Origin of the sequence: Burkholderia sp. AU4i, from assembly GCF_000466765.1 — a bacterium.
Lineage (GTDB): Bacteria > Pseudomonadota > Gammaproteobacteria > Burkholderiales > Burkholderiaceae > Burkholderia > Burkholderia cepacia.
This window is the reverse complement of sequence record NZ_ASSI01000165.1, coordinates 1-57,671: the sequence shown is the minus strand read 5'-3', so window position 1 is coordinate 57,671 and position 57,671 is coordinate 1. Positions and strand designations below refer to the sequence as shown.

Genomic DNA, 57,671 nt, shown 5'->3' with positions numbered 1-57,671 from the left:
GTCTATCCAAGCGCGGCAGCCGCGCTGGAAGGGATCGTCCGTGACGGACAGACCTTCGCGGTGGGCGGCTTCGGCCTGTGCGGGATTCCGGAGGCGCTGATCGCCGCGTTGCGCGATTCGGCCGTCAAGGGCATCACCTGCATCAGCAACAACGCGGGCGTCGACGGTTTCGGCCTCGGCCTGTTGCTGGAAACGCGCCAGATCAAGAAGATGATCTCGTCGTACGTCGGCGAGAACAAGGAGTTCGAGCGCCAGTACCTGGCCGGCGAACTCGAACTCGAATTCACGCCGCAAGGCACGCTCGCCGAAAAGCTGCGCGCGGGCGGCGCGGGCATCCCGGCGTTCTTCACGAACACGGGCTACGGCACCGTGATCGCGGAAGGCAAGGAAACGCGCCAGTTCGGCGATCGTCACTATGTGCTCGAACCGTCGCTGACGGCCGATGTCGCGCTCGTGAAGGCCTGGAAGGCCGACAAGTCGGGCAACCTGATCTATCGCCGCACCGCGCGCAACTTCAACCCGATGTGCGCGATGGCCGGCAAGATCACCGTCGCGGAGGTCGAGGAAATCGTCGAGAACGGCGAGCTCGATCCGGATCACATCCACACGCCGGGGATTTTCGTGCAGCGTATCGTGCTGAACGCGACGCCCGAAAAACGCATCGAACAACGCGTCGTACGCGCGAAAGGAGACTGACATGGCCTGGAATCGTGACCAGATGGCCGCGCGCGCGGCGAAGGAACTGCAGGACGGCTTCTACGTGAACCTCGGCATCGGCCTGCCGACGCTCGTCGCGAACCACGTGCCGGAAGGCGTCGAGGTGTGGCTGCAGTCGGAGAACGGCCTGCTCGGCATCGGCCCGTCGCCGACCGAAGACGAAGTCGACGCCGATCTCATCAACGCCGGCAAGCAGACCGTCACGACGCTGCCGGGCTCGTCGATCTTCTCGTCGGCCGATTCGTTCGCGATGATCCGCGGCGGCCACATCAACCTCGCGATCCTCGGCGCGATGCAGGTCAGCAAGCAGGGCGACCTCGCGAACTGGATGATCCCCGGCAAGATGATCAAGGGGATGGGCGGCGCGATGGATCTCGTCGCCGGCGTGAAGCGTGTCGTCGTGCTGATGGAGCATGTCGCGAAGGGCGATCAGCACAAGATCCTCGAGGAATGCAACCTGCCGTTGACGGGTGTCGGTGTGGTCGACCTGATCATCACCGATCTCGGCGTGATCGAAGTGACGCCGTCCGGCCTGAAGGTCCTCGAGCTCGCCGATGGCGTGAGCGCCGACGAGATCCAGGCAAAGACGGGTGCGCCGCTCGACGTCAGCGCGGTCGCCTGAGTTTTTTTCATGTCGATTCGCCCCGCATGCCGTCAGGCACGCGGGGCGTTTATGTTTGTGGCATGCGCGCGCGGCCGCGTCAGACGGCGGTCTGCAACGATTCCACGCGTTGTTCGCCGGTGGGCGTGCCGTCGTCGGGCGAACCCAGCTGCAGCGCATGAAACAGGAAGCGTTGCAGCGTGACTGCCGCCGACGTGTGATCGCCGAGGTCCGCGCGGCTGAACAGCCCGAAATCCGCGGCGGGTGGCGCGGGCAACCCGGCTGCCTGCGGGTCGAGTGCGCGCATCGTGTCGCGACGCACGTTCCAGTCGAGCAGTACCGTGACGCCGAGGCCTGCCTCGACCGCCGACTGGATCGCGGACAGGCTCGTGCTGGTGCAGATGACGCGCCACGCACGGCCGGCGTCGCGCAACATCGAGAACAGCTTTTCCTGCCACGGGCAGGTGCCGCCGAACGCAACGATCGGTACCGGTTCGTTGCGAGGGAGGCGGTCGGTGGTGGCTGCGGCGGCCCAGTGCAGCGGATGCTGCCACGTCGCGAGCGGCTCTGCCCGGATCAGCACCGGGTCGCCGATCACGAAATCCAGTGCGTGGCTCGCGAGTCGCTGCGACAGGACGGGGCTCGTATCGACGACGATCTCGAGCGCGACGTTCGGAAATGACGCCGCGAACTGTCGCAACGCGTGCGGCAGACGGCCGACGGCGATGTCCTCGAGGACACCGAGCCGTACGGTGCCCGAGATGTCGCCTGCGGCGAGCGCGGCGCGGGCGGCGAGCCCGACGCCGAGCAACTGGTGCGCATATGGCAGCAGCACGTTGCCCGCGGCCGTCGGCGTGACGCCGCGCGGCGAGCGTTCGAGCAGGCGCTGACCGACTTCATCCTCGAGCCGTCGCAGCGCCATGCTGACGGCGGCCTGCGTGCGATGCAGCGCCGTTGCCGCCGTGCTGACGCTGCCGGTTTCGACCACGGTGACGAACGTGCGCAGCAGGGTGCTGTCGAGATCGCGGGTCATCAATATTCCTGATGCGGACATAAGAATTATCAGCTTATATCAAGCATGCGGCCGCGGTTAGCATCGGCGTGTCACTGAACCGGAGCGGTTGCATGAGCGAGGAATCGAGTACGGTACGACCGGGTGTCGCGCAGCGCGCGGCGTCACCTTTCACGAATGCGGTGGCGCCGCTGCTGGCCGTCGCGTCGATGTGCAGCGTGCAGCTCGGCGCGGCGCTGTCGAGGCCGGCGACGATCGAGTACGGCACCGTCAGCACGACCTGGCTGCGGCTCTGTTTCGCCGCGCTCGCGCTGGCCGTGGTCGTCCGGCCGCCGCTCCACACCTATTCCCGGCAGCGCTGGATCGCCGCCATCGCGCTCGGCACGGCGATGGCCGCGATGACGCTGTGCTTCTTCGAAGCCGTGCGTCGCGTGCCGCTCGGCCTGGCGGTGGCGATCAACTTTCTCGGGCCGCTGGCGGTCGCCACGATCGGCGTGCGCAAGCCGGCGATGCTGGCATGGCCGGCACTTGCGCTGGCTGGCGTGCTGCTGCTGGCGCGGCAGGACGGCATGTGGGTGACGGCGCCGGCCGCGCTGGTCTTTCCGGTCGGCTCTGCGCTTGGCTGGGCCGCCTATATCGTGTTGATGAAGCGTGTCGGCACGCTGTTCGACGGGCTGCAAGGGCTGTCCGCGTCGCTGTTCGTGGCCGCGCTCGTCACGACACCGTTCGGGCTGGCGCAAAGCGGCGGCCACTTGCCGGCCGGCCAACTGATCGATGCCGCGTATCTGGCGGTGCTCGTCCCGCTGTTTCCTTACGTGCTCGAACTGATTGCGTTGCGAAAGATGAGCGCATCGGCATTCGGCATACTGATGAGCGCCGAGCCCGCGATCGCCGCGGGGATCGGTTATGTCGTGCTGGCGCAGCCGATGAGCACGCTGCAGGTCGCCGGCACGCTGTGCGTGGTCGGTGCGAGCATCGGCGCGGTCATGCAGAAATAACCGCGCTTTCCCGGCCATGACGGGCCGGTGCACGATGGTGCGTTCACGGCGCCGTCGCCGCGGCCGCAACGGAGGCTGGATCGGCGGCCTGCTGAACACGGAACACCGCGCCCGATTCCGCACGGCCGCGTGACATTTCATTGGCGCTCGCACGAGCCGCAAGCCCGCAAGGGTGGTCAGGCGACTCGTGATCCGGAACGGGTTTACAATCGATCGCATCCCCCGGCTGCCCTGGCGGGCCGGGCCCACATGCCATCGCGCCGCACCGTTCGGCAGGACGCCTCCGATGCCCACTTCCCCCGTGAACTCCCCGATTCCCCGTCAACGGCGCGTGCAGTGTGCGAGCGCGGCCGGCCTTCACCACGTCGCCTATACCGAGTGGGGCGATCCCGCGAACCCGCGCGTGCTGGTTTGCGTGCACGGCCTGACCCGTTCCGGGCGCGATTTCGACCGGCTCGCCACGGCGCTGTCCGATACGTATCGCGTCGTCTGCCCCGACATCGTCGGGCGCGGCCAATCGGACTGGCTGGCCGATCCGAGGCTCTACGCGATTCCGCAATACGTGGCCGACATGGTGACGCTGATCGCGCGACTCGACGTCGAATCGGTCGACTGGTTCGGCACGTCGATGGGCGGCCTGATCGGCCTGGCGTTCGCGGGGCTGCCCGGTTCGCCGCTGCGCCGGATGATCGTCAACGACGTCGGCCCGCGCATCGAACCCGATTCGCTGACGCGCATCGGCGAATATCTCGGCGTGCAGCCGCGCTTTGCGACCGAGCAGGAGGGTGTCGACTATCTGACGTCGCTGTCGCTGCCGTTCGGTGCGCTGACCGCCGACGAGTGGCGCGAGATCAACGGGCCGCTGCTGCGCGAACTGCCCGAAGGTGGCTGGACGGTCCGCTACGATCCGCGTATCGCCGAACCGTTCAAGGCAACCACGCCCGAGTTGGCCGCACTCGGCGAGGCCGCGCTGTGGCGCGCCATCGAGACGACGGATGCATCGCTGCTCGTCGTGCGCGGCGAGACGTCCGACCTGCTGTCGCGCGAGACGGTGGCCGACATGGTGCGTCGTGGCCGGCACGTCACGCACGCCGAGATTCCAGGGGTGGGCCATGCGCCGGCGTTCGTCGACGCAGGCCAGATTGCGCTCGCGCGGCGGTTTTTCGTCGAAGGCGGCGCATAAACGCGTCATAATATGCGGTTCGACGGCACGCGGGCCGTGCCGCCACCCGAATCTCCATCCACTCACGACCGGAACATTCCATGGCAGTCATTCGTCACCACGTCGGGGCCCGACTCTCCGAAACCGCGATCCACAACGGTACCGTGTATCTGGCCGGCCAGATCGCCGAAGACACCACGCAGGACATCAAGGGCCAGACGCGCGAAGTGCTCGGCCACATCGACCGCCTGCTCGCCGAAGCGAACAGCGACAAGGCGCATCTGCTGTCGGTGCAGATCTACATTTCCGATCTGGCGAATTTCGACGGCATGAATGCGGAGTGGGATGCATGGGTCGCGCAGGGCAACACGCCGCCGCGCGCCACCGTCGAGGCGAAGCTCGCGGATCCGGCGCTGCTCGTCGAGATCGTGGTGGTCGCCGCACAGCGGAGCTGAACCGGACGCAACCCGACGATGATCGTATTCCGCCAGGCCAAGCAATGACCGAGTCCGTTTCCGCTTCCCCCGTCGCGGCACCGTCGTTCGACGACGTGCTCGCGTTCGTGCGCGAACGGGCCGGCGACGCGCGCCTGTCGTCGGGCGAACTGCTCGCCGATCACTCGGCGGGCACGGCGGCGATCATGCGCACGCTGAACGTCGATCCGCCCGCGATGCAGGCGGCCGCGCTGTTCGTGCTGACGCCGCACCTGAGCGACCCCGAGCGCGAACTCACCGAGCGTTTCGGCGACGAAGTGGCGCGGCTCGTGTCCGACGTGCGCAAGCTGTTGCGGCTCGGTACCGTCAGCCTGCGTGCCGCGCAGAACGCGGTGCCCGATGCGGGGCGTGACACGGCGGAAGAGCGGCGTACGCAGATCGAGGCGCTGCGCAAGATGCTGCTCGCGTTCGCGCAAGACATCCGCGTGGTGTTGATCCGGCTCGCGTCGCGCCTGCAGTCGCTGCGCTACTACGCGGCCGCGAAGATCGACCCGCCGCCCGACGTCGCGCGCGAGACGCTCGAGATCTATGCGCCGCTCGCGAACCGTCTCGGTATCTGGCAACTGAAGTGGGAGCTCGAGGATCTCGCGTTCCGCTTCGAGGATCCCGTCACCTACAAGCGGATCGCGAAGCTGCTCGACGAGAAGCGCATCGAGCGCGAAGCGTACGTCACGCAGGCGATCGACCGGTTGCAGCAGGAGCTGGCGGACGCGAACATCCAGGCCGATGTGAGCGGCCGGCCAAAGCATATCTACAGCATCTGGCGCAAGATGCGCGGCAAGGAGCTCGATTTCTCCGAGCTGTACGACGTGCGCGCGTTTCGCGTGATCGTGCCGGACATCAAGGATTGCTACGCGGTGCTCGGCATCGTGCATCACCTGTGGCAGCCGGTGCCGAAGGAATTCGACGACTACATCTCGCGGCCGAAGCCGAACGGCTACAAGTCGCTGCACACGGTCGTGATCGGCGATGACGGCCGCGCGTTCGAAGTGCAGATCCGCACGCAGGAGATGCACCGTTTCGCCGAGTACGGCGTCGCCGCGCACTGGCGCTACAAGGAGGCGGGCGCGCGCGGCTACGGCGGCCAGTTCTCGGCGAGCGACAAATACGACGAGAAGATCGCATGGCTGCGCCAGCTGCTCGCGTGGAAGGATGACGTCGAGGACGGCGCGGAAAAGTCGGGCGACAAGGCGTGGGCGCAATTGCGCGAGACGTCGCTCGACGACGACCACATCTACGTGCTGACGCCGCAGGCGCGTGTGATCGCGTTGCCGCAGGGCGCGACGCCGGTCGATTTCGCGTACCACCTGCACAGCGAGCTTGGCCATCGCTGCCGTGGCGCACGCGTCGACGGCGCGATGGTGCCGCTCAACACGCCGCTCGCAAATGGCCAGACGGTCGAGATCGTCGCGGTGAAGGAGGGTGGGCCGTCGCGTGACTGGCTGAACCTCCAGCTCGGCTACATGAAGAGCCCGCGCGCGCGTCAGAAGGTGCGTGCGTGGTTCAACTCGATCGAGCAGGAAGAAAACATCTCGCATGGCCGCGCGCTCGTCGAAAAGACGCTGCAGCGCGAGGGCAAGACATCGGTCAACCTGGACAATCTCGCCGCGAAGCTCGGCTTCAAGTCGCCCGAGGAGCTGTTCTCGGTCGTCGGCAAGGAAGAGTTCAGCCTGCGCAATGTCGAGCACGCGCTGTCCGATGCGCCGCCGCCGGAGCCGGCGCCCGAAGCGCCCGCCGATTTCGAGAAGCGCAGCAGCGGCGCGAGCGTGGCGCACGGCGCGTCGACCGGCGTGCTGGTGGTGGGCGTCGACGCGCTGCTGACCCAGCTCGCGCGCTGCTGCCGTCCGGCACCGCCCGATCCGATCAGCGGTTTTGTCACGCGTGGCAAGGGGATGTCGATCCACCGCACCGATTGCCCGACGTTCCGCCGGATGGTCGAGCGCGCGCCGGAGCGCGTGCTGCAGACGACCTGGTCGGCCGACGTGCTCGGCGGGCGCGGTGCGTCCGTCTATCCGGTCGACCTGATGATCGAGGCGAGCGACCGGCAAGGGTTGCTGCGCGATATCTCCGAAGTGTTCGCGCGCGAGAAGATGAACGTGGTGGGTGTGAAGACGCAGAGCCGCCGCAACGCGGCATTCATGCAGTTCACGGTCGAGGTGTCGAACTCGGCGCAGGTGCAGCGCGCGTGCACGCTGCTCGGTGAGGTGCAGGGCGTCGTGCGGGCGGGGCGGAAGGCATGATATGGGGTTGGAGCCCCGTTATTTTGCTGCGACCGCATAAAAACACTTGCCAAGTCGGTAACGGCTCCATATAATCTTAGCTTCTCTAGGCTCGTAGCTCAGCTGGTTAGAGCACCACCTTGACATGGTGGGGGTCGTTGGTTCGAGTCCAATCGAGCCTACCAACGAATTGAGAATGCCCGGTCTCCGGGTGTTCGATGCAGTAAATAACTCAACGCGAACAAGGCGAATACGGTTATGACACCGCGAACGTTGACCGAAACCTTTTCGGAGCGACGCTAGTCGAGGAACCCTTTCGCCCTTTCAGTCTGAGTGAAGTATCGAATGCGGCCCCTCGAAAGCGGGGCCGCATTTTTTTTGTCGCGAAATTTTCCCGCGCGATTTTCATGTCGCGTACCTGGTCTGCCGCCCACTGTCGGCATCACGGAGATTGCTATGGTTTCGATACGCTTGCCTGACGGCTCAGTTCGACAATACGAGCATCCGGTGACAGTTGCCGAGGTTGCAGCCTCGATCGGTCCCGGCCTTGCGAAGGCTGCGCTTGGTGGCAAGCTCGATGGCGAGCTCGTCGATACGTCGGCCGTGATCGACCGCGACGCGTCGCTCGCGATCGTGACCGACAAGGATGCCGACGGCCTCGACATCATCCGCCACTCGACGGCGCACTTGCTCGCATACGCGGTGAAGGAACTGTATCCGGACGCGCAGGTGACGATCGGCCCGGTGATCGACAACGGCTTCTATTACGACTTCTCGTACAATCGTCCGTTTACGCCTGAAGATCTGGAGAAGATCGAAAAGCGCATGCAGGAACTCGCGAAGAAGGACGAGCCCGTGACGCGCCGTGTCGTGTCGCGCGACGAAGCGGCGGGCTACTTCCGTAGCATCGGCGAGAAGTACAAGGCCGAGATCATCGAATCGATTCCGCAAAGCGACGAAATCAAGCTGTATTCGCACGGCGGCTTTACCGATCTGTGCCGCGGCCCGCACGTGCCGTCGACGGGCAAGCTGAAGGTCTTCAAGCTGATGAAGGTCGCGGGCGCGTACTGGCGCGGCGATTCGAAGAACGAGCAGCTGCAGCGTATCTACGGCACGGCCTGGACGAAGAAGGAAGACCAGGACCAGTACCTGCACATGCTCGAGGAAGCGGAAAAGCGCGACCACCGCAAGCTCGGCAAGCAGCTCGACCTGTTCCACATGCAGGAAGAGTCGCCGGGCATGGTGTTCTGGCATCCGAAGGGTTGGGCACTGTGGCAGCAGGTCGAGCAGTACATGCGCCGCCGCGTGAACGAAGCCGGCTACCTCGAGATCAAGACGCCGATGATCATGGACCGCTCGCTGTGGGAAGCGTCGGGCCACTGGCAGAACTACCGCGAGAACATGTTCACGACGGAGTCGGAGAAGCGCGACTACGCGATCAAGCCGATGAACTGCCCGGGTCACGTCCAGGTGTTCAAGCACGGCTTGCGCTCGTATCGCGACCTGCCGCTGCGCTACGCGGAATTCGGTTCGTGCCACCGCAACGAGGCATCGGGCGCGCTGCACGGCCTGATGCGCGTGCGCGGCTTCGTGCAGGACGATGCGCACATCTTCTGTACGGAAGACCAGTTCATCTCGGAGTCGATCGCGTTCAATACGCTGGCGATGAGCGTGTACAAGGACTTCGGTTTCGATCACATCGACATCAAGCTGTCGCTGCGCCCGGATCAGCGTGCGGGCACGGACGAGACGTGGGATCGCGCCGAGCAGGGCCTGCGCGACGCACTGACCGCCTGCGGTCTGACGTGGGAAGAACTGCCGGGTGAAGGCGCGTTCTACGGTCCGAAGATCGAGTACCACATCAAGGATGCGCTCGGTCGTTCGTGGCAGTGCGGTACGCTGCAGCTCGACATGGTGCTGCCGGAACGCCTCGGCGCCGAGTATGTCGCCGACGACAGCAGCCGTCGCCGGCCGGTGATGTTGCACCGTGCGATCGTCGGTTCGATGGAGCGTTTCCTCGGCATTTTGATCGAGCACCACGCTGGTGCAATGCCTGCCTGGCTCGCGCCGTTCCAGGCAGTTGTGCTCAATATCGCCGAAAGTCAGGCCGAATATGCGCAATCTCTGGCCCAATCGTTGCAAAAACAAGGGGTTAGAGTGACGGCCGATTTGCGCAATGAGAAGATTAGCTATAAAATACGCGAGCACACGCTGGAAAAGGTGCCTTATCTCCTCGTCGTGGGTGATAAGGAGCGTGATGCGCAAACGGTAGCCGTGCGTGCCCGTGGCGGCGTCGATCTTGGCGTGATGCCGGTCGAAGCCTTCGTTGAGCGTCTGCAGGAAGACCTGCGCTCGTTCAAGTAACCGCCCTGGCAGCGCGGCTCGTTTTTTTAATTTTTAGAGGAAACGTAACATCGCTACTGATAAGTCGTCGCATCGCATCAACGGTGAAATCACTGCGCCGGAAGTGCGTCTGGTCGGGATCGAGAACGAACCGCTCGGTATCGTAAAACTCGCTGATGCTTTCCGTAAATCGGAAGAACTGGATGTTGACCTGGTGGAAATCGCGCCGCAAGCGGTTCCCCCGGTTTGCCGTCTGATGGATTACGGCAAGTTCAAGTACCAGGAATCGAAGAAGCAGCACGAAGCGAAGCTGAAGCAGAAGGTCATCCAGGTCAAGGAAGTCAAGTTCCGCCCGGGTACCGATGACGGGGATTACAACGTCAAGCTTCGCAATCTCGTGCGCTTCCTCGAAGAAGGCGACAAGACGAAGATCACGTTGCGTTTCCGCGGTCGCGAAATGGCTCACCAGGAAATCGGTATGCGGATGCTTGAGCGTCTGCGCACGGATCTCGAGGAAGTCGGCCAGGTCGAGCAGATGCCGAAGATGGAAGGGCGCCAGATGATCATGGTGCTCTCGCCGAAGAAAAAGAAGTAACGGGCCCGCGCGCTTCGCGCGCAGGTTCGCAGTGGTTCGGCGCGTTGCCCGGTCAGGGCAACGCGCCAGCAATGACGGCGGCTGCGCAAGCGGTTCGCCGTACACAAGTGGACTGGGTTTCGAAGGGCGGGTCAAGGGCGCAAGCCAACCGCACACCCATCGCCATCTAATAAACTGGAGTTGTTCGTCATGCCTAAGATGAAGACCAAGAAGAGCGCTGCAAAGCGCTTCGTGGTGCGTCCGGGCGGTACCGTCAAGCGCGGTCAAGCCTTCAAGCGTCACATCCTGACCAAGAAAACCACGAAGAACAAGCGCCACCTGCGCGGCGCAACGGCAGTTCATGATTCCGATCTGAACTCCGTCCGCGCAATGCTGCCGTTCGCGTAACCCCTCAATCGATACTCTAAGGAGAGAAACATGCCTCGAGTCAAACGTGGGGTAACCGCACGGGCCCGCCACAAGAAGATCATCAACCTGGCCAAGGGTTATCGCGGTCGCCGCAATAACGTCTACCGCATCGCCAAGCAGGCGGTGATGCGCGCTGGTCAGTACGCATATCGCGATCGTCGCAACAAGAAGCGTGTGTTCCGCGCACTGTGGATTACGCGTATCAACGCGGCGGTTCGTCAGCACGACATGACCTACAGCGTGTTCATCAATGGCCTGAAGAAGGCGTCGATCGAACTCGACCGTAAGGTGCTGGCTGACATGGCGGTGTTCGACAAGGCTGCTTTTGCTGCGATCGTCAAGCAGGTGAAAGCCGCCGTTGCAGCCTAATTGCGAAATTAGCACTGCGTGGTTAGTTGCAGCGATGCTCCGGTAGTTTCGGCCGCTGCAGCGAAAACGGGGCTCTTCCGAGCCCCTTTTTTGTTTGGTGTGCGATTTCGCTCGCCAAGACCGAATGACGTTGGAAATGATGGGATCTATGGATCTGGACCAGATTGTCGCCGACGCGCAGCAGTCCTTCGAACAGGCTGCCGACATCACCACGCTCGAAAACGAGAAAGCACGATTTCTCGGCAAGTCGGGTGCGCTGACCGAGTTGCTGAAGGGCCTCGGCAAGCTCGATCCCGAAGCACGCAAGACCGAAGGCGCACGCATCAACGTCGCGAAGCAGCAGGTTGAAGCCGCGCTGACCGCACGCCGTCAGGCACTGGCCGACGCGCTGCTGAACCAGCGCCTCGCCGCCGAGTCGATCGACGTGACGTTGCCGGGCCGCGGCGCCGGTGCAGGCAGCCTGCACCCCGTGATGCGCACGTGGGAGCGTGTCGAACAGATTTTCGGCTCGATCGGCTTCGATGTGGCAGACGGCCCCGAAATCGAGACCGACTGGTACAACTTCACATCGCTGAACAGTCCGGAGAACCATCCGGCGCGTTCGATGCAGGACACCTTCTACGTCGAAGGCAAGGATGCCGACGGCCGCCAGCTGCTGCTGCGCACGCACACGAGCCCGATGCAGGTGCGTTACGCGCGCATGAATCGTCCGCCGATCAAGGTGATCGCGCCGGGCCGCACGTATCGCGTCGACAGCGATGCGACCCACTCGCCGATGTTCAATCAGGTCGAGGGGCTGTGGATCGACGAAAACATCAGCTTCGCCGATCTCAAGGGCGTCTATACCGACTTCCTGAAAAAATTCTTCGAGCGCGACGACATCCTCGTGCGCTTCCGTCCGTCGTATTTCCCGTTCACGGAACCGTCGGCCGAGATCGACATGATGTTCGAGCAAGGCAAGAACGCCGGCAAGTGGCTCGAGATTTCCGGTTCGGGGCAGGTGCATCCGACCGTGATTCGCAACATGGGCCTCGATCCCGAGCGCTACATCGGCTTTGCGTTCGGCAGCGGCCTCGAGCGCCTGACGATGCTGCGCTACGGCGTCCAGGATCTCCGGCTGTTCTTCGAGAACGACCTGCGTTTCCTGCGCCAGTTCGCGTAACGCCGCGCGCCGCGCCGACCTGTGCCCGTGCACGCCCCGACGGACGATCCGGCGGGGCCCGGGCGTCGATCTAACCTGTTTCGAACGTAGACATCCATGCAATTCCCTGAATCCTGGTTGAGAACCTTTGTCGACCCGCAGCTGACGACCGACGAACTGTCGCACGCGCTGACGATGGCGGGGCTCGAAGTCGAATCGCTGAGCAAGGCTGCGCCGCCGACGTCGAAGATCGTCGTCGGCCGCGTGCTCGAAGTCGTCAAGCATCCGGATGCGGACAAGCTCAATGTCTGCCAGGTCGATGCCGGCACCGGCGCGACGCTGAATATCGTCTGCGGTGCACCGAACGTCGCACCCGGCATCAAGGTGCCGGTCGCGCTGGTCGGCGCGGAACTGCCGCCGGCGGAAGAGGGTGGCAAGCCGTTCGCGATCAAGCTGTCGAAGCTGCGCGGCGTGGAGAGCCAGGGGATGCTGTGCTCGGCACGTGAACTGAAGCTGTCCGAGGATCACAGCGGCCTGCTGGTGCTGCCGGAAGATACGCCGGTCGGCCAGGACATCCGCGAGACGCTCAATCTCGACGACACGATCTTCGAAATCAAGCTGACGCCGAACAAGGCCGACTGCCTGTCCGTGTTCGGCATTGCGCGCGAGACGGCCGCGATCACCGGTGCGCCGCTGACGCCGGTCGATATCCGCCCGGTGCGCGTCGAACTCGACGAAACGCTGCCGGTGCGCATCGCCGCTCCCGATCTGTGCGGTCGCTTCTCGGGTCGCGTGATCCGCGGCGTGAACGCGCGTGCGAAGACCCCGCAGTGGATGGTCGAGCGCCTCGAGCGCTCCGGCCAGCGCAGCGTATCGGCGCTCGTCGACATCTCGAACTACGTGATGTTCGAGCTCGGCCGCCCGTCGCACGTGTTCGATCTCGACAAGATCCACGGTGGCATCGAGGTGCGCTGGGGCAAGCGCGGCGAATCGCTGAAGCTGCTCAACGGCAACACGGTCGAACTCGACGAAACGGTCGGCGTCATTTCGGATGACCGCCAGGTCGAGAGCCTGGCCGGCATCATGGGCGGCGACAGCACGGCCGTCACGCTCGATACGACCAACATCTACCTGGAAGCCGCGTTCTGGTGGCCGGACAGCATCCGCGGCCGCGCGCGCAAGTACAACTTCTCGACCGATGCGGCCCATCGCTTCGAGCGCGGCGTCGATTACGCGACGACCGTCGAGCACGTCGAGCGCATTACGCAACTGATTCTCGAGATCTGCGGCGGCAAGGCCGGCCCGGTCGACGATCAGTCCGTGAACCTGCCGCAGCGCGCGCCGGTGAAGATGCGCGTGTCGCGCGCGAACCGCATCATCGGTGTGCAGATCGGCGCCGACGAGATCGCCAGCATCTTCACGCGCCTCGGCCTGCCGTTCGAGCGTGAAGACGACGCGTTCCTCGTCACGCCGCCGTCGCATCGCTTCGACATCGAGATCGAGGAAGACCTGATCGAGGAGGTCGCGCGGATCTACGGCTTCGAGAAGATCCCGGCGCGTCCGCCGGTCGCGACGAGCGAAATGCGCGCGACCAACGAGACGCGGCGTTCGATCCACGATGTCCGTCACGCGCTTGCCGCGCGCGACTACGCGGAAACCGTCAACTTCAGCTTCGTCGATGCGGAGTGGGAGCAGGATTTCGCGGGCAACGACCAGCCGATCCGCCTGCTGAACCCGATCGCGAGCCAGCTCTCGGTGATGCGCACGACGCTGTTCGGCAGCCTGATTTCCGTGCTGCGCCACAACCTGAACCGCCGCGCAGATCGCGTGCGCGTGTTCGAGGCTGGCCGCGTGTTCCTCGCCGATGCGTCGGCGAAGGCCGGTGAGCTGACGGTCGAGGGCTACGTGCAGCCGAAGCGCGTCGGTGCGCTTGCTTATGGCCCGGTGCTCGACGAGCAGTGGGGCGTGACGACCCGTGCGGTCGATTTCTTCGACGTGAAGGGCGATCTCGAGGCGCTGCTTGCGCCGGCAGCTGCACGCTTCGTGAAGGCGGAGCATCCGGCCCTCCATCCGGGGCGCAGCGCGCGCATCGAAGTCGACGGCCGTGCGGTTGGCTGGATCGGTGAGTTGCACCCGCGCCTGATGCAGAAGTACGAGTTGCCGCACGCTCCGGTGATGTTCGACATCGACGCGGACGCGCTGATTGCGCGTGCGTTGCCCACGCCGACCGAGGTGTCGAAATTCCCGCCGGTTCGTCGCGATATCGCCGTTGTCGTCGATCAGGCGGTCGAGGTTCAGGCACTTTTCGACGAAATGAAGAAGGCGCTTGCCGAAGAGGCCTGCCGATTCGTTCAGAAGGTTGTACTCTTCGACGAATTTCGTGCAAAATCAAATACTTCCGGTGGCCTTGCCGCGCACGAGAAGAGCCTTGCCTTCCGCGTGACGCTGCAGGACGCGGCTGGCACGCTACAGGACGAGGTCGTCGATCAGGCGATTCAGGCGCTGGTCGAGCGGATGGCTCGCGCCGGTGCGCGCCTGCGCGGCTAAGGAGGAGGTCCGCCCGCTCGCGGGCGGCCTTTTCCGATCGTAATTTGATTTAACGCGCTGTATGGCAGATATGAACGACATGACCTCGAGTGAATTCGAAGCCCTCCTGACGGCGCAACGCAGCGCCATGAACCGCGATGCTTCGGCGCCGGCGTCCACCGAGACGCCCACGCTGACGAAAGCGGAACTGGCGGAGTTGCTGTTCGACAGCGTCGGGCTGAACAAGCGTGAAGCGAAGGACATGGTCGAGGCGTTTTTCGAGGTGATTCGCGACGCGCTCGAAAACGGCGAAAGCGTCAAGCTGTCGGGGTTCGGTAATTTCCAGCTGCGCGACAAGCCGCAGCGTCCGGGCCGCAATCCGAAGACGGGCGAGGCGATTCCGATCGCGGCCCGCCGGGTGGTAACCTTCCACGCGAGCCAGAAGCTGAAGGCGCTGGTCGAAAACGGCGCGGAGTAAGCCCCCGCGCGCTGACGTCCCCGCGCGGCCGCCGCGCACCCTTTACCGACGGTTAACCGACGATGACCACTACGGTTGAGAAAGTCGTCTTGCCTCCGATTCCCGCGAAGCGCTACTTCACGATCGGTGAAGTCAGCGAGCTGTGCGGGGTCAAGCCGCATGTGCTGCGTTATTGGGAACAGGAATTTACTCAACTGCGGCCGGTGAAGCGGCGTGGCAATCGTCGGTATTACCAGCACCATGAAGTGCTGCTGATCCGGCGGATTCGCGAGTTGTTGTACGAGCAGGGATTCACGATCAACGGCGCGCGCAACCGGCTCGATTCGCCGGGCGGCGAGCGGGCCGCGCCGGTACCCGTCGAGCCGGAGGTCCAGGCCGCCGATGCGCGCACACCGGGCAAGCCGGGCGCAACCGTCGACGTAATTGCATTGCGGCAGGCGCTGCTCGACGTGATCGACGGACTGAAGCACGACTGAGCGCGAAGTCCGAAGGATGAAATGAAAAGCCCGGTTGGCGACGTGCCACCGGGCTTTTTGCATGCACGTCTTACATGCACATCAACGCGATGCGAGCGGATTCTTTTGGCCCATGTCGACGACCAGCGTGCCGTCCGGCAGCATTCGCACGGAACCTTGCGCGACCTGGCTGCGGTAGCCGTACAGGTCGAAACGCATTGGGCCGGCCTCGGCCGAATTCCTGATCAGCGCGCGCACGTTCAGTTCGAGCACGTTGAACATCTTCATGTCGCCGCCTTCCATCCACATGTAGCTCGGCGCATCGATCTGCGGCCGTTGCGGCGCAGGCGCGCCCGCCTGACGCCTGAACGTGAGGCGCAGCCCGTCGCGCTCGACGGTTGCCTGGCCGAGCTTGCCGTTCAGCACGGGGGGCGGGAACACGGTGTACTGGTCGAGCACGAGCGTGTCGCCGCGCAGTTCCGCGCCGCGACGCTGCAACGGCGTCAGCGAAGCGAGTTCGATGCCGAGCGAACGCAGCAGCTTCGCCTGCGGAATCCCGAGCACCGACACCTGGGATGGCTTGAACGCAAGATGCCGGTCGTCGAGCACGGACAGCGAGCCCTTCATGTCGGTCGGCAGCCAGACGCCCGGCACATGGTTCCACAGCTTGATGCCGCCCTGGACACGCAGGTTCGTGCCGTCCGCGCTCAGCTGCAGGTCGTTGAGCGAGCGCGGCGAGTAGTCGAGCAGATAGTTGTTGAAGAGCGCGGACATCGCCTTCCACGATTCGACCACCGTGCCGCCGAGAATCCGGATGTCGTACTGGTTTGGGTCGTCGAGATCGACGGGTTCGCCGGGCCGCTTCGATACGAGTTCCACGTCGAGATCCTCGACGTGAAAGCCGATATCCCCGGACAGGTTGAAATCGACGTTGCGCAGATGGATCGTCGGGTTGCGATTCGACACGTGCCGCTCGTTGAACGGCGTGGTCGACGTGCGCCGCATGGCGACCTTCTGCATGCCGGGGTGAGTGGCGTTCGCCGCGAGTGCGTAGGCTTCCCAGTGCTGGCGTATGTCACGCAGCGCAGTCTGCTGCGCGGCGAGGAAGCTGTCGTTCAGGCGCGCGGCCGCGTTGCCGAGCAGCGCGCCGCTGGCCGGGCCCGTGTACGAAGGCATCCGGATCGCCATCGCACCGCTTTCGTCGAAATTGAAGTAGCCGGCCGACACCTGGTCGCGATAGTGGTACAGGTCGAACACGAAAGTCTGGTCGCGCTTCGCCGGATCGACCGGGCCGATCAGGATGTCCGCGTTCATCGGCATCGAGCGCATGAACTTCACATCGCCGCCTCGAATGTACATGGCCTGCTGGGGCGCATTCGCAGGCATCGCGAAGCCGGCGTGCGTGCCGTCGTCGAGCTTCAGGTCGAGGCCGGCCGGTGTCACGCGTACCGCGGTGATCGTGAGTTTCAGGCGCGGCGGCGGCATCAGCTTGTCGACCGACATCACGAGATCGTCGCCGGCGAGTTGCGCGATCGGCGTCTGGACTTTCAGCAAGTCGGCCATCTTCACGTTGGCCGCGCGCATCACCGGCTGCGCGTTGATGCCCGATACGCGCACCCCCGTCGGATGGAACACGAGCTGGCTGCCGTCGCGGATCGCGAGCGTGCCGGTCAGCGAGAACGGCACCCAGCCGTCGCGCTGCATCTCGCCTTGGAGGTGAATCACGCCGTCGCCGGCCGACACGGCGAGCTTGCGCAGCGGCGCGTTGCGGTAGCCGAAGATGTAGGTGTTGAAGAGCGCGGTCAGCTTCGCGTTGTCGAGCGTGACCGTGCCTTCATGCACGTCGATCTCGAAACTCGTCGGATCGTCGAACACGATCGGCGCGCCGGCCTGCGTCGGCACGAGCGTGGCGGACAACTGATGGATGAAGAAGCCGAGGTTGTTGACGATACGGAAATCGACGTCGCGCAGGAACGTCATCGCGCCGTTCTGGCCCGAGTCGCGCAGCGTGAACTGGCGCGGTTGCGTCAGGCTGATCGATGCGAGCGACGGCACGGTACGTGCGAGCTGCTGCTCGCGGGCGAGGCGCTCGGCCTTGGTGCGTTCGATCTTCGTCGACGCGACCGACGTGTTGCCGTCACGCTGCGCCGACGATTCCGCGCAACCCGCACAAAGCAGCGCGAGCGCCAGCATGCCGCAGCCGAACACGCGGGATGGTCCGGGCGAGACAGGCCGGGCCGCGCGTTGCGGGCTGGAAATCCAGTCGAAAAATGCCAAAGGCGAGCGATGGCCGCGCCGGACCGCATTCCGCATCGTCTGTCTCCATGTCTTGTCGTGATCGACGGCGGTGCGCGGCACTACACGGCGCGAGCGTCGATGCCGTGCAGTGTGGCATAGCACGCTAGAGCGGCGTTACCAAACAACGGGCGCCCGGGCAGAGTGGGCCAACGTGCTGCGGGACAATGGATTCGGGGTGGTCGGGCGCGCGGATCAAACGGTCGTTTGGTTCGCGCGGCCCGCCCCAGGCGGCTTTCGTTACGACCGGGAAAACCCGCCCAGGCCTTGGCTGGTGGGGGTTCCGCCGGATACGAGGTACCGCGGCCGCTGCGATCGAAGCGCAGATGCGATCCGGCCCCGCCGAAGCGGCCCGCGGGTGGATCAGACCAGCATGTGCTGCCGGATGGTGCTCAGCGTCGTCTGGTCGAGTTGCAGGCCGTTCGCGATATACGACGTCATCGAGCCGTACGACGCGGTGACCTGATCGAATGCCGCCTGCAGATAGTCAGCGTGCGCGCCCTGCAGCGCGGTCATCATGTCTGCCGCATTTTGCCCGCCGGCTTTTTGTGCCTGGGCGATCGACGCAGAGATTTCCGACGCGCTGTAGGCGTTGGTCAACAGGTAGTCGGCGAGTATCGTCTGCCCGGAGATGCCGAGGATCGTGTGCAGAATGGCGGTGGCCCAGCCGGTGCGGTCCTTGCCGGCCGTGCAGTGGAACACCAGGTTTTCGCCGGAGGCAGCGAAGTCGGTGAAGAGTGCACGATAGCTGGCATGCGCGGAGTCCGACGTGACGAACGCACGATACATGCTCAACATGAACGCCGTCGCGGTGGCGCCGGTCGTCGGGATCGGGGTGATGCTGGCGGCTCCGAGCACGTTGAGGTTTTGCCATGTGGCACCGGCCAGCGGCGCATCCGGTTGCGTCTTGATCTCGGCGGGCGTGCGCAGGTCGCAGACCTGCCTGATGTCGAGCGTGCCGACGGTGGTGATGTCGGTGGCGGACAACGCGAGCGCGGATGACCGGTAGATCACGCCTTTCTTCATCTTTGCGCCGCTCGTCGTTACATAACCGGTTCCGTCCGCGCCGGCCGTGTCGCGAAAATTCGAAGCGGAACCCAGCCGCGGCGTCGCGACCGGCGCGACCGAAACCGAGTCGCCTCCGCATGCCGACAGAAATGACGCGCTCCCGAGCGCCGCACCTATCGTGCCGGCACCCAGTCGGAGAAAATGTCGACGGGAAATTTCGTTTTTCTGATGCATTCAATGTCCTTTGTCGGAGAAGGTTGCAAGCGGTCGCGACCGCGGTGGTGACCGACGCCGCCTCTTGTCTCGCGCGCGACGCGGCAAAGCCGGGCAGGCCGGATCGATCGGCATGCAGTCGAGCGGACCGCCCGCGCGCATCGGTCTCGCGCCGGGTAAGCGCACGTTAGCGACTTGCGGCGAATCGGCCATCGTCCTTTTCGATTAGGGCGGAATGCGGGATACCGATAGCGGATGTGCGTCGTCGACGGGTAGGATCGGTGGCAGCGGCGAGGTAAGATCGGCGGCAGTGGCTGTATCGACCAAAGTACAAGTAGCCATCACGGGGAAGCGTCATGGATCTCAAGGAAGTCGACGTACTGGGTGCGGGCGTGGGCGATCACTGGTACTACGCGTCGAAGGCGCGTGCGATCCGCCGGTTCCTGGGTGCATCGGGCGCGAACCGGATACTCGATGTCGGTGCAGGCTCCGGCTTCTTCTCGAAGCACTTGCTCGAGCGTACGCAGGCGTCGGAGGCGTGGTGTGTCGATACGAGCTACGCCGACGATACCGACGCGGAGGCAGCCGGCAAGCCCATCCATTTTCGGCGCTCCGTCGAACGATTCGATGCCGATCTCGTGTTGCTGATGGACGTGCTCGAGCATGTCGACGACGACGTCGGGTTACTCGCACGTTATGTGGCGGGCGCGCCTTCCGGAAGCCGGTTCCTGATCACGGTTCCCGCGTTCCAGTTCCTCTGGAGCGGCCATGACGATTTTCTCGAGCACAAGCGCCGATATACGCTCGGCAGTCTCGAGGACGTGGTGCGCCGCGCGGGGCTCGACGTCGAGCACGGCGCCTATTATTTCGGCCTCACGTTTCCGCTTGCGGCAGCGCTGCGGCTGGGTGAGCGGGCGCGTCGGCATCCGCGCGAGCCGGCGTCGCAATTGCGCCGTCACCATCCGTTCGTCAACGGCTTGCTCAAGACGATCTGCCGGATCGAGTTGCCCATGTTTCGCTTCAACCGCGTCGCCGGCCTGACGGTCATCTGTCTCGCGCGCAAGCGCTGACTGCGATGCGCGGGGGCCGTGCGGCCGGTGCGAAGGTCGCCGTGTCATGCACGTCGTTGGCTGCATCGGCGGCGTCACGCCAAAAAATTTCACAAGAACGTTCACAAAATGCATGTGACCCGTTCTAAATCGGAAAACTGTCTGTTATAATTTTTTTCTTTCGGGGCGTAGCGCAGCCTGGTAGCGTACCTGCATGGGGTGCAGGTGGTCGGAGGTTCAAATCCTCTCGCCCCGACCAGACAAGAACCCGCGTCAGCTTGGGCTGACGCGGGTTTTTTCTTGCCGGTCGCTTTTTTGCACATCGCGGCGCGGCCCCGGTAAAATGCAAGGTTGATCCACGGAAAGCGCCGTGATTTAGCGGAAGAGGATTCCCCGAACATGACTGATCTTCGTCTTACCATGCGGTTCGCTGCAGTGCTCGCCACCGGCGCGCTCGTCGCCGGTTGCGGTACGTCGTCGCCCACGAAAGTGGACTACAAGAGCGATTCGAAATCGAAGGAAGCGTCGCTCGCAGTGCCGCCCAACATGCTCGACGAGACGGCCGATCAGCGTTCGCTGCCGCCCCAGGGCGGCGCGACTTCCCTGTCCGCGCTTCAGCAGGTCCAGCAGGCGGCACCTGCGCTGGACACCGTTGCTCCGGCCGTGGCCGGCATGCATATCCAGCGCGACGGCACCGAGAGCTGGCTCGTGATCGACGGCAAGCAGCCGGCCGACGTCTGGACGCAGGTTCGCCGCTTCTGGCAGGAGCAGGGTTTCCTGCTCGTCGTCGACCAGCGCGACAAGGGCGTGATGGAAACCGACTGGAACGAAACCCATCCGCAGATCAACGACGGCCTGATCCGCAGCGTGATCTCGAAGGCGATGGGCAACTCGTACGTGACGGCCGAGCGCAACAAGTACCGTACGCGTCTCGATTCGGCGCCGAATGGCGGCACCTACGTGTTCATCAGCCAGAAGGGGATGCGTGAGGCGATCACGGGCGCGAACAACGATTCGAGCAAGTGGGAACCGAAGCCGAACGATCCGGCGCTCGAGACTGAATACCTGAAGCGGTTGATGGCCGTGCTCGCACAGAACGAGCAACGCGCGAAGAACGGCGAGCCGCCGATCGCGAACATCAAGGACAACACGATCCCGAAGGACAAGAAGGCGGACACCGACGCGTCGTCGAAGGCGGCTGCCGCGATTGCCGCGCAAAACGTCTCCCGCACGTCGGCGCAAGGCAACGATACGGCCGACGCGGCCGTGCCGTCGGAAGTCACGCTTGGCGAGCCGTACGACCGGTCGTGGTTGCACGTCGGTCTCGCGCTCGATCGTGCGAACTTCACGGTCGACGATCGCGATCGCACGAAGGGCCTGTATTTCGTGCGTTATGTCGATCCGAAGGATCTGACTTCGGCCGAGCAGGGCTTCTGGAGCCAGCTGTTCCACGGCAAGAAGGAAAAGCAGGCGAAGCAGTACCGTGTCAACGTGAAGGCGCTCACGGCCGACCAGACACGCGTGGCGGTCGTTGACGATTCGGGTGCGATCGACACATCGTCGCCGGCTCGCCAGATCATGGGGTTGCTCGTGAATCAGCTCCGCTGATTTCCGCGGTTTCTCCGCACCAATGAAAAGCCCGCCACATGGCGGGCTTTTTCATGGCCGCTCGCCGCGCACACATGAGAAGGGTGGTCGGTCCCTTCTCGTGACGTTACGTAACATCCGCGTGTTACGGCGGCAGAACACATGCAGCATCGTCGTCCGGATAAATTTTGTCCTTATAAATCAATGAGGTGGTTCGCGTGTGATGGCTGGCACGCAACCTGCTTTATATGTTGGAATCGTTGAAACAGGGAGGATGGCGTCAGATACCGGGGGTGCGCCGCGAGCGCCCGATCAACGGTATCGACGTCTTCGAATGCCGATGCGACAAGTGTCGGCACAACTGATGATGATCCGCGCCAGCGTGCGGATCCCGATGGCCCCGTCGCCTATCCTCGTAGGGCGACGGTTTCGCCCGCGCTTCTCTGAAGCGCGGGCTATTTTTTTGGCCGTCGTCTGGGGCCGTGCCGGCGCAGCCGGTACACGATTCGCGTATTCTCGGACTTTTCCAGATGAGGGGGTGGAATGGCGGAAATTGCAGTCGTGGCGCTGATCGTGGCGAAGCCGGGCGCCGAGGAAAAGTTGCGCGTCCAGCTCGAAGGGATCGTCGAGCCGACCCGCAACGAAGCAGGCGCGCTGCAGTACGACCTGCATCGGGATCTGAAGGAGCCCGCGCGGTTCGTATTCATCGAGCGTTGGGAAAGCGAGGAGGCGCTTGCTGCCCATGCGCGTTCCGCGCACATTCTGGCTTATCGCGAAGCGGCCGCGGACTGGATCGAGCGTTCCGAAATCCGCGTGCTGTCGAAGCTCGTCTGAGCCGGGTGGGGCGACCGGACGTGTCCGGTCGCGGGGTGCGTCAGTGCGACGTGTTGGGGACGTCGAGGATCAGGATGATCGTCCAGTCGGCGTCGCCGTCGTGATGATACTGGCGCTCGGCGACGATGAACGGTTGCTGTTTGCCTTGCGGGCCGAGGAAGAGCACGTCGCCCTCCATCGGCAGGCACTCGATCGGCGGCAGCGCGAGGAACGCGTCGGCCGAGCCGCGGGGCATCAGTTGCTTGATCTGGCGAGTGGCGGCTTCGGTCCACTCGATGTCGAGTTGAATGTTGCTCATGCTGTCCTCCGCACCGGGGTGCGCACGGGTGGAAAAATTCGGTGCGCGACTTTAGCACAGCGCACGCGCGCCGCAATCAAAAAAGCCGAACCCGGTTGCCCGGATTCGGCTTTTTCTTGTGCGGTACCGCCGAACTTACTGGCTGGCAGCGTCTGCGGCCTTGGCAGCCTTCTTGCCGGCCTTCTTCGCGGCAGCCTTGTGGTGAGCAGCCTTCTTGCCGTGGTGATGCTCTTCCTGCATCGCCGGCTGTGCGGCTTCGGCCGCTTGCTGCTGCTGCAGCGCCTGCGCGCGCTGCTCGATCTCGGAGATCTTGGCCGGATCGGTAATCGTCTTGATTTCCGTGCTCTCTTGCGCATACGCTGCGCCAGTCAGCGCCGACATCGCTACCAGGATAGCCAGGGACGTCTTCTTCATTGCTTTACCTCCGCTAAGTGGTGATGAACCCGAGTGTTGCCGTTTTGTCTGGCGACTGCAATCGAGTGCGTGTCGAGTGTAACAAAAGTGACGGATCAATGTGCATCGGATCGCGGCGGGACGCAAGGCCCCGTTGAAGTCGCGCAACACTTCGCACACTTCGTCACGCGCCTGCCATCGTCGTCGGCGCAATCATTCCCGCTCGGATTTCCCGCAGCCGTCAGTCAGAACCACCCGAGCCATCGATAGACGTGGAACTGCGCGATGCCGACCAGTTCATGCAGCGCCTGTTCGGCGTTGGCCAGGTTGCGCCAGCGCGGCAGCCAGCCCGTTTGCGCGCGCCGGCGGTTCGCATAAACGGGCTGCGGGTCGATCCCGAAGTGGCGGAAATCGAGCAATGCGCGACGCATCTGATATGACGAAGTGACGAGAATGCGCGCGTCGTCATGCTGTGAGCGTAGTATAGGAGCGGTGAATTTCGCGTTTTCGTAGGTTGTGCGGCTATCTGGTTCCAGAACGAGGTCCGCGGGAGCGACGCCTTCGGCGACGAGCTGGCGCCCGTAGACGGCCGCTTCGGTTTCTCCGTGATGCTGCGGGTCGCCGCCCGACATCACCACGGTGCAGTGTGCGGCCTGCTGCCGGCACGCGTGGTAGAGCGCCGCGACCTTGTGGATGCGGGCGGCTCCGTCAGGCGGGGGCTGCAGCCCGGCATCGGTGCGCCGTGTTCCGGCGCCGATGAGAATCAGTGTGGTCCGCCCATGCATGTCCGGGTGCTCGACAGGTACGACTCCCGCTTCGGTCCACGCGATCAGCGGCGCGGTGAGCCAGCCTGTCGCGAGCAGCCAGAGCAGCGCAACGGCGGCCATCGAGATGATTTGCCGCCGCTTGCGGCAGAGCATGAAACAGATGAAGAGAAGTACAAATGAATCGAACAGAATCAATTTGATTGGGGTATGGTGTCTTTTTATGGACGGCTGACGATCCGGCCCTGACGCGACGCCGAACGTCGGCCTCCAGAATCGGTGGCGGTATCGGCGGGCGGAGACCCCGCCCGGCGCGCCGCTTCGCATTGTCGCTGCACTTTAAGAAAGAATCGAGATGGCCACGTATTCCAACGAAGCGGTGCTCGACGCATTGAGACGAGTGCAGTACCGCCAGGTACCGTGGGCACGCCGCCCGGGCGTGTTCGAGTATCTCCGTTCGCTTGGGCTGATGGACACGGTCAGGCAGAAAACCGTAGCCCCTGCGCCGGGCTTTCACGCACCGGTCGACATTGCCGTGCTGACCGAAAGCGGCCGAGCCGAGTTCTCGCGCCTCGAGCGCGACGAGAAATTACTTTCCTGGACCGATCGCCGCATGGCCGATTACGCATTGAGCGAAGCGAGTGCCGTGGCGATTCTCGAAAGCCGCCTGTAGCGGCCGATCATTTCTCCGCACCTATCGCCCGCGCGGCAGGCGATAAAAAAAGCCCGTATCGCGAGGATACGGGCGTACCGGATACTTTTGCTGTTGCCACGCTGTGCTCATGGCAACGTTGTGACTCGCCGCATGCGGCGCAGTTCCCGGCAGCGGGCATTTTCTTTGGTGAATCCTGACATCGGCAGGACTACGGATGACGCGGTACGTCCGACGGCTGCGAGCCGATGCGCGCTCGCGCATTGCTGGCGATGTCGCCGCGCAGGTCGCCACGCGGCACGGTCTGCCGGCCGGACGGATTGGCGGCGGGTGGCTGGCGGAGCGTGTTCCGGTGATCCTGCTGGCGATGGGGCGGTTTCGCGCGATCGTCGGCGCGGGCTGGAGCGGACAACGCCAGGGAAATGACAATGCCGCATGCAACGAGCAGTGACATTGGTTTCATGGCGGGGCTCCCTTCAAGCCACGCGGCTTGTTGATATGTCGCTAAGGTAAGCGCGGGAGTGCAGGCTTGCTGTAAATATTGGTAAATAGATGTATCGCGCCACGACAACGGTAATCGACGGCACCGCAGGCGTCGCGAACAGATCGCGTCGCGGAAAGAAACCGGGCGGCCGAAGCCGCCCGATCGAGCATTCGTTACGCCATCTTGACGGGCGCGCGCCAGGATTCCGGATTGGTCCAGAAGGCGCCGCGCAGCCGGTCGCGGCTCGGCGGGGCGGGCGGCTTCGCAGCACTCGCACCGATGCGCCCGCGCAGGGAGATCTGCCGGCCGCTCGTGCCGAGTCGCTTCACGATTTCGGCGAGCGTGCCGTCCGCCTGCCATTCGTCGAAGCGACGGCGGCAAGTCGGCGGTGACGGATAGCGGCCCGGCAGCTTCGACCAGCCTTCGCCCGTCGACAGCACCCACAGCACGGCGTTCACCACCGAGCGGGCTTCCACGCGGGGGCGGCCGCGCCGCTCACTCCGTGCGGGTTCCGAGCAAAACAGACCTTCGACCAGCGCCCACTCGTTATCTCTCAAATCGTCGAACAGCATCATGTCCTCACCTCAGCGAAGCTAACTCCGGTGCGCTGCCCTGCGCCGCGCACTCTTCAAGCACTCGATCGTCGAGTGCCGGGTGGGGGCGTCCGGTTGGCCGGCAGCGGCGTTTCTGCTCTTCCGTCCGACGAAACCTGCGCCCTGTGCGCCAGGTGATGCACGAAGCGTGCCATGTCGGAGGTAATTCCCTCGAGAGCCGCTTGGCAGCGAGCTAACGGCTAAGTCAGCTAGGGGCGTATAAGACGCCAAAATAACCCGCCAGCAAATCGGGACAATCACCAATCTTGTGCAGTTCGCCCGCACCGCGTGCGTTCGCATCGGTATTGCACCGCAGCGAAACATGGGGGCAGATGCCTGATTCGCACATCGACACCGGAATCGCGCATTAAAATCGCGCATCGATATCGACGATTGATGAGGTCGGGAAATGAACGTCACGCTGCGCCAGCTTCGCGTCTTCATCGAGGTCGCGCGGCTCAGGAGCTTCAGTCGCGCGGGCGATGAAATCGGGCTCACGCAGTCCGCGGTCAGCCGCTGCGTGCGCGAGCTCGAGGCCGAGCTCGGGTTGAAGCTGATCGACCGCACGACGCGCGACGTGCAGCTGACCGATGTCGGCGCGAACCTGATCGCGAGTGTGTCTCGTCTGCTCGACGATCTCGACGACACGCTGCGCGAGATTCGCGAAATCGGTGAGCAGCGCCGGGGTCGCGTGATTGTCGCGGCCAGCCCGACGATCGCATGCCGGCTGATGCCGCGCGTGGTTGCGTCGTGCGAGCGCCAGTTCCCGTTCGTGACGCTGGGCTTGCGCGACGACGTGCAGAGCGACGTGTTGCGCAAGGTGAAGTCGAGCGAGGTCGATTTCGGCGTCGTGATCGGGCCGCTCGCGGTTGGCGATCTCGTCTGCGAACCGCTGATGACCGATTCGTTCTGCCTTGTCGCGCGTGCCGACCATCCGCTCGCGGCGCGTGCCGAGGTGCCCTGGACGGCGCTGGACGGCGAGCGCCTCGTGCTCCTCGATCATGCGTCGGGAAGCCGGCCGCTGATCGATGCCGCACTGGCCGCCCACCGTGTCAACGCGACGGTCATGCAGGAGCTCGGGCATTCGGCGACCGTGTTCGGCCTCGTCGAGGCCGGCGTCGGTGTGAGTGTGCAGCCGTGGTTGTCGCTGCCGCTGCCGGCCGGCTCGACGCTCGTCGCGCGGCCGCTCACGCCGCGCACCGAACGCACGGTCGAGCTGGTGCGCCGCCGCGACAGGTCGTTGTCGCCTGCCGCTCAGGCGATCTGGGAGCTTGTGCGGCAGATGCCGGCGAGGGCGGAGGACCTCGACTGACGCGCACCCTCGTGCGCCGGTCCGGCTTGGGGCCGGTACACTACGCGGATCGTGTTCCTCGATGGTGGTGCTCGATGGCGCATTCTGCAGATTCTCTTTCGGTGTCTGGCGCGCTGGCGGCGCGCGATGTGGTGCACGCGCTGCGTCCGTCGCTGATCCGGGAAGTGGCAAACGCCGGCTTCGGCGTGCCGGACGTGCTGCCGTTCTGGTTCGGCGAATCCGATCGCGTGACGCCGGACTTCATCCGCGACGCCGCGACGGCGGCGCTGCGCGACGGCGAAACCTTCTACACGCACAACCTCGGTGCCGCGCCGTTGCGCGACGCGATCGCGGCCTACGTCAGCGCCCGTCACGGTGCGACGGCGGCCGACACCGTGGCCGTGACGAGTTCGGGCGTGAGCGCGCTGATGCTGGCCGCGCAGTTGCTGGTCGGTCCGGGCGAGCGCGTCGTCGCGGTTACGCCGCTGTGGCCGAATCTCGTCGAGATTCCGAAGATTCTTGGTGCGCGGGTCGAATGCGTACCGCTCGGCTATGGCGAGGCAGGCTGGCAGCTCGAGGTCGGGCGGCTGCTTGCGGCGCTGACGCCCGATACGCGGATGCTGCTGATCAACTCGCCGAACAATCCGACCGGCTGGACGATGTCGCGTGACGACCAGCAGGCCGTGCTCGCCCATTGCCGCCGCCACGGCATCTGGCTGGTTGCCGACGAGGTGTACGAGCGGCTTGCGTTCGGTGCGGACGGCGCGCCGTCGTTCCTCGACATCGCGTCGCGCGACGAGCGGGTCGTTGTCGTGAATTCGTTTTCGAAAGCGTGGGCGATGACGGGCTGGCGCCTGGGATGGCTCATCGCGCCGGCAGCGGTGATGGGCGACCTGTCGAAGCTCGTCGAATACAACACGTCGTGCGCGCCGGGTTTCGTGCAGGCCGCGGGTGAGGTCGCGCTGCGCGATGGCGAGCCGTTCGTGCGGTCGTTCGTCGCGGCGCTGCGTGATGCGCGCGATCACCTGGTTGCCGCGCTGCGCACGCTGCCGGGCGTCGAGGTGCCGCCGCCGCCGGGCGCGATGTACCTGTTCCTGCGCCTGCCGGGCGCGGCCGACAGTCTGGCGTTCTGCAAGACGCTGGTGCGTGAAGCGGGGCTCGGCCTTGCGCCCGGGCGCGCATTCGGTCCGGAAGGCGAAGGGTTCGTGCGCTGGTGCTACGCATGCGATCCGGCACGACTCGACGCGGGCGTCGAGCGGTTGCGCAGCTTTCTCGCGCGCGGATCGGCCACCCGTTGAAGCGGGGCCGGAGCGGATTCGGCGCGCTGGCGGCAGCCGGTTCGGCTCATCTTTACGCACCGGGCAATTTTGCGTAATATGGCGCTCAGTCACGCGGTTCCGTCGTTGAGCCGTGCTGTTCCGTCCGGTTTGGGCCTGGCCTGAAGTTGGTTCGCCGCCCCCGGTTCGTGCTCCCATCAATATGACCGATCAGAATCGGGCGAGCGCGTCTTCCGTTCCTTTCGTCTGTTTGTTGATCCGGTTCGTTTGACCACAGGGTCTGGCCTAGCTGCATGAATACCCAAGAGGCGAAGATCGTCCTCGAGACTGCTTTGATCTGCGCGCAGGAACCGCTGAAGCTCGGCGATTTGCGCAAGCTCTTTGCCGACGGCGTGTCGGCTGACACGGTCCGCACGTTGCTCGAAGATCTGAAACAGGATTGGTCCGGCCGCGGCGTCGAACTGGTGGCGCTGGCGACCGGATGGCGCTTCCAGAGCAAGCCGGCGATGCGTCACTATCTGGATCGCCTGCATCCCGAGAAGCCGCCGAAATATTCGCGCGCGGTGCTCGAGACGCTCGCGATCATCGCGTACCGGCAACCCGTCACGCGCGGCGACATCGAAGAGATTCGCGGTGTCACGGTCAATACGCAGGTGGTCAAGCAACTCGAGGATCGCGGCTGGATCGAAGTGATCGGCCATCGTGACGTGCCGGGGCGCCCGGCGCTGTATGCGACGACCAAGCAGTTTCTCGACGACCTCGGCCTGAAGGCGCTCGATGATCTGCCGGCGCTCGAAGAGCCGGCCGCGAACATCGAGGCTGCGCTGCTGGCGCAGCAGGCGATGGATTTCGACGGAGACATGTCGATTGCCGACGACGCAGCGGGAGACGCCCCGCAGGCAGGCGAGGCATCGGCCGGCCAGCCGGCAGGAGTGCCGGGCGATTCCGCGGCGGACGTCGTGCCGACGCAGGAAATCGCGAGCCGCGATACGCTCGAGGCTGATCGCGGGCAAGCGGAACAATTGGAACAGGCTGGCGCCGAAGTAGTGCCGGCCGGTGTGCAGCCCGAGCCGCTGCGCGCGGATTGGAGCGAGGAAGATCGCAAGCCGGCCGCCGAAGCGGTTGCCGGAGACGGAACGGAAGCGGCCGGCGACATGCCCGGTGAGGCTGGCCAGGCCGACGCCTCCCGTTCCCGTCCCGCGGACGGCGAGATGCTGGACGACACGTCCGACAGTCTCGCCGATGCCGTACGAAGCGCCAGTGCACCCATCGGTGTCGACGCGCTGCCGGACGACGAAGCAGAACCCGAACAGCGTCGCGCCTGAACGCGGCCAACTTCTTGCCGCGCCCGCGCCGGGCGCGAGACCTGACATTTTGAGGTTGTTTTGACAGATATCCACGATATTGAATCGTCCGCGCCTGCCGTGCAGGCAGCGCGTGCCGACGATGCACCGGAGCAGGGCGCTCCGGCCGAGGGTGGCGACGAGCGTCCCCGCCGCGGTCTGCGGCGAGGCCCGCGCAGCCTGATCGCGCGACGTCGCGCGGCGGCCAAGTCGAAGGGCGCCGAAGGCGAGCCGCAGGGTGGCGAAGACGCTGACGCGCAGCCGGCCGAAGCCGCCGAAGCGCAGCAGCCGGCACGTGCGCCGCGCAAGGAAGGCGCGGCCAAGGGCGGTCGCAAGCCGGCCGGCAAGCGCGAAAGTGCGCCCAAGGCCCAGGGCGGTCAGGGCCGTCGTGGCGGCGCATCGAAGGCTGAAGGTGGTGCGGCGAAGACGGAAGGCGATGCGTCCCAGGACGAACTGTTCGCCTACGTGACGTCGCCGGCATTCGACGCCGACAATTCCGCGGGCGGTAGCGGCGTGCGCGCGCCGATGCTGCGTCGCGGCCGCAATCAGCCGGCGAACAAGCGCGTGCTGTCGCCGGACGACGACGCGCCGAAGCTTCACAAGGTGCTGGCGGAAGCGGGCATGGGCTCGCGCCGTGAGATGGAAGAACTGATCGTTGCCGGTCGCGTGTCGGTGAACGGCGAGCCCGCGCACATCGGCCAGCGCATCATGCCGACCGACCAGGTGCGGATCAACGGCAAGCCGGTCAAGCGCAAGCTGCCGAACAAGCCGCCGCGGGTACTGCTGTACCACAAGCCGACGGGCGAGATCGTCAGTCACGCGGATCCGGAAGGCCGTCCGTCGGTGTTCGACCGCCTGCCGCCGATGAAGACGGCGAAGTGGCTCGCGGTCGGCCGCCTCGACTTCAATACCGAAGGTCTGCTGATGCTGACGACTTCGGGTGACCTCGCAAACCGCTTCATGCATCCGCGCTACAGCGTCGAGCGCGAATACGCGGTGCGCGTCGTCGGCGAGCTGGCCGAAGGCATGCGTCAGAAGCTGCTGCATGGTGTCGAGCTCGATGACGGCCCGGCAAACTTCCTACGCATCCGCGACGGCGGCGGCGAGGGTACGAACCACTGGTATCACGTCGCGCTGGCCGAAGGCCGCAACCGCGAAGTGCGCCGGATGTTCGAGGCGGTCGGCCTGATGGTGAGCCGCCTGATCCGTACGCGTCACGGCCCGATTCCGCTGCCGCGCGGCCTGAAGCGCGGCCGCTGGGAGGAGCTCGACGACACGCAGGTGCGCAAGCTGATGGCGACCGTCGGCCTGAAGGCGCCGTCCGAGGAGAAGGGCAAGCGCGGCGGTGCCGGCCAGGCCGAGCGTCGCCAGCCCGATCCGATGCAGACATCGATGGGCTTCATCAGCCGCGAGCCGGTGCTGACGGCGCACGGGCAGCTGGATCAGCCGCGTCGCGGCGGCGGTCGGCGCGGCGGGCCGGGTCTGCCGGGCCTGAGCGGCTACGGCAGCCTGCCGGTTGCGCCGTCGGGTTATGGCAATCGTGCCGGCGGCGGCCGCGATGGCAACCGCGCGGGCGGTGGTCGCGACGGCAACCGCACGGGTGGCGGCCGTGATGTCGACGGCAACCGCGCGTCGTACGGCGCAGGCCCCAAGCGCGAAGGCGCGGGCGCCAAGCGCGGCGGCAGCAAGGGCGGCGGCAATCGCAATCCGAACGGCAATCGGGCCGAAGGCGCCGGCAACGGCGGCGGTCCGCGCGGCGGCGGCCAGCGTCAGCAGCGCAGTCGTACGCGCAGCCGCTAAACATATATTGGCGCACGGCGGCACAAGGCCGCCGGCGTGCCGGCCCGATCGGCATCCCGCCGATTTTTGCCGGCACGGCGTATTGCGCTGATGGCTTTCGACTATATATAGTCGCGTGCCGCTGCGTCGCAGCCGGCATGACCGATCTCCGGCCTGGCAGGATGGTGCCGGCTGATCGGATAACCCGATTTCGCATTTTTGGGTCGGTAAAGGCAGGCGACACGCTGCATTTACCGGCTGGCTTGGCGTTTGCGCCAAAAATCGCTATAATCGCGGAGTCGCTGGGCGTACGGATTCAATGTGCGGCTCAGGTGCGACCACCAGTAAGAAGATGGGCGTTCCGCCCATTTTTTTTTGCTGAAACGGTTAGGCATCTCGGGTAGCGCTTCCTGCGCCGGCTAAGGCGCGCGCCCGCGGGTGAATCGCGAGCGGCGGGCGCGAACACCTGAGAGGACACTGTGCAACTGACGGAACTGATAGAAACCACGGTCACCGGGCTCGGCTACGAGCTGGTGGATCTCGAGCGCACTGGGCGCGGCATGCTTTGCATCTATATCGATCAGCCTGCCGGCATCTCGCTCGAAGATTGCGAAAAGGTCACGCGTCAGCTCCAGCACGTCTTGACGGTCGAAAACATCGATTACGAACGGCTCGAAGTCTCGTCCCCGGGGCTCGACCGCCCGTTGAAGAAGCTGGCCGACTTCGAGCGCTTCGCCGGCAGCGAAGTTTCCGTGACCTTGAAAAAGCCGCTGGACGGGCGCAAGACGTACCGGGGCATTCTGCACGCGCCGAATGGCGAAACGATCGGTTTGGAATTTGAGAGGAAGAAGGGCGAGGCGGCCATGCTGGATTTCACGCTGGCCGATATCGACAAAGCCCGCCTGATTCCGCAAGTTGACTTTAGGAGCCGCAAATAATGAGTCGCGAAGTGTTGATGCTGGTGGATGCGCTGGCGCGCGAGAAAAACGTCGACAAGGATGTGGTGCTGGGCGCCCTCGAGGCCGCGCTCGCATCTGCTTCCAAGAAGCTGTTCGACGAAGGCGCCGAAATCCGCGTCCATATCGATCGCGAAAGCGGCGAGCACGAAACCTTCCGTCGCTGGCTCGTCGTGCCCGACGAGGCAGGCTTGCAGGAACCGGATCGCGAGATCCTGCTGTTCGAAGCACGTGAGCAGAAGCCCGACGTCGAAGTCGGCGAGTATGTCGAGGAACCCGTTCCGTCGATCGAGTTCGGTCGTATCGGCGCGCAGGCCGCGAAGCAGGTGATCCTGCAGAAGGTGCGCGACGCCGAACGCGAGCAGATCCTGAACGATTATCTCGAGCGTGGCGAAAAGATCATGACGGGTACGGTGAAACGCCTCGACAAGGGCAACTTCATCGTCGAATCGGGCCGTGTCGAGGCGCTGCTGCGCCGCGATCAGCTGATTCCGAAGGAAAACCTGCGCGTGGGCGACCGCGTGCGTGCGTACATCGCGAAGGTCGACCGCACCGCGCGCGGCCCGCAGATCGAACTGTCGCGTACGGCGCCCGAGTTCCTGATGAAGCTGTTCGAGATGGAAGTGCCGGAAATCGAGCAGGGCCTGCTCGAGATCAAGGCGGCTGCCCGCGACCCGGGCGTGCGCGCGAAGATCGGCGTCATCGCGTACGACAAGCGGATCGATCCGATCGGCACCTGCGTCGGTATCCGCGGTTCCCGTGTGCAGGCCGTGCGCAACGAGCTCGGTGGCGAAAACATCGACATCGTGCTATGGTCGGAGGATCCCGCCCAGTTCGTGATCGGCGCGCTCGCGCCGGCAGCTGTCCAGTCGATTGTCGTCGATGAAGAAAAGCACTCGATGGACGTCGTCGTCGACGAGAACGAGCTGGCTGTCGCGATCGGCCGCAGCGGTCAGAACGTTCGTCTTGCTGGCGAACTGACCGGCTGGCAGATCAACATCATGACGCCGGACGAATCCGCCCTGAAGCAGGGTGAAGAACGCGACCGGCTGCGTGCGCTGTTCATGGCGCGTCTCGACGTCGACGAAGAAGTTGCCGACATCCTGATCGACGAAGGCTTTACGAGCCTGGAAGAGATCGCGTACGTGCCGCTCAACGAAATGCTCGAAATCGAGGCGTTCGACGAGGACACCGTGCACGAACTGCGCAACCGCGCACGCGACGCGCTGTTGACGATGGCGATCGCGAACGAAGAAAAGGTCGAGAACGCAGCGCTGGATCTCAAGAGCCTCGACGGCATTACGCCGGAGCTGCTCGCGAAGCTGGCCGAACACGGCGTGCAGACGCGCGACGATCTCGCCGAGCTGGCTGTGGATGAACTGGTCGACATGACCGGGATGGAAGAGGATGCCGCTAAGGCGTTGATCATGAAAGCACGTGAACACTGGTTCCAGTGAGAAATGACCATGGCGCACTGATTTGATGGCGGCCGTATGGCCTGACCCGATGCTAACCGCAAGGAATCGGTCCTTGCACTAAGAGGAATGAATGGCGAGTAACAACGTAGCCCAATTTGCCGCGGAACTGAAAATGCCTGCTGGTGTGCTGCTCGAACAGCTGCAGGCAGCGGGCGTCCAGAAAGCGAGTGAAGACGATGCGCTGTCCGAAACGGACAAGGCGCGTCTGCTCGATCATTTGCGCAAGTCGCACGGCGCAACCGACGGCGACAAGCGCAAGATCACGCTGACCCGCAAGCATACGTCGGAGATCAAGCAATCTGACGCGACGGGCAAGGCTCGCACCATTCAGGTCGAGGTCCGCAAGAAGCGTACGTTCGTCAAGCGCGACGACGTGGCCGAAGGTGCGGAACAGGGTCAGGCGCAGGTCGCCGAAGCGGACGACGATGCAGAACTGAAGCGTCGCGAGGAAGAAGCGCGCCGCGAGGCCGAGCTGCTCGAGAAGCAGGCGCAGGAACTGCGCGAGCGTCAGGAGCGCCTCGAGCGCGAGGAAGCGGAACGTCGTGCCCGCGAGGAAGCGGCCGAAGCCGAGCGCCGTCGCGCCGAGGAAGAAGCGGCGGCGAAGCGTGCCGCGGCCGAAGCTGCGGCGGCACAGCAGCAGGCAGCCGCGCAGCAGGCTGCTGCAGCCGAACAGGAAGCGGAGACTCCGCAATCGACGCAGTCCGCGCAGGACGAAGCGCGCGCAGCCGCCGAACGTGCGGCGCAGCGCGAAGCGGCGAAGAAGGCTGAAGACGCTGCCCGCGAGGCAGCGGACAAGGCGCGCGCCGAGCAGGAAGAGATCAGCAAGCGCCGTGCGGCGGCAGAAGCCGAAGCGCGTGCGATTCGCGAGATGATGAACACGCCGCGCAAGGCCGTCGTCAAGGCAGTCGAGCCGCCGAAGCCGGTCGAGCCGCCGAAGCCGGCCGAAGCGAAGGGCACGCTGCACAAGCCGGCAAAGCCGGAAGGCGCGCAGGCGCGTCCGGCCGTGAAGAAGCCGGCCGGTGCGGCACCGGCAACGACGCAGGCGCCGGCAGGCGCGGGCGACCGCAACAAGAAGCCGGGCGCAGGCAAGGGCGGCTGGCAGGACGACGCGTCGAAGCGTCGCGGCATCAAGACGCGCGGCGATTCGAGCGGCGGCGTCGACCGCGGCTGGCGCGGCGGCCCGAAGGGCCGTGGCCGTCACCAGGACAGTGCATCGTCCTTCCAGGCGCCGACCGAGCCGATCGTCCGTGAAGTGCACGTGCCGGAAACCGTGTCGGTTGCCGATCTCGCGCACAAGATGTCGATCAAGGCCTCCGAAGTCATCAAGGTGATGATGAAGATGGGCCAGATGGTCACGATCAACCAGGTGCTGGACCAGGAAACGGCGATGATCGTCGTCGAGGAACTGGGCCACCGCGCGGTTGCCGCGAAGCTGGACGATCCGGAAGCGCTGCTCGTCGAAGGCGAAACCGGTACCGACGCAGAGCAACTGCCGCGTCCGCCGGTCGTCACGGTGATGGGTCACGTCGACCACGGCAAGACCTCGCTGCTCGACCACATCCGCCGCGCGAAGGTTGCCGCAGGCGAAGCGGGCGGCATTACGCAGCACATCGGCGCGTATCACGTCGATACGCCGCGTGGCGTCATCACGTTCCTCGATACGCCGGGTCACGAAGCGTTCACGGCAATGCGTGCACGCGGCGCGAAGGCGACCGACATCGTGGTGCTGGTGGTGGCAGCCGACGACGGCGTGATGCCGCAGACGAAGGAAGCCATTGCCCACGCGAAGGCGGGTGGCGTGCCGATCGTCGTCGCGATCAACAAGATCGACAAGCCGGAAGCGAACCCCGATCGCGTCAAGCAGGAACTGGTCGCGGAAGGCGTCGTGCCGGAAGAATACGGTGGCGATTCGCCGTTCGTGCCGGTGTCGGCAAAGACGGGCGCGGGCATCGACGATCTGCTCGAGAACGTGCTGCTGCAAGCCGAAGTGCTGGAGCTGAAGGCACCGGTCGAAGCGCCGGCCAAGGGTATCGTGATCGAAGCGAAGCTCGACAAGGGCAAGGGCCCGGTCGCGACGATCCTCGTGCAGTCCGGTACGCTGAACCGCGGCGACATCGTGCTGGCGGGTACGGCCTACGGCCGTGTGCGCGCGATGCTCGACGAGAACGGCAAGCCGACGAAGGAAGCCGGCCCGTCGATCCCGGTCGAAATCCAGGGTCTGTCGGAAGTGCCGGGCGCAGGCGAGGAAGTGATTGTGCTGCCGGACGAGCGCAAGGCGCGTGAAATCGCATTGTTCCGTCAGGGCAAGTTCCGCGACGTGAAGCTGGCGAAGCAGCAGGCCGCGAAGCTGGAAAGCATGCTCGAGCAGATGGGCGAAGGCGAAGTGCAGAACCTGCCGCTCATCATCAAGGCGGACGTGCAGGGCTCGCAGGAAGCGCTCGTGCAGTCGCTGCTCAAGCTGTCGACCGACGAAGTGCGCGTGCAGATCGTGCACAGCGCGGTGGGTGGCATCAGCGAAAACGACGTCAACCTCGCAACGGCATCGAAGGCTGTCATCATCGGCTTCAACACGCGTGCGGATGCACAGGCGCGCAAGCTGGCCGAAGCGAACGGCATCGACATCCGCTACTACAACATCATCTACGACGCAGTGGATGAGGTGAAGGCGGCAATGTCGGGCATGCTGGCGCCGGAGAAGCGCGAAGTCGTCACCGGCATGGTCGAGGTGCGCCAGGTGTTCAAGGTGCCGAAGGTCGGCACGGTCGCCGGCTGTATGGTCACGGACGGGATCGTCAAGCGCTCGTCGTCGGTTCGCGTGCTGCGCAACAACGTCGTGATCTTCACGGGCGAACTCGAATCGCTGAAGCGCTTCAAGGACGACGTGAAGGAAGTGAAGCAAGGCTTCGAGTGCGGTATGTCGGTGAAGAACTTCAACGACGTCATCGAAGGCGACCAGTTCGAAGTCTTCGAAGTGACCGAAGTCGCGCGTACGCTGTAATCCTCGCGCATCGGCTCATGGGCGGGGCAGGCTTGGGCCTGTCCCGCCCATTTTCATGGTGGCGCGCCAACACTGGCCGCCGCTTCATCCTGATAAACGGATCACGGATCGATCATGTCCAGGAAACGTACTTCCCCCAATCGCAACGTGCAGATCGCCGACCAGATTCAGCGCGATCTGTCCGAACTCATCATGCGCGAGGTCAAAGACCCGCGCATCGGCATCGTGACCATCCAGAGCGTCGAACTCACGCCGGATTATGCGCACGCGAAGGTCTACTTCACCGCGTTGACCGGCGATCCGGCCAAGACGCAGGAAGCGCTGAACCACGCGTCGGGTCACTTGCACAACCTGTTGTTCAAGCGCCTGCACATCCATACGGTGCCGACGCTGCATTTCCACTACGACCAGACGATCGAGAAGGCCGTGGAAATGTCGCGCCTGATCAAGGAAGCGAACTCGACGCGCGCGAAGGACGACGACGAGGCCGACGCGGCTACCAAGGACGACTGAGCTCGACCGGCCTATGACGACTGCAGCATCCCAACGTCCGCGCGTGCCCCGGCGCGTGCTGGACGGTGTCCTCCTGCTCGACAAGCCGGTCGGCCTTTCGAGCAACGATGCACTGATTCGCGCGAAGCGCCTGCTGCTCGCGAAGAAAGCCGGTCACACCGGTACGCTCGATCCCCTGGCTTCGGGTTTGCTGCCGCTGTGTTTCGGCGAGGCGACGAAGTTCTCGCAGGATCTGCTCGAAGCGGACAAGACCTACGAAGCGACGATGCGTCTCGGCCAGCGTACGGCTACCGGCGACGCGGAAGGCGAGGTGATCGACACGCGCCCCGTCGAATGCGACCGTGCGGCGGTGGAAGCCGCGCTGGTGCGCTTCACCGGCGAGATCGTGCAGGTGCCGCCGATGTATTCGGCGCTCAAGCGCGATGGCAAACCGCTGTACGAATATGCGCGCGCGGGGCAAACCGTCGAGCGCGAGGGCCGCAACGTGACGATCCTCGCCCTCGACCTGCTCGCGTGCGACCTGCCTGACGTGACGTTTCGCGTGACCTGCACCAAGGGCACTTACGTGCGCACGCTGGCAGAGGATATCGGCGAGGCGCTCGGTTGCGGCGCGCATCTGACGATGCTGCGGCGCACGGGCGTCGGTGCGCTGACGCTCGAGCATGCGGTAACGCTCGATGCGCTGTCCGATGCCGACGAGGCGGCGCGTGATGCGTGGCTCCAGCCCGTCGATGCGTTGCTGTCGACGTTTCCGCTGGTTCGTCTCGATGAAACCAGCGCGAAGCGGTTCCTGCACGGCCAGCGTTTGCCGCTGTCGTCGCTCGACCCGATCGATGCGGCCGAAGGCGGGCGCGTGCGCGTCTACGACGCGACTCGCCTGCTCGGCGTGGCCCGCAAGGCAAACGGCGTACTGGCGCCGGAGCGGCTCGTCGTCACGGCAGCCTGACGCAGCCGCGCGAACGCGCACCCGTCGGAATGAAAAAGCCCCGCTTCACGAAGCGGGGCTTTTTGTTTGCGTCCAGGCAGCGTGTTCAGTGTGCAGCCGATGCCGCGGCACCTGCATCGCCACCGCCCGAGCGCTCGGGCTTCGTGATCCAGATCAGCCCGATCAGCAACACGAAGATCGCCGCCGAGATGTAGAACAGGTCGTTCACGCCGAGCTGCGCGGCCTGCTGCGTGGCCAGGTTGTTGATCAGCCCGTGTGCCTGGTCCCGCGTCAGCCCGAGGTTGCCCATCTGCGTGACGGCCTGGTTGAACGTCGGGTTGTAGACGTTCGCCTGCTCGACCAGTTGCGCGTGATGGAAGTTGTTGCGATGGTCCCAGGCCGTCTGGAAGATCGACGTGCCGATGCCGCCGCACATGATCCGCACGAAGTTCGACAGGCCCGATGCCGCGGGAATGCGGTGGCCGGGCAGGCCCGACAGCGTGATCGATACCAGCGGGATGAAGAAGCCGGCCATCGCGATGCCCTGTACGAGCGTCGGCAGCGTCAGCGACCATTCGTCGACCCCCGTCGTGTAGCGCGACCGCATCCAGAAGCACAGCGCAAACGTCAGGAACGACGCCGTCGAGATAAAGCGCGGATCGGTGCGCGGCAGGTACTTCCCGGTGAGGGGCGACAGCAGGATCGCGAACAGCCCGACCGGCGCCATCACGAGACCGGCGTCGGTCGCCGTGTAGCCGATCTGCGTCTGCAGCCACAGCGGCAACAGCACGAGGTTGCCGAAGTACAGGCCGTACCCGATCGACAGCGCGACGGTGCCGCCGGTGAAGTTCCGCATGCGGAACAGCGACAGGTCGACGACCGGGTGCTCGGCAGTCAGTTCCCAGATGACGAAGAACGCGAACGCGATGACCGCGGTCAGCGCGAGCACGATGATGGTCGTCGACGCGAACCAGTCGAGATCCTTGCCCTTGTCGAGCATGATCTGCAGCGAGCCGACCCAGACGACCAGCAGCGCGAGGCCCACGCCGTCGATCGGGGCGCGGCGCACGGCCGATTCCCGATTGCGGTAGATCGCCCACGTCGCGGCGGCGGCGGCGATGCCGACCGGGATGTTGACGTAGAAGATCCACGGCCACGAGTAGTTGTCCGAGATCCAGCCGCCGAGGATCGGGCCGGCAACGGGCGCGATCAGCGTCGTCATCGCCCATAGTGCGAGCGCCATCGGCGCCTTGGCGCGCGGATAACTCGACAGCAGGAGCGCTTGCGACAGCGGAATCATCGGGCCTGCCACCGCGCCTTGCAGCACGCGCGACGCAAGCAGGAACGGCAGGTTGGGCGAGAGCCCGCACATCCACGACGAAATCACGAACAGGATGATCGACGCGAGGAACAGGCGAACCTGCCCGAAGCGGTCGGTCAGCCAGCCGGTGAGCGGCACGGAGATCGCGTTCGCGACTGCGAACGACGTGATGACCCACGTGCCCTGGTCGGACGACACGCCGAGGTCGCCCGAGATGGTCGGGATCGCGACGTTCGCGATGGACGTGTCGAGCACGTTCATGAACACCGCGAGCGATACCGCGATCGTCCCGATCACGAGCTGCCCGCCCTGCAAGGGCGGGTGAGAGACAGGTGCCTGTGCCATGTCGGTTGTCTTTCCGGAGTCGGAACGGTTACATCATCTTCGCGACGGCGTTCGACTTCGCCGCAGCCGGCGCCGGTGCGTTGCCGCCGGCATTCTCGGCGACGATGCGGGCGATTTCGGCGTCGGCTTCGTCGCCGTACTTCGCGAACACGTTGGTCTCGTAGACGGTGTTCGGTGCGTTCACGAGCTGGTCGCCGCGTTCGTCCTTGATGTCCACGTCGACCTGCATCGACAGGCCGATGCGCAGCGGGTGCTTGTCGAGATCCTTCGGATCGAGTTCGATACGCACTGGCAGGCGCTGCACGACCTTGATCCAGTTACCCGTCGCGTTCTGCGCCGGCAGCAGCGAGAACGCCGAGCCTGTACCTGCCGAGAAGCCGACCACCTTGCCGTGGTAGACCGCCGACGAGCCGTAGATGTCGGCCGTCAGTTCGACCGGCTGGCCGATGCGCATGTGCTTGAGCTGGACTTCCTTGAAGTTCGCATCGACCCACACCGCGTTCAGCGGCACCACCGACATCAGCGGCGTGCCCGGCGACACGCGCTGGCCGACCTGCACCGAGCGCTTCGCGACATAGCCGGTGACCGGTGCGGGCAGCACGTTACGCGCGTTCGCCAGGTACGCGTCGCGAACCTTCGCGGCTGCGGCCATCACGTTCGGATGCGATGCGATCGTCGTGTTTGCGGTCAGCGCGCGGTTCGACGCGAGTTGCTGCTGCGAGGCGTCGAGCGATGCCTGGGCGGCGCGCACGGCGTCGCGTGCGTGCGAGATTTCTTCCTGCGACACGGCGCCCGTCTGCGCGACGGCCATGCGGCGACGGAGGTCGTCCTCGGCCTTCGACAGGTCGGACTGGCGCAGCGCGACTTGCGCGCGATACTGGTCGTCGTTGACGAACAGGCCGCGCACCTGGCGCACCGTCTGCGCGAGGTTGGCTTCGGCCTGCTGCAGCGCGACCTGCGAGTCGGCCGGGTCGAGCACGACGAGCGGATCGCCGGCCTTCACCGTCTGCGTGTCGTCGGCCTTCACCGCGATCACGGTGCCGGTGACCTGCGGCGTGATCTGCACGACGTTGCCGTTCACGTACGCGTCGTCGGTCCCTTCATGGAAGCGGGCGACGAGGAAGTAGTACAGGCCATACGCGATGGCCGCGATCACGATGACCGCGACGAGCAGCGTCATCATCCGTTTGCGCTTGCCGTTGTTCTGCGGCTGCGCGCTGGCGGCGTTTTGTTGGTCGCTCATGGCGATTTTCTCCGTCCGTTATTTCGAGTGTCTGCGTAGTGGTGGCGCCGGATCAGTTGGCGGCCTGTTTTGTCGGCTTGTCGGCGTCGGGCGCGGCAAGCGGCGTGCCGGTCGCGTCGAACCCGCCGCCCAGCGCCTTGATCAGGGCAAGCTGCATGTCGCGCCGGCGCATCTTCAGGTTGGTCACCGTCTGCTCCGATGCGAGGCGGTTGCTGTCCGCGGTCAGCACCTGCAACTGCGGGGACAGGCCGGCCTTGTAGCGGATGACCGCGAGGTCGTATGCGCGCGTCGATGCGTCGAGGGCGCGTTGCGCATCGCCCATCTGGCGATCGACTGCGCGGATCGACGCGACCTGCGTCGCGACGTCGTTCAGCGCGCTGATCAGCGTCTGGTTGTAGTTCGCCACCGACAGGTCGAAGTCCGCGTAGCGGCCCTTGAGCTGCGCGCGCAGCGCGCCGGCGTCGAAAATCGGCAGGTGGATCGCCGGGCCGAACTGCGCCTGGCGGCTCGCGAAGTTCAGGAATTTGCCCCAGCCGAACGCATCGAAGCCGAAACCGGCCGCAAGGTTTACGTCGGGGTAGAACTCGGCCTTCGCTTCCTTCACGTCGTGCATCGCGGCTTCGACCTGCCAGCGCGCGGCGACGATGTCGGGGCGGCGCGAGACGAGATCGGCCGGCAGGTTGCCGGGCAGTGTGACTTCGCTGCTCGGGTTCATCACGGGTGCCGCGATCTGCAGCCCGCGATCCGGGCCCTTGCCGAGCAGTGCCGCGAGCTGGTAGCGCACCGTCGTGATCTGCCCATCGAGATCGGACAGCGAAGCCTGGGTCGTCGCGATATTGCCGCGGGCCGTCTGGCGTTCGACGTTGGTGTCGAGGCCGGCCGACACGCGGCCGTCGGTGATCTTGCCGACCGTCTCGCGGTTGGTGATCTCGCGTTGGGCGATATCGCGCAGCGCATAGAGCTGCGCGAGCGAGTTGTAGGTGCGTGCGACCGACGACGCGAGCGTGATGCGTGCCTGCTGCATGTCGGCTTCGGCCGCCTTTTCCTGCGACACGGCGGTGTGCAGGCGCTCGCGGTTCTTGCCCCACAGGTCGAGTTCCCACGACGCGCTCGCGAGCGCGTTGTTCTCGCTGTACCACTGGCCGCCGTACGGCGGCGGGAACAGCGCGTTCGACGAATACAGCTCACGCGTCCACGAATAGCTGGCTTCCGCCTTGGGCATCAGGTTCGAGCGCGACGATTCGATGTACGACGACGCCTTTGCGATGCGCGCCTGTGCCTGCGCGATCGACGGATTGCCCTGCAGGGCTTCGTCGATCAGCTTCGGCAGTTGCGGATCGCCGAACTGGCTGGCCCAGTCGAGCGCCGGCCACTGGCCGCCCTGGGCCGGCAGGCTCTGGGCGGATTCGAATTGCGACGCGGGGGCGATCTGCTTGTCGCTCTTGATGCCGATGTAGTTCGCGCAGCCCGCCAGCGCCAGTGCGGCGACCGCGACGGCGACGGCGGTGCGGCACGACCCGGCGCGCACGGACAACGGGGAGGATTTCATCGCGCTGATCCCTGACTCGGAATGAATGATGGACACTGCAAGGATTTCCTTACATTAATCTGTCAAAAGTAATTGTTATGGCAACTATTACGTGATGCTGCCGCCGGCGGTCTCGCAATAGTTGCTGAGAATGCGGCGCAGCATGCTCTTCAGGAACCCGACTTCTTCCGGCGTGAACCCGTCCAGCACCTGGTCGAGCACGCTGCGGAAAATCGGCGGCAGCCGTTCGGCGAGCGCACGGCCTTCGTCGGTCAGCTCGAGGCGCACGACACGTCGATCCTCGATGCTGCGGACACGGGACAGCAGGCCGCGTTTTTCGACCCGATCGAGCAGGCGCGTGACTGCGCTCGCGTCGATCCCGTACTCGCGGGCAAGCTCGGCGGCCGTCGAGCACTTGCCGACCGCGATCATGAACAGCATGCTCGCCTGCGTGCCCGTGATGCCGAGCTCTTCCTGCGTGCGTTGCGTGACGAGGTTGGTCATCACCGACTTCACGCGCGACATCAGATAACCGACGCTGTCGTTCATCTGATACGTGGACAGTGGCGAAACGGGGGATGGGGTAGAAGAATCCGACATAAAACCCTGAAGCTGCAATAGTTGACTAGGCAGCAGTATAGGTACAGTTGCTTGCCGCGGCAAATGTTAATCGAACGGCAAGGGGCGCGCTTTGCGTCGCAAAAATCCCTCATATCAATAAGGTTTTTGTGCCCGACGGCGGCACGGGCTTCGACGGATTGGCGCGTTCGAGGGGAGGGTGTGCTGGCCAGCCTGCTGCGTTGCAACGTGCCGGTCGGTTGCCGACATTCTCACGTGCTATAATTTGTGGCTTTCCAAGCTGCAATGCGCGCGCCCGTGAAAAACGAGCGGGCGCTTTTGCGCGTTCAAACGATTTCCAGGTTTCTATGACCCGCGCCCTTCGCAATATCGCCATCATCGCCCACGTCGACCACGGCAAGACCACGCTCGTCGACCAACTGCTCCGCCAGTCCGGCACCTTCCGCGAGAACCAGCAGATTGCGGAGCGGGTGATGGACTCGAACGACATCGAAAAGGAGCGCGGGATCACGATTCTCGCGAAGAACTGCGCGGTCGAGTACGAAGGCACGCACATCAACATCGTCGACACGCCGGGGCACGCGGACTTCGGCGGCGAGGTGGAGCGCGTGCTGTCGATGGTCGACTCGGTGCTGCTGCTCGTCGACGCGGTCGAGGGCCCGATGCCGCAGACGCGCTTCGTCACGAAGAAGGCGCTGGCGCTCGGCCTGAAGCCGATCGTCATCGTCAACAAGATCGACCGTCCGGGTGCGCGGATCGACTGGGTCATCAACCAGACCTTCGACCTGTTCGACAAGCTTGGCGCAACCGAAGAGCAGCTCGATTTTCCGATCGTCTACGCATCGGGCCTGAACGGCTATGCGTCGCTCGACCCGGCTGCGCGCGAAGGCGACATGCGCCCGCTGTTCGAGGCAGTCCTCGAGCACGTGCCGGTCCGTCCGGCGGATCCGGACGCGCCGCTGCAACTGCAGATCACGTCGCTCGACTATTCGACGTACGTCGGCCGGATCGGCGTCGGCCGCATCACGCGCGGTCGCATCAAGCCGGGCCAGCCGGTCGCGATGCGCTTCGGCCCGGAAGGCGAAGTGCTGAACCGCAAGATCAACCAGGTGCTGTCGTTCACGGGCCTCGAGCGCGTGCAGGTCGAATCGGCCGAGGCGGGCGACATCGTGCTGATCAACGGTATTGAAGACGTCGGTATCGGCGCAACGATCTGCGCGGTCGATACGCCGGAAGCGCTGCCGATGATCACCGTCGACGAGCCGACGCTGACGATGAACTTCCTCGTCAATTCGTCGCCGCTCGCCGGCCGCGAAGGCAAGTTCGTCACGAGCCGCCAGATCCGCGACCGCCTGATGAAGGAACTGAACCACAACGTCGCGCTGCGGGTGAAGGACACCGGAGACGAAACGGTGTTCGAAGTGTCGGGCCGCGGCGAACTGCACCTGACGATTCTCGTCGAGAACATGCGCCGTGAAGGCTATGAGCTGGCCGTGTCGCGTCCGCGCGTCGTGATGCAGGAAATCGACGGCGTGCGTCACGAGCCGTACGAGCTGCTGACCGTCGACGTCGAGGACGAGCATCAGGGTGGCGTGATGGAAGAGCTCGGCCGCCGCAAGGGCGAGATGCTCGACATGGCATCGGACGGCCGTGGCCGCACGCGTCTGGAGTACAAGATCTCGGCGCGTGGCCTGATCGGCTTCCAGAGCGAATTCCTGACGCTCACGCGTGGCACGGGCCTGATGAGCCACATCTTCGACTCGTACGCACCGGTCAAGGACGGTTCGGTCTTCGAGCGCCGCAACGGCGTGCTGATCTCGCAGGACGACGGCGCTGCCGTGGCCTACGCACTGTGGAAGCTGCAGGATCGCGGCCGCATGTTCGTGAAGCCGGGCGATGCGCTCTATGAGGGCATGATCATCGGCATCCACAGCCGCGACAACGACCTCGTCGTGAACCCGATCAAGGGCAAGCAGCTGACCAACGTGCGTGCGTCGGGCACCGACGAAGCCGTGCGCCTGGTGCCGCCGGTCCAGATGTCGCTCGAGTACGCGGTCGAATTCATCGACGACGACGAGCTCGTCGAAGTGACGCCGCAGTCGATCCGCCTGCGCAAGCGCTTCCTGAAGGAGCACGAGCGTCGCCGCGCGAGCCGCGAAGGCGCGGTCGACTAAGCATCGATCGTTCCCGCGCAGGACGAAAAAGGCCGCCTTCGGGTGGCCTTTTTTGCATCTGAACGATGTGCAACCGGGTGCGCTGCAAAACACTGTTCCCGCGGGTCGTGGCAATCCGGCAAAACCCCGTCGCGCGGTGCTTTCAGGCACATTTCGCCGTGAACTCCGGTATCGGTTCTGTGATATGCTGCGCGCACGCAAGTTTTAGGTCCTTCCAAGCAAGACTTGATTCGCAATCCGCTAAACGGTCAGGCCGTGTCGCGGAAGGTTGAGTAACCCGCTATTTCTCGAGAAGCTCGAAGAAAGGTGAGCGTAAAATGTCAGATGTAATGAAGCAGTTTCAGCTGAACTCCTATCTGTTCGGCGGCAATGCTTCGTACGTTGAAGAACTGTACGATGCATACCTCAACAATCCGGCATCGGTGCCGGAGAACTGGCGAGAGTATTTCGACGCGCTGCAGAACGTGCCTGCGACGGACGGCTCGAATGCCAATGACGTCGCTCATTTCCCGATCGTCGAATCGTTCGCCGAGCGTGCGAAGGCCAATGCCTTCATCCCGCGCGAAAGCAGCACCAACCTTGCTGCAGCGCGCAAGCAAGTGCACGTGCAGTCCCTCATCAGCGCTTATCGCTTCCTCGGCTCGCAATGGGCCAATCTCGATCCCCTGAAGCGTCGCGAACGTCCGGCCATTCCCGAACTCGAACCCGCGTTCTACGACTTCTCCGAAGGCGATCTCGACCAGACGTACAGCGCAAGCAACCTGTACTTCGGTTTCGACCAGGCTTCGCTGCGCGACATCGTCAAGGGCCTGCGTGACACGTACTGCGGCACGATCGGCGCCGAGTACATGTACATCAGCGACCCGGAACAGAAACGCTGGTGGCAGGAGCGTCTGGAATCGACCCGCGCGACGCCGAACTTCTCGGCTGACGAGAAGAAGCACATCCTGAATCGCCTGACGGCCGCCGAAGGCCTCGAGCGTTACCTGCATACCAAGTACGTCGGCCAGAAGCGCTTCTCGCTCGAAGGCGGCGAAAGCTTCATCGCGGCGATGGACGAAGTCGTTCAGCACGCGGGCAAGCGCGGCGTGCAGGAAATCATCATCGGCATGGCGCACCGTGGCCGTCTGAACGTGCTGGTCAACACGCTGGGCAAGATGCCGGCCGACCTGTTCGCCGAATTCGAAGGCAAGCACGTCGACGACCTGCCGGCAGGTGACGTGAAGTACCACAAGGGCTTCTCGTCGGACGTGTCGACGGAAGGCGGCCCGGTCCACCTGTCGCTCGCGTTCAACCCGTCGCACCTCGAAATCGTGAACCCGGTGGTCGAAGGTTCCGCGAAGGCGCGGATGGATCGTCGCGGCGACGAAGACGGCCTGCAAGTGCTGCCGGTGCAGATCCACGGCGACGCGGCCTTCGCTGGCCAGGGCGTCGTGATGGAAACGCTGAACCTCGCGCAGACGCGCGGTTACGGCACGCACGGCACGCTGCACATCGTCATCAACAACCAGATCGGCTTCACGACGTCCGACCCGCGCGACGCGCGCTCGACGCTGTACTGTACCGACGTCGTCAAGATGATCGAGGCGCCGGTGCTGCACGTGAACGGCGACGATCCGGAAGCCGTGATCCTCGCGACGCAGATCGCGATCGACTACCGGATGCAGTTCCACAAGGATGTCGTGATCGACATCGTCTGCTTCCGCAAGCTGGGTCACAACGAGCAGGACACGCCGGCGGTCACGCAGCCGCTGATGTACAAGAAGATTGCACAGCACCCGGGCACCCGTGCGCTGTACGCCGAGAAGCTCGTGCAGCAGGGCGTGATCACCGCGGAAGACGCCGACAACTACGTGAAGGCGTACCGCAAGGCGATGGACGACGGTCACCACACGGTCGATCCGGTCCTGTCGAACTACAAGAGCAAGTACGCGGTCGACTGGGTTCCGTTCCTGAACCGCAAGTGGACGGATGCAGCCGACACGGCCGTGCCGCTCGCCGAACTGAAGCGCCTGGGCGAACGCATCACGACGGTCCCGGAAAACTTCAAGGTTCACCCGCTCGTCGAGCGCGTGATCAACGACCGCCGCAACATGGCGCGTGGCGACCAGCCGCTCGACTGGGGCATGGGTGAACACCTCGCGTTCGCGTCGCTCGTCGCATCGGGCTACTCGGTGCGCCTGACGGGCCAGGACTCGGGCCGCGGCACGTTCACGCACCGTCACGCGGTGTTGCACGACCAGAACCGCGAGCGCTGGAACGACGGCACGTACGTGCCGCTGCAGAACATCGCCGACGGTCAGGCGAAGTTCACGGTGATCGACTCGGTGCTGTCGGAAGAAGCGGTGCTGGGCTTCGAATACGGTTACTCGACCGCCGAGCCGAACACGCTCGTGCTGTGGGAAGCCCAGTTCGGCGACTTCGTCAACGGTGCGCAGGTCGTGATCGACCAGTTCATCTCGTCGGGCGAAGTGAAGTGGGGCCGCGTGTCGGGTCTGACGATGCTGCTGCCGCACGGCTACGAAGGCCAGGGTCCGGAACACTCGTCGACGCGTATCGAGCGTTTCCTGCAGCTGTGTGCCGATCACAACATGCAGGTCGTTCAACCGACGACGCCGGCGCAGATTTTCCACCTGCTGCGTCGCCAGATGATCCGCCTGTTCCGCAAGCCGCTGATCGTCGCAACGCCGAAGTCGCTGCTGCGCCACAAGGAAGCGGTGTCGGACCTGTCGGAACTCGCGAAGGGTTCGTTCCAGCCGGTGCTGGGCGAAACCGACGGCGGCATCGACGCGAAGAAGGTCAAGCGCGTGCTGGTGTGCTCGGGCCGCGTGTACTACGACCTCGTCGCGCACCGCCGCGAAGCGAAGGCGAACGACGTCGCGATCATCCGTATCGAGCAGCTGTATCCGTTCGCGCACAAGCAGTTCGAAGCCGAAATCAAGAAGTACGAGAACGCGACTGAAGTGGTCTGGGTGCAGGACGAGCCGCAGAACCAGGGCCCCTGGTTCTACGTCGAGCACCACCTGAAGGAAGGCATGAAGGAAGGGCAGAAGCTGGCATACAGCGGCCGTCCGGCTTCGGCCTCGCCGGCGGTTGGCTACTACGCGAAGCACTACGAGCAGCAGAAGGCCCTCATCGAAGGTGCATTCGGCCGCCTGAAGAGCGCATCGATCGCGAAATAACCGACGGAAGCGAAACGGGAAGGCGCAGCGCGCTTTCCCGTCTCTTTTGGCCCGCCGGGCGCGCTGCGCGCCGCACCGGCCGAAGGAATCGCACGAACCTCGTCACACCCCAGATTAAGCATCCAGGAAAATCACATGGCTATCGTAGAAGTCAAAGTCCCCCAGCTTTCGGAGTCGGTTTCGGAAGCCACCATGCTGCAGTGGAAGAAGAAGCCGGGCGAAGCAGTCGCGCAGGACGAAATCCTGATCGAACTCGAGACCGACAAGGTCGTGCTCGAAGTGCCGGCACCGGCCGCGGGCGTGCTCGCGCAAGTGCTGCAGAACGACGGTGACACCGTCGTTGCCGATCAACTGATCGCTACGATCGATACGGAAGCGAAGGCAGGTGCAGCCGAAGCTGCTGCGGGCGCGGCCGAAGTCAAGCCGGCCGCAGCGCCTGCTGCAGCCGCACCGGCAGCACAGCCGGCTACCGCAACGGCATCGAGCTCGGCTACGGCATCGCCGGCCGCGTCGAAGCTGCTGGCCGAGAAGGGCCTGTCGGCAGGCGACGTCGCAGGTTCGGGCCGCGACGGCCGCGTCACGAAGGGCGACGCGCTGGCCGCGGGCAGCGCACCGAAGGCCGCTCCGGCTGCCGCACCGGCAAAGGCTGCGGCGAAGCCGTCGCTGCCGGAAGTGAAGGTGCCGGCGTCGGCGACGACGTGGCTCAACGATCGTCCGGAACAGCGCGTGCCGATGTCGCGCCTGCGTGCGCGTATCGCCGAGCGTCTGCTCGAATCGCAGCAGACCAACGCGATCCTGACGACGTTCAACGAAGTCAACATGGCTCCGGTCATGGAGCTGCGCAACAAGTACAAGGACAAGTTCGAGAAGGAACATGGCGTGAAGCTCGGCTTCATGTCGTTCTTCGTGAAGGCCGCTGTCCACGCACTGAAGAAGTTCCCGCTCGTGAACGCGTCGATCGACGGTAACGACATCGTCTACCACGGCTACTTCGACATCGGTATCGCCGTCGGCTCGCCGCGCGGCCTCGTCGTGCCGATCCTGCGCAACGCGGATCAGCTGAGCCTCGCCGAGATCGAGAAGAAGATCGCCGAATTCGGCCAGAAGGCGAAGGACGGCAAGCTGTCGATCGAGGAAATGACGGGCGGTACGTTCTCGATCTCGAACGGCGGCGTGTTCGGCTCGATGCTGTCGACCCCGATCATCAACCCGCCGCAATCGGCCATCCTCGGCGTGCACGCGACGAAGGAGCGTCCGGTCGTTGAAAACGGCCAGATCGTGATCCGCCCGATCAACTACCTCGCGCTGTCGTACGACCACCGCATCATCGACGGCCGCGAAGCCGTGCTGTCGCTCGTCGCGATGAAGGATGCGCTGGAAGATCCGGCACGCCTGCTGCTCGACCTGTAAGCCGAGTCTCACTGCATCGACCCGTTCTGCACGTTCGCGCCCGCGCGCGAACGTGCAGGCGTACAAGTAGAAAGGATTGTCATGTCCAAGGAATTTGACGTCGTCGTGATCGGCGCCGGCCCCGGCGGCTACATCGCCGCGATTCGCGCCGCGCAGCTCGGCAAGACCGTTGCCTGTATCGAGAAGTGGAAGAACCCGGCCGGCGCGCTGAAGCTCGGCGGCACCTGCCTGAACGTCGGCTGCATCCCGTCGAAGGCGCTGCTCGCGTCGTCGGAAGAGTTCGAGAACGCGTCGCATCACCTGACCGACCACGGCATCACGGTCGACGGCGTGAAGATCGACGTCGCGAAGATGCTCGGCCGCAAGGACGCGATCGTCGAGAAGATGACGAGCGGGATCGAGTTCCTGTTCAAGAAGAACAAGATCACCTGGCTGAAGGGCCATGGCAAGTTCACCGGCAAGACCGACGCCGGCGTGCAGATCGAAGTGAGCGGCGAGGGTGAAACCGAAGTCGTCACCGCGAAGAACGTGATCATCGCGACGGGCTCGAAGGCGCGTCACCTGCCGGGCATCCCGGTCGACAACAAGATCGTGTCGGACAACGAAGGTGCGCTGACGTTCGACTCGGTGCCGAAGAAGCTCGCCGTGATCGGCGCAGGCGTGATCGGCCTCGAGCTCGGCTCGGTGTGGCGTCGCCTGGGTGCCGAAGTGACGGTGCTCGAGGCGCTGCCGGCATTCCTCGGCGCAGCCGACGAAGCGCTCGCGAAGGAAGCGGCCAAACTGTTCAAGAAGCAGGGCCTCGACATCCATCTCGGCGTGAAGATCGGCGAAGTGAAGGCGACCGCCGACGGCGTGTCGATCGCTTACACGGACAAGGACGGCAACGCGCAGACGCTCGACGCCGACCGCCTGATCGTGTCGGTCGGTCGCGTGCCGAACACCGACAACCTCGGCCTCGAGGCAATCGGCCTGAAGGCGAACGAGCGTGGCTTCATCGACGTGGACGACCACTGCCGCACGGCGGTGCCGAACGTCTACGCGATCGGCGACGTGGTGCGCGGCCCGATGCTCGCGCACAAGGCGGAAGACGAAGGCGTGCTGGTCGCGGAAGTGATCGACGGCCAGAAGCCGCACATCGACTACAACTGCATTCCGTGGGTGATCTACACGTACCCGGAAATCGCATGGGTCGGCAAGACGGAGCAGCAGCTGAAGGCGGAAGGTCGCGAGATCAAGTCGGGCAAGTTCCCGTTCTCGATCAACGGCCGCGCGCTCGGCATGAACGCGCCGGACGGCTTCGTGAAGATGATCGCGGATGCGAAGACCGACGAACTGCTCGGCGTGCACGTGATCGGCGCGAACGCGTCGGACCTGATCGCGGAAGCCGTGGTGGCGATGGAATTCAAGGCGGCGTCGGAAGACATCGCCCGCATCTGCCATCCGCACCCGTCGATGTCGGAAGTGATGCGCGAAGCGGCGCTCGCCGTCGACAAGCGCTCGCTGAACAGCTGAGCGCGGTATAGCGCCGGCCGGCCATCGGCCGGCGCAGCCGTCTCATGACGAGGGCGGGCGGGGTTTCCCGTCCGCCTTCGTTTTTTCCGGTTTGCCCGATGAACGTCACCGAATACTACACGCGCGAACTGACCACGCGCGGCTATCAGTCCGATCCCGCGCAGCGCGCGGCCGTCGATCGCCTGCAGCAATGTTTCGACGAGTGGGTCGAGTACAAGGCGCGCCGCTCGAACGCATTCAAGAAGCTCATCAATCATCCCGACCTCCCGCGCGGCGTCTACATGTGGGGCGGCGTCGGTCGCGGCAAGAGCTTCCTGATGGACAGCTTCTACGCGGTCGTGCCCGTGCAGCGCAAGACGCGCCTGCATTTCCACGAATTCATGCGCGAAGTCCACCGCGAGCTCGAGGAACTGAAAGGGCAGGCCGATCCGCTCGACGAACTCGCGCGGCGTATCGCGAAGCGCTACCGTCTGATCTGCTTCGACGAGTTCCACGTGTCGGACATTGCCGATGCGATGATCCTGTACCGTCTGCTCGACCGCCTGTTCAACAACGGCGTGCAGTTCGTGATGACGTCCAACTACGATCCCGACGACCTGTATCCGGACGGTCTGCATCGCGACCGCATGCTGCCGGCGATTGCGCTGATCAAGGACAAGCTCGACGTGCTGAACGTCGACGCGGGCGTCGATTATCGCCAGCGCACGCTCGCGCAGGTGAAGATGTATCACACGCCGCTCGGCGCGGACGCCGATCGCGAACTGCGCCATGCGTTCGGCAAGCTTGCGGCGGTACCCGATGAAAGCCCGCTCCTGCATATCGAGAAGCGTGAGCTGAAGGCGCTGCGCAAGGCGGACGGCGTCGTGTGGTTCGATTTCGCGACGCTGTGCGGCGGCCCGCGTTCGCAGAACGACTACCTCGAACTGGCGAGCCGCTTCCATGCGATCGTGCTGTCCGAGGTGCCGCAGATGTCGCCGCGGATGGCGTCCGAGGCGCGCCGCTTCACGTGGCTGATCGACGTGCTGTACGACCACAAGGTCAAGCTGCTGATGTCCGCGGCGGTGCCGGCGGAGCAGCTGTACGTCGAGGGCCCGATGGCCAACGAATTCGCGCGCACGGTGTCTCGAATCGTCGAGATGCAGTCGAAGGAGTACCTCGAAACGCCGCGCCGCATCGTCGATACGTCGCTCACGTGAGGGCGATTTCCGGCAATTGACGGTATTCAAACGTCAATTCCGGTCAAATTCAGGTGATCTCGGGGTATTTTCGGACTTGTCTTATATTCATCGTTGAGGTGAGCCGATATCGTTGTGTCATGGTTACCAAGGCTGGAGATGTCCATGACACCGTATCGCGATCTGACCGACCACGAGTGGCGCCGCGTCGCGCCGCTTCTGCCCGAAATGCAGCCGCGCACCGAGTTGCGCGGCCGGCCGCTAGCCAATACCCGTGCCGTGATGAACGGCGTGCTCTGGGTCATCTACAGCGGCGCAACGTGGTCGGCGATGCCGCGCCGTTACCCTTCGTATCAGACATGCCATCGCCGCTTCAAGGTCTGGCACGAGACGGGCACGCTGATGAGCGTGATGCGTGAACTCTACGGCGACTCGGGCGTGAACCTGTGCAATGAATTGTCGGTGCGGATGCGCAAGCATACGCAATCGAAGGCGGCGGAGGCGCGCAGCGGCGTGGTACCCGTGGGTCGCACACCGGGCAGTTATGCGCCGGGTACGATGAAGCACGCAGCCTGATGTCCGCTGTTTACTGCGTTGTTTGCGCCGACGCGCGCACCAAAAGAAAACCGGCCTGACGAATTCATCGTCAGGCCGGTTTTTTCCATTAAGCCGCGCGTTTCAGCGCGCGCCGCGCGTCATTGTTGGCGAACCCAGGTCTGCGAACGGCCGAGCAGCGATACGCCGATATAACCACGCACGACGAGTTTCTGGCCGCCGTCTTCGAGCGTCATCTTGCACTTGTAGACCTTGCCGTTTTCCGGGTCGAGAATGTTGCCGCCGTCCCAGTGGTCGCCTTCCTTCTTCATCGCCTTGATGATCGTCATGCCCTTGATGAGCTGATCCTTGCGCTCGTCCGTGCAGGCGGTGCAGCGGCGATCGGGCGTATCGTTAGCGCCGAGGCCCTTGACGACCTTGCCGGTCAGCGCACCGTCGCCGTCCTCGGCGATCTGCACGAGTGCCTTCGGCTGATGGGTGTTGTCGTCGATCGTCTGCCACATGCCGATGGGGCTGTCTGCCTGTGCGAACGTGGGGGCGGCGCAAGCGAGCAGTGCGCCGGCGAAGGCGATTGCACGCAATGGGCGGGTCAGTTGAATCATTGTCGTCCTCCTTGTTTTGCATGTCGTGTTCGATTTGCCCGCACGACCGTCTGCATGGGGCGGGCATGTTGCGAGCTTCGCCAGAATACGTGAAACCGCGCGCCACGTTTGATAGAGGGGGCTCTAATCGAAACAGCCCGCATGGCGCGGGCTGTTTGGTGACCGATCAGTTGAGCTGATACGAGAATGCGGCGTTGATGCGCGGGCTGCGTGATGCGCTTTCGACTGGCGCGTCGCCCACCGGCTTCGCGACGTTCAGGTCGAGGCTGTAGAAGCGGCTGTCCGTGAAACGCACACCGATGCCGACCGACGACATGCGGTTGGGCGACGGCGTGCCTGAATGCAGGTACACACGCGCCATGTCGTAGGCGATGTACGGCGTCACGGACTTCATATACGTCCAGCCCGGCGTGAAGCCACGGTTGACCTCCAGCGACATCCCCCATCCCGAGTCGCCCGACGCTTCGCCCGGCTGATAGCCGAGCGCGTAGCGCGTCGAGCCGAACGAGATCTGCTCGGACGTCGGCAGTGAGTCAGGGCTGTATTGCCCGGTCAGCGAGACCGACGTGCCGATCCGGAACGGCCATTCGTTGGTTTGCGTGAAGGTCGCGCCGGTACGGACGAAGGTCAGCGACGTCGGGTCGGCGTATGTAACCCCCACACCGTTAACCACGCCAGTCTGCGATTTCGATGCACCGAGGATGTCGAATGCCTTGGCGACATTGACGCTCAGTTTTCGCACCTGCTTCGGTTCGACGCTCGTGTAGTCGAGCTGCAATTGCATCACGCGGACCTGTGACCGGTTTTCGAGGGTATTGCCGTTGGTCTGGCTTTGGTAGCGGTCTTCGTTGTGTGCGGCATAACCCGACACAGTGCCGAGCAGGCTGCGCTGGTTGTTCAGCAGTATCGGATAGGATGCCGAAAGACCAAGCTTCTCGTTCTTGACGGTGCGTTGGACGGACGACGGCAGGCCCGGATTGTCAGTAGGCTTGCCGCGATAGGTGCTTGCATCGAGGCGCGTGATCAGGCCGCTGCTGCCGACGGGCACCGCGCCGCTGAACGCGAAGTAGGTCTGCTTGTCACGCCCTGGCGGCGCCAGTGCGGAGATGCTCAGCTGCTCGCCGAACTTCGTGAGGCCGTTTTCGGTCGCGGTGATGAGGCCCTGTACGCCCGGGTGGTTGAAATCGATACCGGTGCTGACGTTGAATGCCTTGCGGTCGACGGCAAGTTCGAGCGTCGTGGCGCCGTCGGTGGTTTGCGGCGGTGGTACGTTCGCCTTCACCGTGAGGCCGGGCAAGAGGCCGAACGTGTTCACGTAGCGCTCGAACGTTGCGCGGCGCAGCGGGCGATCGTCGGTGATATGCGCTGCGATCGCGCGAATCTTCGATTCCATTGCCCCGGGTTTGCCGGTGACCTTGACGTCCGACACATAGCCTTCGACAACCGTGATGCGCACGACGCCGTTCTCGAACGTTTGCGCGGGAACAAACGCGAACGACAGCGCGTAACCGCGTTCCTGGTAAAGCTTCGTCACGCCGTTGGCGGTTTCGATCAGATCGCCGATCGTGATGTCCTTGCCGACGAGGGGGGTGAAGCGACGCGAGATTTCCTCGAACGGTACCGACTTTACGCCTTCGACCTGGAAGGTCGTCGGTGTCAGGTGGCGCGACAGCAGCTCCTGCAGTTGCGGCGCCTGGGGCGCGACCTGCACGGTTACGTTCGGGCCGGTTTTCGGCGCGTTGATCTGGGGCAGGGAGTCGAGCGGGTTACCGCCGACGCGCGTTTGTGCCTGTGCCGTGCTGGCTGCCGCGATGGCGGCGAGCAGCATCATCCATCTGTCGAGTCTGGATTTCATTGTTCTTCCTCGTAGGCCTTGCTTTTCGTCTTCTTTGTAATGCCGGCGCGCGACACCAGGGTGCCGCGCGCCGCGTGCCGCAATGCCGGTTGTGTTTGTACGGTCGCACCCTCCGCTCCGGCTGCGAAGGTGCGACCGTCCTCCTTACTTGCCAACGCTACCCAGCGTACCCAGCAACCCCGTTACCGGTGCCAGCAGGCCCGTCGAGCCGCCGCCCGACGTTGCCGTTCCCGTGACGCTGCCGACCAGCGACGTGACCGGCGCGAGCGGGCTCGCTCCCCCGGATCCCGCTGCGCCGCCAACTGCTCCGGTGACAGTATTCAGCAAACCGGTGACAGGCGCGAGAGGGTTTGCACTGCCTGCGCCACCCGTTGCGCCGCCGAGCGTGCCCGTGACCGTCGACACGAGATTCGTGACGGGGGCAAGCGGGCCGCCGCTACCGCCCGCCGCACCGCTCAGTGCGCCGGTAACGGTGGAGACGAGGCCCGTGACGGGCGCGAGCGGGCTGCTGCCCGAACCGCCGGTCGCGCCGCCGAGTGCGCCCGTGAGCGAGCCGAGCGGCGTCGAGCCGAGACCCGACAGCAGGCCGCCGAGCGGATTCGTCGAGCCGGAACCCGACGACGTGCCGTTCTGCACGGTCGCCGTCGAGCCGCCGACGAGGCTCGTGATCAGGCCGGGGATCGGCGCCGCGCCGTTCGGGCCGTTCGGGTTGACGAGGCCGCCCGCGTTGGTCACGGTGTTGCCGACCGCCGTCACGAGCTGACCGACGTCGCCGACGAGCGGCTGGCTCGACGTGCCGCCAACCTGCTTGCCGGCCGAGCTGATCGCGCCGCCGACCTGGCCGAGCAGACCCGAGACGGGTTGGCCGAGGCCGGTCGTCGTGCCGACCTGTTGCGTGACCTGGCCCGCGGTGATCACGAGCGGCGTGATCGCCGAGCTGAGCGGCTGCGTCACTTGCTGCACGGCGCCCGACGACAGCGTCGAGCCGATCGTCGTGCCGGCAGCCGTCAAGCCATTGGCCACCGTGTCGAGCACGGTGCCGACCGGCGTCGTGACGGGCGCGAGCGGCGCGAGTTGCCCCGTACCGAGCGCCTTGACCGTGGAGCTCAGGCCGGACACCGTGTTGCTCGTCGCGCCGACCACGTTGCCGAGGCCCGCGACGGTCGTGCCGACCGGATCCTTGGTCGTACCGATCTGTCCCAGCCCGTTGCTCACGGCATCGGCAGCTGCGCCGACGATCGTGCCCGTGCTGGAGAGCGTGCTGCCGACGCCCTTCGTCACACCGTCGCCGAGGCCGGGCACGGTGATGTTGCCGACCGTGCTGCCGAGGTCGGTGGCCGTCTGGCCAACCGTGCTGACGACGCCCTTGGTGCCGGTGGACGTGCCGCTGGTGCCGCTCGTGCTCGGTGTACCGCTCGTGCTGCTGGGGTTGTTGTTGCTGCTGGTCGGCGGCGAACTCACGCCGCCGCCGCCGCAGGCGGCCAGCAGGCAGGCTGCGGCGAAGGCCGTGAGGGGCACGCGCCACTGGTGCAGGGCGGCTGTCGTGAGAGAACGTTGCTGGGACATGATTGACTCCTCGCTGTCTTGTCGATTGATGGATGTTGGTTTACTTGCCGTGCGTGCCACCGAGCAGGCCGCCGATCAGCGACGTGACCGGTGCGAGCGGATTCGACGCCGAGCCCGAGTTCGTGACGGCGCCCGTGCCGCCGGTCAATGCCGGTGCGCCGACCGCGCTCGTTACCGTGGACACGACGTTCGTCACCGGGGCGAGCGGGCTGCTGCCGCCTGCGCCGCCTGTTGCGCCGCCGAGGGCGCCCGTCACGGTACCGAGCAGACCCGTGACCGGTGCGAGCGGGCCGCCGCTGCCACCTGCTGCGCCGCCGAGTGCGCCCGTGACCGTCGAGACGAGGCCGGTGACCGGTGCGAGCGGGCCGCCGCTGCC

At 64.8% G+C, this 57,671-nt stretch carries 47 protein-coding genes, 2 tRNA genes and 2 pseudogenes (1 of these 51 running past the window's edge); 35 read left to right on the top strand and 16 right to left on the bottom strand.

What is annotated here, in order from left to right; genetic code table 11:
- Nucleotides 1-696: the 3' portion of a CoA transferase subunit A gene (locus L810_RS32300; RefSeq protein ID WP_021162428.1), read on the top strand. The gene continues 9 nt to the left of window position 1, outside the view; 696 of the gene's 705 nt are visible here — the last part of the coding sequence; the start codon falls outside the window, past its left edge; it ends in the stop codon at nt 694-696.
- Nucleotide 697: 1 nt separating this feature from the next.
- A complete protein-coding gene (locus L810_RS32295; RefSeq protein WP_021162427.1) occupies nt 698-1,339 on the top strand; it encodes a CoA transferase subunit B in 642 nt (213 codons plus the stop codon).
- A 79-nt stretch (nt 1,340-1,418) separates the two neighbouring features.
- Here the strand turns inward: L810_RS32295 and L810_RS32290 are convergent, their stop codons facing one another.
- On the bottom strand, nt 1,419-2,351 hold the full coding sequence (locus L810_RS32290; RefSeq protein ID WP_021162426.1) for a LysR family transcriptional regulator: 933 nt from the start codon (nt 2,349-2,351) through the stop codon (nt 1,419-1,421).
- Between the two features lie 92 nt (nt 2,352-2,443).
- Here L810_RS32290 and L810_RS32285 point away from each other — a divergent pair, with 92 nt between their 5' ends.
- The 13 genes from L810_RS32285 (at nt 2,444) to L810_RS32225 (ending at nt 15,539) form a co-directional block, all read left to right on the top strand.
- Nucleotides 2,444-3,328 carry an EamA family transporter gene (locus tag L810_RS32285; RefSeq protein WP_021162425.1) on the top strand — a complete coding sequence of 295 codons (885 nt, stop codon included), beginning with the start codon at nt 2,444-2,446 and terminating at the stop codon, nt 3,326-3,328.
- Nucleotides 3,329-3,614: 286 nt separating this feature from the next.
- Nucleotides 3,615-4,511, top strand: a complete 897-nt coding sequence (locus L810_RS32280; protein WP_042977026.1) for an alpha/beta fold hydrolase — start codon at nt 3,615-3,617, stop codon at nt 4,509-4,511.
- Nucleotides 4,512-4,591: 80 nt separating this feature from the next.
- On the top strand, nt 4,592-4,945 hold the full coding sequence (locus tag L810_RS32275) for a RidA family protein (RefSeq protein WP_021162422.1): 354 nt from the start codon (nt 4,592-4,594) through the stop codon (nt 4,943-4,945).
- A gap of 44 nt (nt 4,946-4,989) precedes the next feature.
- Nucleotides 4,990-7,224 (top strand): RelA/SpoT family protein, encoded by a 2,235-nt coding sequence (locus tag L810_RS32270; RefSeq protein ID WP_021162421.1) that lies wholly within the window; start codon nt 4,990-4,992, stop codon nt 7,222-7,224.
- A gap of 87 nt (nt 7,225-7,311) precedes the next feature.
- Nucleotides 7,312-7,388, top strand: a tRNA-Val gene (locus L810_RS32265).
- Between the two features lie 271 nt (nt 7,389-7,659).
- Complete coding sequence (gene thrS, locus L810_RS32260; protein ID WP_027787704.1) at nt 7,660-9,567, top strand: threonine--tRNA ligase; 1,908 nt, start codon at nt 7,660-7,662, stop codon at nt 9,565-9,567.
- A 49-nt stretch (nt 9,568-9,616) separates the two neighbouring features.
- Nucleotides 9,617-10,141, top strand: coding sequence for a translation initiation factor IF-3 (gene infC, locus L810_RS32255; RefSeq protein ID WP_071734130.1), 525 nt, complete (start codon nt 9,617-9,619; stop codon nt 10,139-10,141).
- Nucleotides 10,142-10,330: 189 nt separating this feature from the next.
- The gene (gene rpmI, locus L810_RS32250; protein ID WP_004191477.1) at nt 10,331-10,528 is read left to right on the top strand and encodes a 50S ribosomal protein L35; all 198 of its coding nucleotides are present in this window, start codon (nt 10,331-10,333) and stop codon (nt 10,526-10,528) included.
- A 30-nt stretch (nt 10,529-10,558) separates the two neighbouring features.
- Nucleotides 10,559-10,918: a 50S ribosomal protein L20 gene (gene rplT / locus L810_RS32245; protein ID WP_004192938.1), complete on the top strand. Its 360-nt coding sequence runs from the start codon at nt 10,559-10,561 to the stop codon at nt 10,916-10,918.
- A 148-nt stretch (nt 10,919-11,066) separates the two neighbouring features.
- Nucleotides 11,067-12,080 (top strand): phenylalanine--tRNA ligase subunit alpha, encoded by a 1,014-nt coding sequence (pheS, locus tag L810_RS32240; protein ID WP_021162419.1) that lies wholly within the window; start codon nt 11,067-11,069, stop codon nt 12,078-12,080.
- Between the two features lie 96 nt (nt 12,081-12,176).
- Nucleotides 12,177-14,606: a phenylalanine--tRNA ligase subunit beta gene (gene pheT, locus L810_RS32235; RefSeq protein WP_021162418.1), complete on the top strand. Its 2,430-nt coding sequence runs from the start codon at nt 12,177-12,179 to the stop codon at nt 14,604-14,606.
- 70 nt (nt 14,607-14,676) lie between these two features.
- Nucleotides 14,677-15,063 (top strand): integration host factor subunit alpha, encoded by a 387-nt coding sequence (locus L810_RS32230; RefSeq protein ID WP_006486093.1) that lies wholly within the window; start codon nt 14,677-14,679, stop codon nt 15,061-15,063.
- Nucleotides 15,064-15,125: 62 nt separating this feature from the next.
- Complete coding sequence (locus L810_RS32225; RefSeq protein WP_042977025.1) at nt 15,126-15,539, top strand: MerR family transcriptional regulator; 414 nt, start codon at nt 15,126-15,128, stop codon at nt 15,537-15,539.
- An 81-nt stretch (nt 15,540-15,620) separates the two neighbouring features.
- On the opposite strand, the gene L810_RS32220 is transcribed toward L810_RS32225, so the two are convergent.
- Both L810_RS32220 and L810_RS32215 read right to left on the bottom strand, forming a co-directional pair.
- Nucleotides 15,621-17,831 carry a lipoprotein gene (locus L810_RS32220; RefSeq protein ID WP_042977031.1) on the bottom strand — a complete coding sequence of 737 codons (2,211 nt, stop codon included), beginning with the start codon at nt 17,829-17,831 and terminating at the stop codon, nt 15,621-15,623.
- A 345-nt stretch (nt 17,832-18,176) separates the two neighbouring features.
- Nucleotides 18,177-19,055, bottom strand: a complete 879-nt coding sequence (locus L810_RS32215) for a tyrosine-protein phosphatase (protein WP_021162414.1) — start codon at nt 19,053-19,055, stop codon at nt 18,177-18,179.
- A gap of 335 nt (nt 19,056-19,390) precedes the next feature.
- Here L810_RS32215 and L810_RS32210 point away from each other — a divergent pair, with 335 nt between their 5' ends.
- The 4 genes from L810_RS32210 (at nt 19,391) to L810_RS32195 (ending at nt 22,504) form a co-directional block, all read left to right on the top strand.
- Nucleotides 19,391-20,104, top strand: a complete 714-nt coding sequence (locus L810_RS32210) for a class I SAM-dependent methyltransferase (RefSeq protein WP_021162412.1) — start codon at nt 19,391-19,393, stop codon at nt 20,102-20,104.
- 161 nt (nt 20,105-20,265) lie between these two features.
- Nucleotides 20,266-20,342 (top strand) — tRNA-Pro (locus L810_RS32205).
- Nucleotides 20,343-20,482: 140 nt separating this feature from the next.
- A complete protein-coding gene (gene bamC / locus L810_RS32200) occupies nt 20,483-21,691 on the top strand; it encodes an outer membrane protein assembly factor BamC (protein WP_021162411.1) in 1,209 nt (402 codons plus the stop codon).
- A gap of 522 nt (nt 21,692-22,213) precedes the next feature.
- Nucleotides 22,214-22,504, top strand: coding sequence for a putative quinol monooxygenase (locus L810_RS32195; RefSeq protein WP_021162410.1), 291 nt, complete (start codon nt 22,214-22,216; stop codon nt 22,502-22,504).
- 40 nt (nt 22,505-22,544) lie between these two features.
- Here the strand turns inward: L810_RS32195 and L810_RS32190 are convergent, their stop codons facing one another.
- The 3 genes from L810_RS32190 to L810_RS32180 all read right to left on the bottom strand — a co-directional run bounded on the left by L810_RS32190 (nt 22,545) and on the right by L810_RS32180 (nt 24,157).
- A complete protein-coding gene (locus tag L810_RS32190; protein ID WP_021162409.1) occupies nt 22,545-22,802 on the bottom strand; it encodes a hypothetical protein in 258 nt (85 codons plus the stop codon).
- Nucleotides 22,803-22,937: 135 nt separating this feature from the next.
- Entirely contained in the window at nt 22,938-23,216 is a 279-nt protein-coding gene (locus L810_RS32185; protein ID WP_011351789.1) for a hypothetical protein, read from the bottom strand.
- 224 nt (nt 23,217-23,440) lie between these two features.
- Nucleotides 23,441-24,157, bottom strand: a complete 717-nt coding sequence (locus L810_RS32180; RefSeq protein WP_021162408.1) for a YdcF family protein — start codon at nt 24,155-24,157, stop codon at nt 23,441-23,443.
- 157 nt (nt 24,158-24,314) lie between these two features.
- On the opposite strand from L810_RS32180, the gene L810_RS32175 reads away from it, so the two are divergent.
- The gene (locus L810_RS32175) at nt 24,315-24,632 is read left to right on the top strand and encodes a hypothetical protein (protein ID WP_011351791.1); all 318 of its coding nucleotides are present in this window, start codon (nt 24,315-24,317) and stop codon (nt 24,630-24,632) included.
- Between the two features lie 190 nt (nt 24,633-24,822).
- On the opposite strand, the gene L810_RS46055 is transcribed toward L810_RS32175, so the two are convergent.
- The gene (locus L810_RS46055; RefSeq protein WP_021162407.1) at nt 24,823-25,074 is read right to left on the bottom strand and encodes a hypothetical protein; all 252 of its coding nucleotides are present in this window, start codon (nt 25,072-25,074) and stop codon (nt 24,823-24,825) included.
- A 197-nt stretch (nt 25,075-25,271) separates the two neighbouring features.
- Nucleotides 25,272-25,667, bottom strand: a pseudogene (locus tag L810_RS32165) (transposase); the annotation flags it as partial.
- A gap of 430 nt (nt 25,668-26,097) precedes the next feature.
- Here L810_RS32165 and L810_RS32160 point away from each other — a divergent pair.
- From L810_RS32160 to truB, 9 genes are all read left to right on the top strand, one after another.
- Nucleotides 26,098-27,000: a LysR family transcriptional regulator gene (locus L810_RS32160; RefSeq protein ID WP_021162406.1), complete on the top strand. Its 903-nt coding sequence runs from the start codon at nt 26,098-26,100 to the stop codon at nt 26,998-27,000.
- 74 nt (nt 27,001-27,074) lie between these two features.
- Nucleotides 27,075-28,277: a pyridoxal phosphate-dependent aminotransferase gene (locus tag L810_RS32155; protein WP_042977020.1), complete on the top strand. Its 1,203-nt coding sequence runs from the start codon at nt 27,075-27,077 to the stop codon at nt 28,275-28,277.
- Nucleotides 28,278-28,549: 272 nt separating this feature from the next.
- Nucleotides 28,550-29,581, top strand: coding sequence for an SMC-Scp complex subunit ScpB (gene scpB, locus L810_RS32150; RefSeq protein WP_042977016.1), 1,032 nt, complete (start codon nt 28,550-28,552; stop codon nt 29,579-29,581).
- A gap of 60 nt (nt 29,582-29,641) precedes the next feature.
- The gene (gene rluB, locus L810_RS32145; protein WP_021162404.1) at nt 29,642-31,399 is read left to right on the top strand and encodes a 23S rRNA pseudouridine(2605) synthase RluB; all 1,758 of its coding nucleotides are present in this window, start codon (nt 29,642-29,644) and stop codon (nt 31,397-31,399) included.
- A 458-nt stretch (nt 31,400-31,857) separates the two neighbouring features.
- On the top strand, nt 31,858-32,316 hold the full coding sequence (rimP, locus tag L810_RS32140) for a ribosome maturation factor RimP (RefSeq protein WP_014897219.1): 459 nt from the start codon (nt 31,858-31,860) through the stop codon (nt 32,314-32,316).
- Entirely contained in the window at nt 32,316-33,791 is a 1,476-nt protein-coding gene (gene nusA, locus L810_RS32135; protein WP_006476166.1) for a transcription termination factor NusA, read from the top strand. The genes rimP and nusA overlap by 1 nt, the downstream gene beginning before the upstream one ends.
- 91 nt (nt 33,792-33,882) lie before the next feature.
- Entirely contained in the window at nt 33,883-36,810 is a 2,928-nt protein-coding gene (gene infB / locus L810_RS32130; protein WP_021162403.1) for a translation initiation factor IF-2, read from the top strand.
- 114 nt (nt 36,811-36,924) lie between these two features.
- Entirely contained in the window at nt 36,925-37,323 is a 399-nt protein-coding gene (rbfA, locus tag L810_RS32125) for a 30S ribosome-binding factor RbfA (RefSeq protein WP_021162402.1), read from the top strand.
- 13 nt (nt 37,324-37,336) lie between these two features.
- On the top strand, nt 37,337-38,269 hold the full coding sequence (truB, locus tag L810_RS32120; RefSeq protein WP_021162401.1) for a tRNA pseudouridine(55) synthase TruB: 933 nt from the start codon (nt 37,337-37,339) through the stop codon (nt 38,267-38,269).
- Nucleotides 38,270-38,354: 85 nt separating this feature from the next.
- Here truB and L810_RS32115 read toward each other — a convergent pair whose 3' ends face one another.
- From L810_RS32115 to L810_RS32100, 4 genes are all read right to left on the bottom strand, one after another.
- Entirely contained in the window at nt 38,355-39,914 is a 1,560-nt protein-coding gene (locus L810_RS32115) for a DHA2 family efflux MFS transporter permease subunit (protein WP_021162400.1), read from the bottom strand.
- Between the two features lie 28 nt (nt 39,915-39,942).
- The gene (locus L810_RS32110) at nt 39,943-41,157 is read right to left on the bottom strand and encodes an HlyD family secretion protein (RefSeq protein WP_021162399.1); all 1,215 of its coding nucleotides are present in this window, start codon (nt 41,155-41,157) and stop codon (nt 39,943-39,945) included.
- A 52-nt stretch (nt 41,158-41,209) separates the two neighbouring features.
- A complete protein-coding gene (locus L810_RS32105) occupies nt 41,210-42,706 on the bottom strand; it encodes an efflux transporter outer membrane subunit (protein ID WP_042977013.1) in 1,497 nt (498 codons plus the stop codon).
- Between the two features lie 87 nt (nt 42,707-42,793).
- The gene (locus L810_RS32100) at nt 42,794-43,285 is read right to left on the bottom strand and encodes a MarR family winged helix-turn-helix transcriptional regulator (RefSeq protein WP_042977011.1); all 492 of its coding nucleotides are present in this window, start codon (nt 43,283-43,285) and stop codon (nt 42,794-42,796) included.
- 326 nt (nt 43,286-43,611) lie between these two features.
- Here L810_RS32100 and typA point away from each other — a divergent pair, with 326 nt between their 5' ends.
- The 6 genes from typA to L810_RS32070 all read left to right on the top strand — a co-directional run bounded on the left by typA (nt 43,612) and on the right by L810_RS32070 (nt 53,293).
- Nucleotides 43,612-45,438: a translational GTPase TypA gene (gene typA, locus L810_RS32095; protein ID WP_021162397.1), complete on the top strand. Its 1,827-nt coding sequence runs from the start codon at nt 43,612-43,614 to the stop codon at nt 45,436-45,438.
- A 317-nt stretch (nt 45,439-45,755) separates the two neighbouring features.
- Nucleotides 45,756-48,620: a 2-oxoglutarate dehydrogenase E1 component gene (locus L810_RS32090; protein ID WP_021162396.1), complete on the top strand. Its 2,865-nt coding sequence runs from the start codon at nt 45,756-45,758 to the stop codon at nt 48,618-48,620.
- A 135-nt stretch (nt 48,621-48,755) separates the two neighbouring features.
- Nucleotides 48,756-50,030 carry a 2-oxoglutarate dehydrogenase complex dihydrolipoyllysine-residue succinyltransferase gene (gene odhB, locus L810_RS32085; protein ID WP_042977010.1) on the top strand — a complete coding sequence of 425 codons (1,275 nt, stop codon included), beginning with the start codon at nt 48,756-48,758 and terminating at the stop codon, nt 50,028-50,030.
- Between the two features lie 81 nt (nt 50,031-50,111).
- A complete protein-coding gene (lpdA, locus tag L810_RS32080) occupies nt 50,112-51,542 on the top strand; it encodes a dihydrolipoyl dehydrogenase (protein WP_021162394.1) in 1,431 nt (476 codons plus the stop codon).
- Between the two features lie 98 nt (nt 51,543-51,640).
- The gene (gene zapE, locus L810_RS32075) at nt 51,641-52,738 is read left to right on the top strand and encodes a cell division protein ZapE (protein ID WP_027787679.1); all 1,098 of its coding nucleotides are present in this window, start codon (nt 51,641-51,643) and stop codon (nt 52,736-52,738) included.
- Nucleotides 52,739-52,882: 144 nt separating this feature from the next.
- Nucleotides 52,883-53,293, top strand: coding sequence for a transposase (locus L810_RS32070; RefSeq protein WP_021162392.1), 411 nt, complete (start codon nt 52,883-52,885; stop codon nt 53,291-53,293).
- Nucleotides 53,294-53,412: 119 nt separating this feature from the next.
- On the opposite strand, the gene L810_RS32065 is transcribed toward L810_RS32070, so the two are convergent.
- The 4 genes and pseudogenes from L810_RS32065 to L810_RS48165 form a co-directional block, all read right to left on the bottom strand.
- On the bottom strand, nt 53,413-53,874 hold the full coding sequence (locus L810_RS32065; RefSeq protein ID WP_021162390.1) for a DUF2147 domain-containing protein: 462 nt from the start codon (nt 53,872-53,874) through the stop codon (nt 53,413-53,415).
- Nucleotides 53,875-54,040: 166 nt separating this feature from the next.
- Nucleotides 54,041-55,729, bottom strand: a complete 1,689-nt coding sequence (locus L810_RS32060; RefSeq protein ID WP_021162389.1) for a ShlB/FhaC/HecB family hemolysin secretion/activation protein — start codon at nt 55,727-55,729, stop codon at nt 54,041-54,043.
- A 144-nt stretch (nt 55,730-55,873) separates the two neighbouring features.
- A complete protein-coding gene (locus tag L810_RS32055) occupies nt 55,874-57,295 on the bottom strand; it encodes a collagen-like triple helix repeat-containing protein (protein WP_021162387.1) in 1,422 nt (473 codons plus the stop codon).
- 40 nt (nt 57,296-57,335) lie between these two features.
- Nucleotides 57,336-57,671: pseudogene (locus tag L810_RS48165) on the bottom strand (collagen-like triple helix repeat-containing protein); the annotation flags it as partial.

Excerpts from the sequence above, each read along its gene's own strand:
- L810_RS32295 (WP_021162427.1), top strand. The coding sequence starts at position 698 with ATGGCCTGGAATCGTGACCAGATGGCCGCGCGCGCGGCGAAGGAACTG.
- L810_RS32290 (WP_021162426.1), bottom strand. The coding sequence starts at position 2,351 with ATGACCCGCGATCTCGACAGCACCCTGCTGCGCACGTTCGTCACCGTG.
- L810_RS32285 (WP_021162425.1), top strand. The coding sequence starts at position 2,444 with ATGAGCGAGGAATCGAGTACGGTACGACCGGGTGTCGCGCAGCGCGCG.
- L810_RS32280 (WP_042977026.1), top strand. The coding sequence starts at position 3,615 with ATGCCCACTTCCCCCGTGAACTCCCCGATTCCCCGTCAACGGCGCGTG.
- L810_RS32275 (WP_021162422.1), top strand. The coding sequence starts at position 4,592 with ATGGCAGTCATTCGTCACCACGTCGGGGCCCGACTCTCCGAAACCGCG.
- L810_RS32270 (WP_021162421.1), top strand. The coding sequence starts at position 4,990 with ATGACCGAGTCCGTTTCCGCTTCCCCCGTCGCGGCACCGTCGTTCGAC.
- thrS (WP_027787704.1), top strand. The coding sequence starts at position 7,660 with ATGGTTTCGATACGCTTGCCTGACGGCTCAGTTCGACAATACGAGCAT.
- rpmI (WP_004191477.1), top strand. The coding sequence starts at position 10,331 with ATGCCTAAGATGAAGACCAAGAAGAGCGCTGCAAAGCGCTTCGTGGTG.
- rplT (WP_004192938.1), top strand. The coding sequence starts at position 10,559 with ATGCCTCGAGTCAAACGTGGGGTAACCGCACGGGCCCGCCACAAGAAG.
- pheS (WP_021162419.1), top strand. The coding sequence starts at position 11,067 with ATGGATCTGGACCAGATTGTCGCCGACGCGCAGCAGTCCTTCGAACAG.
- pheT (WP_021162418.1), top strand. The coding sequence starts at position 12,177 with ATGCAATTCCCTGAATCCTGGTTGAGAACCTTTGTCGACCCGCAGCTG.
- L810_RS32230 (WP_006486093.1), top strand. The coding sequence starts at position 14,677 with ATGAACGACATGACCTCGAGTGAATTCGAAGCCCTCCTGACGGCGCAA.
- L810_RS32225 (WP_042977025.1), top strand. The coding sequence starts at position 15,126 with ATGACCACTACGGTTGAGAAAGTCGTCTTGCCTCCGATTCCCGCGAAG.
- L810_RS32220 (WP_042977031.1), bottom strand. The coding sequence starts at position 17,831 with ATGCGGAATGCGGTCCGGCGCGGCCATCGCTCGCCTTTGGCATTTTTC.
- L810_RS32215 (WP_021162414.1), bottom strand. The coding sequence starts at position 19,055 with ATGCATCAGAAAAACGAAATTTCCCGTCGACATTTTCTCCGACTGGGT.
- L810_RS32210 (WP_021162412.1), top strand. The coding sequence starts at position 19,391 with ATGGATCTCAAGGAAGTCGACGTACTGGGTGCGGGCGTGGGCGATCAC.
- bamC (WP_021162411.1), top strand. The coding sequence starts at position 20,483 with ATGACTGATCTTCGTCTTACCATGCGGTTCGCTGCAGTGCTCGCCACC.
- L810_RS32195 (WP_021162410.1), top strand. The coding sequence starts at position 22,214 with ATGGCGGAAATTGCAGTCGTGGCGCTGATCGTGGCGAAGCCGGGCGCC.
- L810_RS32190 (WP_021162409.1), bottom strand. The coding sequence starts at position 22,802 with ATGAGCAACATTCAACTCGACATCGAGTGGACCGAAGCCGCCACTCGC.
- L810_RS32185 (WP_011351789.1), bottom strand. The coding sequence starts at position 23,216 with ATGAAGAAGACGTCCCTGGCTATCCTGGTAGCGATGTCGGCGCTGACT.
- L810_RS32175 (WP_011351791.1), top strand. The coding sequence starts at position 24,315 with ATGGCCACGTATTCCAACGAAGCGGTGCTCGACGCATTGAGACGAGTG.
- L810_RS46055 (WP_021162407.1), bottom strand. The coding sequence starts at position 25,074 with ATGAAACCAATGTCACTGCTCGTTGCATGCGGCATTGTCATTTCCCTG.
- L810_RS32160 (WP_021162406.1), top strand. The coding sequence starts at position 26,098 with ATGAACGTCACGCTGCGCCAGCTTCGCGTCTTCATCGAGGTCGCGCGG.
- L810_RS32155 (WP_042977020.1), top strand. The coding sequence starts at position 27,075 with ATGGCGCATTCTGCAGATTCTCTTTCGGTGTCTGGCGCGCTGGCGGCG.
- scpB (WP_042977016.1), top strand. The coding sequence starts at position 28,550 with ATGAATACCCAAGAGGCGAAGATCGTCCTCGAGACTGCTTTGATCTGC.
- nusA (WP_006476166.1), top strand. The coding sequence starts at position 32,316 with ATGAGTCGCGAAGTGTTGATGCTGGTGGATGCGCTGGCGCGCGAGAAA.
- infB (WP_021162403.1), top strand. The coding sequence starts at position 33,883 with ATGGCGAGTAACAACGTAGCCCAATTTGCCGCGGAACTGAAAATGCCT.
- rbfA (WP_021162402.1), top strand. The coding sequence starts at position 36,925 with ATGTCCAGGAAACGTACTTCCCCCAATCGCAACGTGCAGATCGCCGAC.
- truB (WP_021162401.1), top strand. The coding sequence starts at position 37,337 with ATGACGACTGCAGCATCCCAACGTCCGCGCGTGCCCCGGCGCGTGCTG.
- L810_RS32115 (WP_021162400.1), bottom strand. The coding sequence starts at position 39,914 with ATGGCACAGGCACCTGTCTCTCACCCGCCCTTGCAGGGCGGGCAGCTC.
- L810_RS32110 (WP_021162399.1), bottom strand. The coding sequence starts at position 41,157 with ATGAGCGACCAACAAAACGCCGCCAGCGCGCAGCCGCAGAACAACGGC.
- L810_RS32105 (WP_042977013.1), bottom strand. The coding sequence starts at position 42,706 with ATGAAATCCTCCCCGTTGTCCGTGCGCGCCGGGTCGTGCCGCACCGCC.
- L810_RS32100 (WP_042977011.1), bottom strand. The coding sequence starts at position 43,285 with ATGTCGGATTCTTCTACCCCATCCCCCGTTTCGCCACTGTCCACGTAT.
- typA (WP_021162397.1), top strand. The coding sequence starts at position 43,612 with ATGACCCGCGCCCTTCGCAATATCGCCATCATCGCCCACGTCGACCAC.
- L810_RS32090 (WP_021162396.1), top strand. The coding sequence starts at position 45,756 with ATGTCAGATGTAATGAAGCAGTTTCAGCTGAACTCCTATCTGTTCGGC.
- odhB (WP_042977010.1), top strand. The coding sequence starts at position 48,756 with ATGGCTATCGTAGAAGTCAAAGTCCCCCAGCTTTCGGAGTCGGTTTCG.
- lpdA (WP_021162394.1), top strand. The coding sequence starts at position 50,112 with ATGTCCAAGGAATTTGACGTCGTCGTGATCGGCGCCGGCCCCGGCGGC.
- zapE (WP_027787679.1), top strand. The coding sequence starts at position 51,641 with ATGAACGTCACCGAATACTACACGCGCGAACTGACCACGCGCGGCTAT.
- L810_RS32070 (WP_021162392.1), top strand. The coding sequence starts at position 52,883 with ATGACACCGTATCGCGATCTGACCGACCACGAGTGGCGCCGCGTCGCG.
- L810_RS32065 (WP_021162390.1), bottom strand. The coding sequence starts at position 53,874 with ATGATTCAACTGACCCGCCCATTGCGTGCAATCGCCTTCGCCGGCGCA.
- L810_RS32060 (WP_021162389.1), bottom strand. The coding sequence starts at position 55,729 with ATGAAATCCAGACTCGACAGATGGATGATGCTGCTCGCCGCCATCGCG.
- L810_RS32055 (WP_021162387.1), bottom strand. The coding sequence starts at position 57,295 with ATGTCCCAGCAACGTTCTCTCACGACAGCCGCCCTGCACCAGTGGCGC.